The sequence below is a fragment of the Bradyrhizobium sp. SZCCHNRI1009 genome (genome assembly GCF_032487575.1).
GTDB lineage: Bacteria > Pseudomonadota > Alphaproteobacteria > Rhizobiales > Xanthobacteraceae > Bradyrhizobium.
The window spans coordinates 1-56883 of the sequence record NZ_JAUEUL010000029.1; the positions used below are offsets into that span (position 1 = coordinate 1).

Annotated in this window: 53 protein-coding genes, 1 tRNA gene, 1 other RNA gene and 1 pseudogene (1 of these 56 only partly in view); 34 read left to right on the forward strand and 22 right to left on the reverse strand. The window is 66.7% G+C overall.

The genetic code is table 11. The features are described 5' to 3' along the window. Positions 1 to 841 precede the first annotated feature (841 nt). Together QX010_RS29865 and QX010_RS29870 are read left to right on the forward strand one after the other, a co-directional pair. Positions 842 to 1132 carry a hypothetical protein gene (locus QX010_RS29865; RefSeq protein ID WP_316183268.1) on the forward strand — a complete coding sequence of 97 codons (291 nt, stop codon included), beginning with the start codon at positions 842 to 844 and terminating at the stop codon, positions 1130 to 1132. Next, positions 1129 to 1416 (forward strand): type II toxin-antitoxin system RelE/ParE family toxin, encoded by a 288-nt coding sequence (locus QX010_RS29870; RefSeq protein WP_316183269.1) that lies wholly within the window; start codon positions 1129 to 1131, stop codon positions 1414 to 1416. The genes QX010_RS29865 and QX010_RS29870 overlap by 4 nt, the downstream gene beginning before the upstream one ends. Positions 1417 to 1724: 308 nt before the next feature. On the opposite strand, the gene QX010_RS29875 is transcribed toward QX010_RS29870, so the two are convergent. Then, positions 1725 to 2096 (reverse strand): hypothetical protein, encoded by a 372-nt coding sequence (locus tag QX010_RS29875; RefSeq protein WP_316183270.1) that lies wholly within the window; start codon positions 2094 to 2096, stop codon positions 1725 to 1727. A 360-nt stretch (positions 2097 to 2456) separates the two neighbouring features. On the opposite strand from QX010_RS29875, the gene QX010_RS29880 reads away from it, so the two are divergent. Next, positions 2457 to 4523, forward strand: coding sequence for an acyltransferase family protein (locus tag QX010_RS29880; protein WP_316183271.1), 2067 nt, complete (start codon positions 2457 to 2459; stop codon positions 4521 to 4523). Positions 4524 to 4607: 84 nt separating this feature from the next. On the opposite strand, the gene QX010_RS29885 is transcribed toward QX010_RS29880, so the two are convergent. From QX010_RS29885 to QX010_RS29895, 3 genes and pseudogenes are all read right to left on the reverse strand, one after another. Continuing rightward, complete coding sequence (locus QX010_RS29885; protein WP_315800453.1) at positions 4608 to 4913, reverse strand: HigA family addiction module antitoxin; 306 nt, start codon at positions 4911 to 4913, stop codon at positions 4608 to 4610. 16 nt (positions 4914 to 4929) lie between these two features. Continuing rightward, positions 4930 to 5207, reverse strand: a pseudogene (locus tag QX010_RS29890) (type II toxin-antitoxin system RelE/ParE family toxin); the annotation flags it as partial. 66 nt (positions 5208 to 5273) lie between these two features. Then, complete coding sequence (locus QX010_RS29895) at positions 5274 to 5558, reverse strand: hypothetical protein (protein ID WP_315800454.1); 285 nt, start codon at positions 5556 to 5558, stop codon at positions 5274 to 5276. Between QX010_RS29895 and QX010_RS29900 the strand changes: the two genes are divergently transcribed. Then, positions 5536 to 6723: a TCR/Tet family MFS transporter gene (locus QX010_RS29900; RefSeq protein WP_316183272.1), complete on the forward strand. Its 1188-nt coding sequence runs from the start codon at positions 5536 to 5538 to the stop codon at positions 6721 to 6723. The two genes, QX010_RS29895 and QX010_RS29900, sit on opposite strands and share 23 nt — an antisense overlap. Before the next feature lie 43 nt (positions 6724 to 6766). On the opposite strand, the gene QX010_RS29905 is transcribed toward QX010_RS29900, so the two are convergent. Continuing rightward, positions 6767 to 8011 (reverse strand): NF038122 family metalloprotease, encoded by a 1245-nt coding sequence (locus tag QX010_RS29905; RefSeq protein WP_316183273.1) that lies wholly within the window; start codon positions 8009 to 8011, stop codon positions 6767 to 6769. A 249-nt stretch (positions 8012 to 8260) separates the two neighbouring features. Here QX010_RS29905 and QX010_RS29910 point away from each other — a divergent pair, with 249 nt between their 5' ends. Then, entirely contained in the window at positions 8261 to 9211 is a 951-nt protein-coding gene (locus tag QX010_RS29910) for an aldo/keto reductase (protein WP_316183296.1), read from the forward strand. A gap of 280 nt (positions 9212 to 9491) precedes the next feature. Next, entirely contained in the window at positions 9492 to 10655 is a 1164-nt protein-coding gene (locus QX010_RS29915) for a hypothetical protein (protein ID WP_315800457.1), read from the forward strand. A 31-nt stretch (positions 10656 to 10686) separates the two neighbouring features. Here QX010_RS29915 and QX010_RS29920 read toward each other — a convergent pair whose 3' ends face one another. Together QX010_RS29920 and QX010_RS29925 are read right to left on the reverse strand one after the other, a co-directional pair. Beyond that, entirely contained in the window at positions 10687 to 12126 is a 1440-nt protein-coding gene (locus QX010_RS29920) for a HAMP domain-containing sensor histidine kinase (RefSeq protein WP_316183274.1), read from the reverse strand. 5 nt (positions 12127 to 12131) lie between these two features. Next, positions 12132 to 12803, reverse strand: coding sequence for a response regulator transcription factor (locus QX010_RS29925; RefSeq protein ID WP_315800459.1), 672 nt, complete (start codon positions 12801 to 12803; stop codon positions 12132 to 12134). A gap of 433 nt (positions 12804 to 13236) precedes the next feature. On the opposite strand from QX010_RS29925, the gene QX010_RS29930 reads away from it, so the two are divergent. Further along, positions 13237 to 14793, forward strand: a complete 1557-nt coding sequence (locus tag QX010_RS29930) for a glycosyltransferase family 39 protein (protein WP_315800460.1) — start codon at positions 13237 to 13239, stop codon at positions 14791 to 14793. 108 nt (positions 14794 to 14901) lie between these two features. Here the strand turns inward: QX010_RS29930 and QX010_RS29935 are convergent, their stop codons facing one another. Beyond that, complete coding sequence (locus QX010_RS29935) at positions 14902 to 15225, reverse strand: hypothetical protein (RefSeq protein ID WP_316183275.1); 324 nt, start codon at positions 15223 to 15225, stop codon at positions 14902 to 14904. Positions 15226 to 16032: 807 nt separating this feature from the next. Between QX010_RS29935 and QX010_RS29940 the strand changes: the two genes are divergently transcribed. The 9 genes from QX010_RS29940 to QX010_RS29980 all read left to right on the forward strand — a co-directional run bounded on the left by QX010_RS29940 (position 16033) and on the right by QX010_RS29980 (position 25569). Continuing rightward, positions 16033 to 17463: an SWIM zinc finger family protein gene (locus QX010_RS29940; protein WP_316183276.1), complete on the forward strand. Its 1431-nt coding sequence runs from the start codon at positions 16033 to 16035 to the stop codon at positions 17461 to 17463. Between the two features lie 2 nt (positions 17464 to 17465). Further along, positions 17466 to 17906 carry a hypothetical protein gene (locus QX010_RS29945; protein ID WP_316183277.1) on the forward strand — a complete coding sequence of 147 codons (441 nt, stop codon included), beginning with the start codon at positions 17466 to 17468 and terminating at the stop codon, positions 17904 to 17906. Beyond that, positions 17843 to 18853 (forward strand): DUF5691 domain-containing protein, encoded by a 1011-nt coding sequence (locus tag QX010_RS29950; RefSeq protein ID WP_316183278.1) that lies wholly within the window; start codon positions 17843 to 17845, stop codon positions 18851 to 18853. The genes QX010_RS29945 and QX010_RS29950 overlap by 64 nt, the downstream gene beginning before the upstream one ends. A gap of 29 nt (positions 18854 to 18882) precedes the next feature. Next, on the forward strand, positions 18883 to 19986 hold the full coding sequence (locus tag QX010_RS29955; RefSeq protein ID WP_316183279.1) for an AAA family ATPase: 1104 nt from the start codon (positions 18883 to 18885) through the stop codon (positions 19984 to 19986). A gap of 1 nt (position 19987) precedes the next feature. Then, complete coding sequence (locus tag QX010_RS29960) at positions 19988 to 22369, forward strand: DUF5682 family protein (RefSeq protein WP_316183280.1); 2382 nt, start codon at positions 19988 to 19990, stop codon at positions 22367 to 22369. Continuing rightward, a complete protein-coding gene (locus QX010_RS29965) occupies positions 22366 to 23556 on the forward strand; it encodes a vWA domain-containing protein (RefSeq protein ID WP_316183281.1) in 1191 nt (396 codons plus the stop codon). The genes QX010_RS29960 and QX010_RS29965 overlap by 4 nt, the downstream gene beginning before the upstream one ends. After that, a complete protein-coding gene (locus tag QX010_RS29970; protein ID WP_315800467.1) occupies positions 23557 to 23718 on the forward strand; it encodes a hypothetical protein in 162 nt (53 codons plus the stop codon). It begins immediately after the preceding gene. Further along, positions 23715 to 24539 carry an NAD(+)--dinitrogen-reductase ADP-D-ribosyltransferase gene (locus QX010_RS29975; protein ID WP_410051421.1) on the forward strand — a complete coding sequence of 275 codons (825 nt, stop codon included), beginning with the start codon at positions 23715 to 23717 and terminating at the stop codon, positions 24537 to 24539. Before QX010_RS29970 ends, QX010_RS29975 begins: the two co-directional genes overlap by 4 nt. Positions 24540 to 24645: 106 nt before the next feature. Then, positions 24646 to 25569 (forward strand): cobaltochelatase CobT-related protein, encoded by a 924-nt coding sequence (locus tag QX010_RS29980; protein ID WP_316183283.1) that lies wholly within the window; start codon positions 24646 to 24648, stop codon positions 25567 to 25569. Positions 25570 to 25597: 28 nt separating this feature from the next. Here the strand turns inward: QX010_RS29980 and hisC are convergent, their stop codons facing one another. The 3 genes from hisC to QX010_RS29995 form a co-directional block, all read right to left on the reverse strand. Next, positions 25598 to 26665 carry a histidinol-phosphate transaminase gene (gene hisC, locus QX010_RS29985; RefSeq protein WP_316183284.1) on the reverse strand — a complete coding sequence of 356 codons (1068 nt, stop codon included), beginning with the start codon at positions 26663 to 26665 and terminating at the stop codon, positions 25598 to 25600. A 93-nt stretch (positions 26666 to 26758) separates the two neighbouring features. Continuing rightward, positions 26759 to 26835 (reverse strand) — tRNA-Arg (locus tag QX010_RS29990). Positions 26836 to 27104: 269 nt separating this feature from the next. Continuing rightward, the gene (locus QX010_RS29995) at positions 27105 to 28580 is read right to left on the reverse strand and encodes a HAMP domain-containing sensor histidine kinase (protein WP_315715364.1); all 1476 of its coding nucleotides are present in this window, start codon (positions 28578 to 28580) and stop codon (positions 27105 to 27107) included. Positions 28581 to 29094: 514 nt separating this feature from the next. Between QX010_RS29995 and rpmH the strand changes: the two genes are divergently transcribed. The 11 genes from rpmH to dapE all read left to right on the forward strand — a co-directional run bounded on the left by rpmH (position 29095) and on the right by dapE (position 38920). Then, entirely contained in the window at positions 29095 to 29229 is a 135-nt protein-coding gene (rpmH, locus tag QX010_RS30000; protein ID WP_006609582.1) for a 50S ribosomal protein L34, read from the forward strand. A gap of 31 nt (positions 29230 to 29260) precedes the next feature. Then, positions 29261 to 29662, forward strand: a complete 402-nt coding sequence (gene rnpA / locus QX010_RS30005) for a ribonuclease P protein component (RefSeq protein WP_315800470.1) — start codon at positions 29261 to 29263, stop codon at positions 29660 to 29662. A gap of 22 nt (positions 29663 to 29684) precedes the next feature. Next, positions 29685 to 31550 (forward strand): membrane protein insertase YidC, encoded by a 1866-nt coding sequence (gene yidC / locus QX010_RS30010; RefSeq protein WP_315800471.1) that lies wholly within the window; start codon positions 29685 to 29687, stop codon positions 31548 to 31550. Positions 31551 to 31734: 184 nt separating this feature from the next. Further along, positions 31735 to 32394 (forward strand): ribosome biogenesis GTP-binding protein YihA/YsxC, encoded by a 660-nt coding sequence (yihA, locus tag QX010_RS30015; protein WP_315800472.1) that lies wholly within the window; start codon positions 31735 to 31737, stop codon positions 32392 to 32394. Next, the gene (locus QX010_RS30020; RefSeq protein WP_316183285.1) at positions 32391 to 32762 is read left to right on the forward strand and encodes a DUF423 domain-containing protein; all 372 of its coding nucleotides are present in this window, start codon (positions 32391 to 32393) and stop codon (positions 32760 to 32762) included. The genes yihA and QX010_RS30020 overlap by 4 nt, the downstream gene beginning before the upstream one ends. Before the next feature lie 75 nt (positions 32763 to 32837). Further along, entirely contained in the window at positions 32838 to 33734 is an 897-nt protein-coding gene (gene argB / locus QX010_RS30025; protein WP_315800474.1) for an acetylglutamate kinase, read from the forward strand. A 125-nt stretch (positions 33735 to 33859) separates the two neighbouring features. Beyond that, positions 33860 to 34918, forward strand: a complete 1059-nt coding sequence (locus tag QX010_RS30030) for a DUF1036 domain-containing protein (protein WP_316183286.1) — start codon at positions 33860 to 33862, stop codon at positions 34916 to 34918. A 220-nt stretch (positions 34919 to 35138) separates the two neighbouring features. Next, positions 35139 to 35834 carry a pyrimidine 5'-nucleotidase gene (locus QX010_RS30035; protein WP_316183287.1) on the forward strand — a complete coding sequence of 232 codons (696 nt, stop codon included), beginning with the start codon at positions 35139 to 35141 and terminating at the stop codon, positions 35832 to 35834. Between the two features lie 348 nt (positions 35835 to 36182). Further along, a complete protein-coding gene (gene dapD, locus QX010_RS30040; protein ID WP_315800476.1) occupies positions 36183 to 37028 on the forward strand; it encodes a 2,3,4,5-tetrahydropyridine-2,6-dicarboxylate N-succinyltransferase in 846 nt (281 codons plus the stop codon). Between the two features lie 68 nt (positions 37029 to 37096). After that, a complete protein-coding gene (locus tag QX010_RS30045) occupies positions 37097 to 37732 on the forward strand; it encodes a DUF805 domain-containing protein (RefSeq protein WP_316183288.1) in 636 nt (211 codons plus the stop codon). 33 nt (positions 37733 to 37765) lie between these two features. Beyond that, a complete protein-coding gene (gene dapE, locus QX010_RS30050) occupies positions 37766 to 38920 on the forward strand; it encodes a succinyl-diaminopimelate desuccinylase (RefSeq protein WP_316183289.1) in 1155 nt (384 codons plus the stop codon). 120 nt (positions 38921 to 39040) lie between these two features. Here the strand turns inward: dapE and truA are convergent, their stop codons facing one another. The 3 genes from truA to def form a co-directional block, all read right to left on the reverse strand. Then, on the reverse strand, positions 39041 to 39778 hold the full coding sequence (truA, locus tag QX010_RS30055; RefSeq protein ID WP_316183290.1) for a tRNA pseudouridine(38-40) synthase TruA: 738 nt from the start codon (positions 39776 to 39778) through the stop codon (positions 39041 to 39043). A 116-nt stretch (positions 39779 to 39894) separates the two neighbouring features. Next, positions 39895 to 40830 (reverse strand): methionyl-tRNA formyltransferase, encoded by a 936-nt coding sequence (fmt, locus tag QX010_RS30060; protein ID WP_316183291.1) that lies wholly within the window; start codon positions 40828 to 40830, stop codon positions 39895 to 39897. Positions 40831 to 40967: 137 nt separating this feature from the next. Next, positions 40968 to 41495, reverse strand: coding sequence for a peptide deformylase (def, locus tag QX010_RS30065; protein WP_315800481.1), 528 nt, complete (start codon positions 41493 to 41495; stop codon positions 40968 to 40970). 169 nt (positions 41496 to 41664) lie between these two features. Here def and QX010_RS30070 point away from each other — a divergent pair, with 169 nt between their 5' ends. Together QX010_RS30070 and QX010_RS30075 are read left to right on the forward strand one after the other, a co-directional pair. Further along, complete coding sequence (locus QX010_RS30070) at positions 41665 to 42897, forward strand: DNA recombination protein RmuC (protein WP_316183292.1); 1233 nt, start codon at positions 41665 to 41667, stop codon at positions 42895 to 42897. 43 nt (positions 42898 to 42940) lie between these two features. Further along, positions 42941 to 44323, forward strand: a complete 1383-nt coding sequence (locus QX010_RS30075) for an AmpG family muropeptide MFS transporter (protein ID WP_315800482.1) — start codon at positions 42941 to 42943, stop codon at positions 44321 to 44323. Between the two features lie 166 nt (positions 44324 to 44489). Here the strand turns inward: QX010_RS30075 and QX010_RS30080 are convergent, their stop codons facing one another. The 5 genes from QX010_RS30080 to ffs all read right to left on the reverse strand — a co-directional run bounded on the left by QX010_RS30080 (position 44490) and on the right by ffs (position 48039). Beyond that, positions 44490 to 44915: a hypothetical protein gene (locus QX010_RS30080; RefSeq protein WP_315800898.1), complete on the reverse strand. Its 426-nt coding sequence runs from the start codon at positions 44913 to 44915 to the stop codon at positions 44490 to 44492. A 20-nt stretch (positions 44916 to 44935) separates the two neighbouring features. After that, the gene (recR, locus tag QX010_RS30085) at positions 44936 to 45535 is read right to left on the reverse strand and encodes a recombination mediator RecR (protein WP_315715349.1); all 600 of its coding nucleotides are present in this window, start codon (positions 45533 to 45535) and stop codon (positions 44936 to 44938) included. 25 nt (positions 45536 to 45560) lie between these two features. Further along, positions 45561 to 45881, reverse strand: a complete 321-nt coding sequence (locus tag QX010_RS30090) for a YbaB/EbfC family nucleoid-associated protein (RefSeq protein WP_315715348.1) — start codon at positions 45879 to 45881, stop codon at positions 45561 to 45563. 76 nt (positions 45882 to 45957) lie between these two features. Beyond that, positions 45958 to 47796, reverse strand: a complete 1839-nt coding sequence (locus QX010_RS30095; protein WP_315800483.1) for a DNA polymerase III subunit gamma/tau — start codon at positions 47794 to 47796, stop codon at positions 45958 to 45960. A gap of 146 nt (positions 47797 to 47942) precedes the next feature. Further along, positions 47943 to 48039, reverse strand: an RNA gene (gene ffs / locus QX010_RS30100) — signal recognition particle sRNA small type. 144 nt (positions 48040 to 48183) lie between these two features. Between ffs and QX010_RS30105 the strand changes: the two genes are divergently transcribed. The 5 genes from QX010_RS30105 to QX010_RS30125 all read left to right on the forward strand — a co-directional run bounded on the left by QX010_RS30105 (position 48184) and on the right by QX010_RS30125 (position 52111). Next, entirely contained in the window at positions 48184 to 48603 is a 420-nt protein-coding gene (locus tag QX010_RS30105) for an HIT family protein (protein ID WP_315715346.1), read from the forward strand. A gap of 3 nt (positions 48604 to 48606) precedes the next feature. Further along, complete coding sequence (nudC, locus tag QX010_RS30110; RefSeq protein WP_315800484.1) at positions 48607 to 49551, forward strand: NAD(+) diphosphatase; 945 nt, start codon at positions 48607 to 48609, stop codon at positions 49549 to 49551. A 130-nt stretch (positions 49552 to 49681) separates the two neighbouring features. Continuing rightward, complete coding sequence (locus QX010_RS30115; protein WP_315800485.1) at positions 49682 to 50182, forward strand: Lrp/AsnC family transcriptional regulator; 501 nt, start codon at positions 49682 to 49684, stop codon at positions 50180 to 50182. A 112-nt stretch (positions 50183 to 50294) separates the two neighbouring features. Further along, entirely contained in the window at positions 50295 to 50624 is a 330-nt protein-coding gene (locus tag QX010_RS30120; RefSeq protein ID WP_315800486.1) for a hypothetical protein, read from the forward strand. A 20-nt stretch (positions 50625 to 50644) separates the two neighbouring features. Continuing rightward, a complete protein-coding gene (locus QX010_RS30125) occupies positions 50645 to 52111 on the forward strand; it encodes a methyl-accepting chemotaxis protein (RefSeq protein ID WP_315800487.1) in 1467 nt (488 codons plus the stop codon). A 63-nt stretch (positions 52112 to 52174) separates the two neighbouring features. Here QX010_RS30125 and QX010_RS30130 read toward each other — a convergent pair whose 3' ends face one another. From QX010_RS30130 to hrpB, 3 genes are all read right to left on the reverse strand, one after another. Then, entirely contained in the window at positions 52175 to 53674 is a 1500-nt protein-coding gene (locus QX010_RS30130) for a phosphomannomutase/phosphoglucomutase (RefSeq protein WP_316183293.1), read from the reverse strand. 191 nt (positions 53675 to 53865) lie between these two features. After that, positions 53866 to 54366 carry a TIGR02281 family clan AA aspartic protease gene (locus tag QX010_RS30135; RefSeq protein WP_316183297.1) on the reverse strand — a complete coding sequence of 167 codons (501 nt, stop codon included), beginning with the start codon at positions 54364 to 54366 and terminating at the stop codon, positions 53866 to 53868. Positions 54367 to 54527: 161 nt separating this feature from the next. Then, positions 54528 to 56883, reverse strand: the 3' portion of a protein-coding gene (hrpB, locus tag QX010_RS30140; RefSeq protein ID WP_316183294.1) for an ATP-dependent helicase HrpB. Its footprint extends 119 nt past the window's final position; the window shows 2356 of its 2475 coding nt (coding positions 120–2475); its start codon lies beyond the right edge, outside the window; the stop codon is at positions 54528 to 54530.

Here is a 56883-nt window from a genome sequence, read left to right on the forward strand (position 1 = left end):
CACAGGGAGACGTGTTGGGCACATCCTGAAGCACCAGCCTGCCTCACACATCCGCCTGTGGTTATGGGTCCCGGGTCAAGCCCGGGACGACACCGAATTTGTTGCCGCCATCTCGCCAACGCATGCGCACCGGGAAGCGCCGGCGTCTGTGACGCATCCACCCCCGTTCCCGCCACCACATCCACTCCACGATTTTTCCGAACAGCCCACCGCACTCCCGCGACGCCATCCGCGCCCAGGTGATGCTGCCGACATCGCTCGACAATGAGAGGGCGCGGGGAAGACCGGACCTCGACTGAGGCCCGTGGCCCGCCTGCAGAAAAAAATGCAGGCGGCAGGTACCACAGGTCCAGCCGGACGACCCGGCCTTCCCCGCGCGCTGGTTTGAACGGCTGCTTCGCGATCTCCCTGGGGACCGGGCTTGTTTGCCCCCATCACCGGCGCGACGCGTCTCCGCATCATCGACCGGCTTGACCTCAGCGTCGGGAGGCCAGGACCACGCGACTTGACCGTACGTCCCAGGCTCATTCGCCGGCCCGCTTGCGCGAAAGCCCCGAGCCCGACACGTCCACCGCTCCCCGCTGCTACGCTCCGTGACGATCGGCCGAAACGTCCCTCTTCATCGCGAACGGGATGGCCGAGAGCATCCGCTTGATTTGCCCGACGACACAAGGCGCGCAGCATGCGACAAACTGGCTCGACGGGCAGTTTGCGCATGAGAGGACTACGGGGATTGCTCGTCGGGCAGAGAACGGCGCTCAACGAGTGGTCTTGGCCAGCAATTGCGCAGCACAATCGTCGGTCCTATATTCGATGCTTGCCTGAGCCGAAGGACTGCGTGATGCCCTCGACCACCTTGACCGTGCACGTCGATGCGAGCGTCAACGAGCGCCTCGAACGGTTAGCCAAAAGTACGGGCCGGAGCCGCGACGTCGTCGCTGCCGAGCTGATCAACGGCTCTCTCGATGTGTATGAGTGGCAGGTGGAGAGCATCCAGCAAGCCATCTCGTCGCTCGATCGTGGCGAGGGCATTCCACATCATGAGGTCAGGGACTGGGTTGCGTCTTGGGGAACGGAAACCGAGAAGGCAGTCCCCGGTAGCACGACCAAGGCTGCCTCGAAGGGATCATGACCCCGATCTGGTCCCCTGAGGCGATCGCCGACCTCGTCGCCTTGAGGGCCTACATCGCACAAGACGATCCGGCGGCAGCTCAGCGCGTCGCACTCCATATTCTTCGGAATGTCGAGACGCTGTTGGCCAATCGCCCGAAAATGGGACGGCCAGGCCGCGTTCAGGGCACGCGTGAGCTCGTCATTCCGAAGACGCCCTACATCGTGCCGTACCGGCTGTCCAACGATGCAATCCAAATCCTGCGCGTGCTTCACAGCGCCCGGCGTTGGCCCGATTCCCTTTGAAGCACATTCTGTCAAGGGTCAGGAGAATGCTTGCGCAAAGCCTCATCATGATGCATTGGCGTCCACTCTTGGTCGCTTAAGAGATCCGGCGCAAGCGTTCGACTTAGTCGACCAGCCGTTCGACACCCATTCGGGCGCGCGCGATGAATTCCTGGTCATCCGCCGTTGCTCCCGTCAGAGAGATGTCCGTTTTGGCGGTTCGTATGAAGCTGGAGCCAACGCAGCTGTCCGAGCTTTCGATGAACGACGTCCACGGCCCGGGAGTCGCCTGCTGCAATCGCAGGCGAATTTCGGCGAAAACGCCCCAGCTAGCAGCTCGTATCTCCACCGGCCCAGCGGTAGATGCGGCTGCTCAAGGGGCCCGCTCCCAGGGGGTTGCTGACCTTGATGGTCACGCGCGAGCCTGAGCCGGACTTTTCGATGCGCGCCGCGACGAAGTAGTTCATCCGGACCCCATAGCTGCCTGCGACCAGGCGAAACTCCGCGAAGCCGCGGTCGCGGTGCAGCTCGCCTTCGGCTTCGATCTGTCCCCCGCCCGGGTTGGCCGGATTGCCAAAGACCCGGACGGGCGGATTGCAGCTTTTGCCGGTCTCGATCAGGCGGCGGTAGATCTCCTCATAGCTTTCGGAAAAGCTCCTGCTGTCGGCGACGTCGCGCGAATTCAAGCCCTCCGGCGACATCGCACATCCACCGGCCATCAGAACGGCGATCGCCGCCGCAGGCAGAGCTGCCTTGATCCCCATCGTCCATCCCCCTGCGCCATCGATCGCATCGCCCCGAGCGATCATCGTGCCACCGGATTCACATACGTCGTTTTGCGGGAGACAGACAATAGCCACGCGGCATCAAGAGCGCGGGCCGGCTCACCGCGGACGGCTTCGACGTTCGCGACCGACCTGACGATCACCTCCTCACGACGCTCATTCGTGATTGCGTTTGGCCCGCGCCATCCGTCATAATTGTGAAATAGAAATTTTCGCGCAATTGACGGCAGCCAAGCCGATTGGAAGCCGAACGTTCTTTTGGGGGAGAGAGCGCACATGCACGCGCCAGTGGCCGGCTCGAAACCGGCTCCCGTGGTCGGCACGGCCTACAGGCCGGATATCGACGGACTGAGAGCTGTCGCAGTGCTGTCCGTCGTCGTGTTCCACGCCTTTCCCCATGTGCTTCGCGGCGGCTTCATCGGAGTCGACATCTTCTTCGTCATATCCGGGTTCCTGATCACCTCGATCATCGTTGCGGATCTGGCGAACGGATCATTTCGTCTTCGGACCTTCTACGCGCGCCGTGTCAAGCGCATCTTCCCTGCCCTCATCGCAGTTCTTCTTGCCGTCCTGCTGCTCGGATGCATTCTTCTGTACACCGACGAATACAAGGAGCTCGGCAAGCAGGTCGCGGCAAGCGCCGGCTTTGCCGCGAACCTGCTGTTCTGGAAAGAGGCCAACTATTTCGACCTGGCCGCGGAAACGAAGCCGCTGCTTCACTTGTGGTCGCTCGGCATCGAAGAGCAATATTACATCCTCTGGCCGGTGCTGCTGTGGCTGTGCTGGCGGACGAGGAAGCGCGCCCTGCCGTACCTCGTGGGGCTGCTGCTCGTCGGGTCATTCCTGCTGAACATCAAAGCCATGGGCGCGAGCCCGACCGAGGCCTTCTACTCCCCGTTCACGCGCGCATGGGAGCTGTTTGCAGGCGGTCTGCTGGCAATCGCGTCGTCGCCATACACCCGGCCGCTCCTCGGCGCCGTCCCCGAGACGGGGCATCGATCGGTCGTTTCCGATCGGCTCGCAGCGTCAGGAATGGTTCTATTGGCGGCGAGCCTGATCCTGATTTCGAGAAATATTCCATTTCCGGGGTGGGCGGCACTGCTGCCCGTCGCGGCGACCTGCATGCTCGTCGGCGCCGGACCGAATAGCTGGGTCGCCCGGCACGTTCTTTCGCATCCTGGCCTGGTCGGAATCGGGCTGATCAGCTACCCGCTCTATCTCTGGCATTGGCCCCTGCTCGTCCTGACCCGCGCCTGGATGGGCGAAGCAGGCTCCGCACCGCTTCGCTGCGGGGTCATCGCGCTGAGCATCGGTCTGGCCTGGATCACCTATCGATGCCTGGAACGTCCGATCCGGTTCGGGCAATCGCCCTTGCGCTCGGTCCCGCTGCTCGGTGGTGGCCTGGCGACGCTCGCGGGAGCAGGCGCCCTGGCCATGACCACCGGCTGGACCTTCAAGCCGGGCGATCTGAACAGCTACGCGGCCTATTTCGACGCGTTCCGCACGGGCGTGTCGCCGGCTCGGGAAGAGCTGGTGGAGATCAACCAGAACCAATGCAACTTCTACAACTTCGAGAGCGCGCTTCCCACGCGCGTCCCGCGGGACGGCATCCGCCCGGACTGCTACACTAGCCACTCCCGCAGAACGGTGCTGCTCTGGGGCGACTCTCATTCGGCCCATCTCTTCTACGGCTTACGGAAGACGCTGCCGGCCGATACGTCCCTGCTGCTGGTCTATGCGTCGGGGTGCCGTCCACACCCGATCGATCTGGCCAAGTTGACGACGGATTACTGCGAGATGTCCAACTCATTTGCGCTGTCGACGATCAAGAATGTCGTTCCCGATGTCGTGGTCATCTCATTCAACAATTCCTTCGATACGGAGTACCTGCGCGAAGTATCCCGGGACATCAAACGGATCGGCGTGAAACGGGTGATCGTGCTCGGACTGGCGCCGCATTGGGAGCCGTTCCTCTTCAAGGTGGTCATGCAGCATTATTGGCAGTTCACACCGGCGCGAATCTCGACGCACCTCGACCAGCATGCGCTCGGCATCGACAAGGCATTTCGAAACGAGCTCCAGGCCAACGAACCGTTCGAGTACCAGAGTCTTCACGACTTCTTCTGCAACCGAGAAGGCTGCCTCATCTATCTCGATCGCAACCGGCGCGAGGGTCTCGTGAGCTTCGACAACGCGCACCTGCGCCCGCTTGCATCGCTCTATCTCGCCGAGCACCTGCTCACGCCCTTGATCCAACGCGACGTCCAGCCGCCGGGCACGCGCAGCGATACGCAACCGCATGGCTGGACGGGGGCTCTCGACGACCGGCCGGCCGTGCAGTGAAGATACGGCGCATTGCTGGGGCGGAGCACGAGACGCCCCGGGACAGCCCATCGACGTCTGCCTGCCATCGCCCGACCGGTCCGCTCAAGCCGCCCGCGGCTTGTTCACCGTCGCGATACGATCGAGAATCTTGCCGAGATCGCGCTTCGCGATCTGGACGTCGTAGTCGGTCTGCAGATTGAGCCAGAGCTCCGGCGTCGTGTCGAGCGCCTTGGCGAGCCGGAGCGCGGTGTCGGCCGTGATGCCGGTCTGCTCGCTGGCAATGCGCTCGATCCGTGTCCGCGGCAGGCCGCACACTTTGGCGAGGGCACCGGCGGACATCTCGAGCGGAATGAGGAATTCCTCGCGCAGAACCTCCCCGGGGTGCATGGGCTTGAGTTTCTTGGTCATCGCAGCGTCCCTTCTCGTGATAGTCCACGACTTCCACCTCCGCGGGGCCTTCTGCCGTCCAGACGAAGCACACCCGGAACTGATCGTTGATGCGGATCGAATGCTGTCCGTGGCGATCTCCAACGAGCGCCTCGAGGCGATTGCCGGGAGGCGATTTCAAGTCGCCGAGATCGGCCGCGGCGTTGAGGTAGCGCAGCTTCCGACGAGCCACCTTGACCAAATCGGACGGAAAGCCTTTCGGGCTTTCGCCATTGAACACGGCTTCGGTGATTTGCCCCGGAAGCTTCTGATCATGGCGGATATGTATCAGTTGATGATACATCGTCAAGCGACCGCTTAGTCCCTGCTGCGGCGGAGCGCTCACTGACCGGCGCTCGACCATGCATCGAACGCGCCGATCGGCGTTCGGAAAAAAGCGGCTTGCGCTACCCGATCGCCGCGTGTAGATGGCGCCTGTCGCGAAAAGCGGCCGTTGCCTGCGGCCGAGTACAAGCCGTCCATCTGCCGTTCTGGCATGGACCGGCCCAGCGTCTCCCACACATCAATCGCCTGACCGATCGTCAGGCTCCAGCGAGCGGTCGCGCGTATCTGCGCCATCGGCTCGCGTGGACCGGAGCGCGCCATGACCAGGGCTGTTGCCGTCATCTATCTGACCATCGTGCTCGATGCCGCCGGCATCGGGCTGATCTTTCCGATCCTGCCGTCGCTGCTGCACGACGTGACGCACGCCGACAACGTGGCGTCCCTTCTCGGCGTCATGACGGCGCTCTACGCCGCGATGCAGTTCATCTGCGCGCCGGTGCTGGGCTCGCTGAGCGATCGGCTCGGCCGGCGCCCGCTGCTGCTGGTCTCGCTGGCCGGCGCCATCGTCAACTACCTGTTCCTGGCCGCTGCGTCCGATCTCTGGATGCTCCTGCTCGGCCGCGCCATCGCCGGCGTCACCAGCGCAAACGTCTCGGTGGCCACGGCCTACATCACTGACATCTCTGCCGAGGAGGAGCGAGCCCGCCGCTTCGGACTCCTCAATGCGATGTTCGGCATGGGATTCATCATCGGGCCCGTGCTCGGCGGCGCGCTCGGCGACCATTGGCTGCGGCTGCCGTTCGTCGCGGCGGCGGTATTGAACGGATGCAACGTCGTGCTGGCGTTGCTGATGCTGCCGGAGACGCGACCACCGGACCCTGGCAGGATCGAGATCGCGGTCCTCAACCCGCTGCGGCCATTGCGCTGGGTGCTCGCCGTCAAGAGCCTGCTGCCGGTGGTTCTCCTCTTCTTCCTGTTCAGCGCGACCGGCGAGGCCTATGGCGTCTGCTGGGCGCTGTGGGGTGGCGACACCTTCCACTGGAGCGGTCTTTGGATCGGCCTGTCGCTCGGCGCCTTCGGCGTGTGCCAGATGCTGGCCCAGATGTTCCTTCCCGGTCCGGCGGTGAGATTGCTGACCGAGCGCGGCGCCATTCTGACCGGGGTGACCTGTGTCTGCACGGCTCTCACGGCCATGGCGTTCGCCAGGCAGAGCTGGATGGTGTTTGGCGCCATGCCGCTGTTCGCCCTCGGCGGCATGGGCATGCCGGCCCTGCAGTCGCTCGCCACCCGGCAGGTCGACGAGAATTTACAGGGCCAGTTCCAGGGCGTGCTCGCCGCCACCGTCAGCCTCGCCTCGATCGTTGCGCCGCTCGGCTTCTCGAGCCTGTACTTCGCCGTCAGGGAGCAATGGCCCGGGGCGATCTGGCTGTCGGTCGTCGCCATCTACGCGGTCGCCATTCCCGTCGTTGTCACCCTGCGCCCGGCCAAGCCGGCGTCCGTGCCCTGATGTCTCGAACCGATCACCTGCGCCGCACTTGTGTCGGGACCTCTCAGTTCGCGGTGATGCTGTGCAGGTGCAGGGCCATCATGGCGTCGTAGTGGGAGTTGCCGGCATAGGAGTCGTGGACCGCCGCTTCCTGCATCAGGCCGCTGGCATGGGCGCTAGAACCGGCATTGGCGTCGGCCGCATCGGCCTGCGCGTTCGCCAGGACCTGCGCGGCGCCTGCGGCGTCACCGAGCTTGGTCAGGCTGGCGGCGGTCTCGGCCGCCACCGCCGAGGCGATGGCGGCGGCCTGCGCCGGCGTCTGCACCGGCGCGGCGACGCCTGCGGCCTGCGGGATCTGGGCCAGCAGCGCCTGCGTGTCGGGAGTCTTGATGTTGTAGCCGAGCGTCTCCAGCACCACGAGATCGATCGGCGACAGCGTCTGCGACGTGGTGGGGTTGTAGAACTCGTTCAAGGGATCGCGCGCGCCCTGGATGCCGGTGTTGAGGAAGTCGGCCGGGTCGGACATCTGGCCGTAATCGGCGATCTTGGTCACGCCGCCGTCGAGCGAGAAATAGGCGGGAGGGCCGGCGGCGATGTTGTTGTTGATCAGATGCTGTCCCGGCTTGGTGAAATCGAACAGGTCGAAGATGTCGAGATTGCCCGGCGACGGTACGCGCCCGAGCGCATGCGACAATTCGTGCAGCGCGACGCCGACCAGGGACTGAGTCGGGATGTCGGTGTTGAAGATGGCGAAGCCGTCCTCCGTCGTCGTGTTGTTTGGATCGATCAGCCCGAGCACCTTGGCCTGCGCGTTGGCGACGAACACCTGGGAATGGCCCTGCACCGCCCTGGTCGTCGGCAGATTGTCGAACACGGTGTCCCCGGCCGCCGCGTGATCCTGCAGATCGGCTCGGAGCTGCGTGTAGTTGGCGAGCACGCCGTTGCTGACATTGGCGCCGGCGCCGCCGCCGGTGCCGGCGAAATCGATCGCGAGGTTCACCGTGGCCTGATCGGTGATCGCCGAGGACAGGATCGCCGCCGCCTGCTCGACGCCGGCGCGGAAGCTTTCGGGCGCAGCCGCAGCGGCGGCATCGAAGGTGAGGTTGAAGGTCAGACCGCCGGTGTGAACCGCGACGGTCTCGGAGCCGTCGGCATGCACCACCGGATCCGACACCGCGCCGGGCGGCAGCACGAACGGCGAGGCGGCCGCGGCCGTGTTGGTGGTCGTGGTCTTCGCCGCCGCGGCCGGGTCCGGCATCATGAGGCCCTCCGAGCTCAGTCCGAGCTGGTCATAGGTCAGCGTGTTCATCAGACGGACTCCTCGATCATGGCCCCCGCGTCCCCAGCTGCGAGGCGTTCGCAAGCCGCGACCATCATCGGCAAGTGAGTGAAAAGTCTGACGCGGCCGGACCCTCTTCGCGGCAGCCGCGCCATGGTTTGGATGCGGCCGGGAAGCCCCGCCATGCTCCTGCCGCGCTGGTCACGCGCGGCGAATGACGGCAATCTGCGGCAGGCGTCCGCCACAGATCGATCCAACATCATCATCGAGAGCCTCCCCATGAAGATGCGCCCGCTCGGCCGGTCCGGCCTCAACGTTCCGCCCCTCTGCTTCGGCTGCAACGTGTTCGGCTGGACGGTGGACGAGGCAGCCTCGTTCCGCCTGCTCGACAAGGTGCTGGAGTCCGGGCTCAACTTCCTCGACACGGCGGACGTCTATTCGCGCTGGGTGCCCGGCCACACCGGCGGCGAGTCCGAGACCATCATCGGCAAATGGATGAAGCTGCGCGGCAACCGCGATCGCGTCATCCTCGCCACCAAGGTCGGCATGGACATGGGCGACGGCAAGGTCGGGCTGAAGGACGACTACATCGCGCGCGCGGTGGAGGATAGCTTGCGCCGGCTGCAGACCGACGTGATCGACCTCTACCAGTCGCACAAGGACGACGAGGCGACGCCGCAGGAGGAGACGCTGGCGGCCTATGACAGGCTGATCAAGGCCGGCAAGGTGCGGGTCATCGGCGCCTCGAACTTCTCGGCGGAGCGGCTGCAGGCCGCACTCGACATCTCCAAGGCGAACAACCTGCCGCGCTATGAGAGCCTGCAGCCGGAATACAGCCTCGCCGAGCGCGCATCCTACGAAGGCGCGCTGCAGCGCGTCTGCGAGGACAACGGCGTCGGCGTCATCACCTTCTTCTCGCTGGCCGCCGGCTTCCTCACCGGCAAGTACCGCTCGGAGGCCGATTTCGGCAAGAGCCCGCGCGGCCAGCGCAGCATACCGAAATACTTGAACGAGCGCGGCATGCGCATCGTCGCCGCGCTGGATTCGGTCGCGAGGGAGACCGGAGCGCAGCAGGCCTCGATCGCGCTGGCGTGGCTGCTGGCGAAGCCCTCGGTGACGGCGCCGATCGCCAGCGCCACCAGGCCCGAGCAGGTCGACACCCTCGTGGCGGCGACGCAGCTCGCGCTGACCGCGGACCAGGTCGCGCGGCTCGACGCGGCGAGCGCGTGAGCGCACACGAACAGCGTCATCATTCAACCAGGCGTGCGGCGTTTCGACACGCACGCAGGACGGTCGTTCTCCACCGGACACGGCCTGTGATCGAGGACAGGGCGCTGCCGACAGCTGTCCTCGCACGCGATCACGCTCCTGCACCGCATTTTCAGCACAGCCGTGCAGCGGGCCGGGCGACTTTGCAGCATTTCGCGGATCGTCACCTCGCGGCCAAACTTCGGCCGGGATCGAACTGCTAAGTCCACCTCTAATTTAGAATGTATCGAGGAAGCGTTCGGTGAATCGTGTCGCGCGCGTAGCTGTTGGCGCATTCGTCTTTGCATCGGTTCTGTCATCCCTCGTGGCGCCGACCGGCAGCGCCCGGGCGCAGCAATCACCGCAGCGCGCGCCGGCCGGCGCCCCGGTGGGCACGCTGCCGGACCGCGAGGCGCTGAACTCCGGCACCGTCACCGTGATCACCGCGCCGATCGGCGGGCCGATGTCGGTGATGGGCTCCGACATGGCAGCGGTGCTGGATGATGGCGAGAGCCTGCGCGTGCTGCCGATCCTCGGCAAGGGCTCGGCGCAGAACCTCATCGACATCGTCATGCTGAAGAACATCGACATGGGCTTCGTCGCCACCGACGCGCTGGAATTCGTCAAGACGGAATACAACATTCCGGACATCGCCCAGCGCGTGCGCTACATCGCGAAGCTGTTCCACAACGACGTTCACATCATCGCGCGGCGCGAGATCCGCTCGCTCGCTGATCTCAACGGCAAGCGCGTGTTCGCCGAGCGCTCGATCGGCCTCCCGGCGGCGCGCACGATCTTCCGGCGGCTCGGCATCCAGGCCGACATCGATTCGCAGACCGACCCGACCGGCGGCCTGCAGAAGCTGATCGACGGCCAGGGTGATGCCTGGATCGCCTCGGTGTCGAAGGACGCGCCGATCATCAAGGGCATCAAGAACGAGGGCGGCAGGCTGCATCTGCTGCCGGTCCCGTATGACCGCGTGCTGCAGGACATCTATCTGCCGACGACGTTCTCGTCGGAGGAATATCCCAACCTGGTGCCGCCGGGCACCAAGGTCGACGCGGTCGCGGCCTCCACCGTGCTGATGGTCTACAACTGGCCGGAGAACAGCGAGCGCTATCGCCGCACCGCGCGGTTCGTCGACGCGCTGTTCGGCAAGATCCAGGTGCTGCAGTCGCCGCCGCGGCATCCGAAATGGCGCGACACCGTGCTGTCGGCGCCGGTGCAGGGCATGATCCGCTTCAAGGCGGCGCAGGAATGGCTCGACGGCGCCCGCGCGATGCAGTCGCCGGGCCAGGACGCCAACCCGGCCGAATTCCGCAAGTTTCTCGACGAGCGCAAGGCGCAGGCGCGGATGTCGCCGGACGAGGCCGCGAGACTCTACAGCGACTTCCTAAAGTGGCAGCGCAGCAGGGAGCCACGCTGAGCACCGAACCGCCGGAAGCGACGTCCCGGCGTCAGGAGGGCGGCAGCAATCCCGCCTGCTCGGCCGTGCGCCGGACGGCCGGCAGGGCCGCATTCGCAGCGCCGCCGTGCTGAGGCGCGGCGCGCGCGAAGCTCAGCTCGACCGTGGTGCCGCCGCCCGGCGTCTCGCGCAGCGCGACGCGGCCCTGATGCGTCGCCATGACCTGCGACACGATCGAGAGCCCGAGCCCCATGCCTTCGCCGCGGGCGTGGCCGCGCTCGAACGGCTGCAGCAGGCGTTCGGGCTGATCGGATTGCAGGCCGGGCCCCGAATCGATCACGCGCAGGCGGGCAGCGGAGTCGACCTCGACCAGGATGGGACCGCCCGCGCCAGCATGCGCGACCGCATTCCTGATCAGGTTCGAGAGCGCGACCGCGATCGCGGGCTCCGAGCCGCGGATCCGGACCGACGCATCGCAGCCGGCGAAGCCGATCTCAAGCCCTGCCTGCAGCGCCATCGGCACGTGCTCGGCGGTGACGCGCCGCGCCAGCGCGACCAGGTCGATCTCGCCCGGCTCGTCCGGCTCCATCGAGATCCGCGCCAGTTGCAGCAGCATGGTGACGATCGACGACAGCTTCTGGTTCTCGCCGACGAGCTTCGCGCGCAGGCCGGCATCCGGCACCGCCTCCAGCATGGTGCGGGCGTTGGTCAGCGGCGTCCGCAGCTCATGGGCCGCGTTGGACAGGAAGTTGCGCTGCGCCTCGGCGGCGTGGTCGATGCGCGTCAGGGCACGATTGAAGGCGGTGACCAGCGGCAGCAGTTCGGCCGGCGCGTCGCGCTCGGGCAGCCTTCGGCCGTCGGGCACGCCGTCGATCATCTCGGCCGCGCGCGCGACCGCGCGCACCGGACGCGCGATCAGCGTCGGCACGAACAGCAGCGCCGCCAGCACCGTCGCGACCAGGACCAGGATGATCGGGAGCGCGACGATCGTCGCATCGGTCAAGGTGCCCATCATCAGTTGCGTCGACGTGTAGGCGACGCCGCCGGTCTCGATCCAGACCTCGCCGACCGGCGTATTCCGGACCGCCGTCATCCGTTTCAGGCGCCTCGTCTCGCCGTCGATCGCATAGGCCAGGAAGCTGGTGCCGTCCTGCGAGGACGGCCCCTTGTGCGGCCGCCATTTCGGAATCGGCCCATAGCTCACCTCGCCGCTCTTGTCGGAGACGACATACCAGAACGTCGGGAATTCCTGCATGATCGTATCGAGGCGGGGCGTCTGCTTGACGAGCAGCCGGCCGCCGGCATCGCGGGCCACGGCCCCCTTCAGCGCGTCGGCGACGTCGGCCGCACCCCAGGTGCCGTCATCGTCGCCGCCGAAGCGGATCAGCAAGGCGGCGGCGCAGATCAGCATGATCGTGGTGACGACCGCGATCAGCGTCGCGGAGAGCAGCGTGATCGAGCGCCGGATGCGGCTGAGCTTCTGCCACCTCATCTGCGTCACTCGCCGCTGAGGAGATAGCCGAGGCCGCGCACCGGCCTGATCGTGGCCTTGCAATTGGCCTCGCGCAGGCGGCGCCGCAGCCGCGACACATGAGCCTCGATCGCGTTCGACTGGATCTCGTCCTCGAAGCCGTAGGCTGCGGTCTCCAATGTCTCGCGCAGCACCACCCGCCCGCTGCGGCGAACCAGCGCCTCGAGGATCGCAAGTTCGCGCCTGGGCACCACGATCGGCGCCTCGTCGACGCAGACCGCACGGTTGACGATGTCGAAGCCCAGATTGGCGATCGAGACCATCGCGCCGCGGTCGAGAAACAGACGGCGCAGCACCGCCCGCGCCCGTGCCACCAGTTCGATGGGTTCGAATGGCTTGGCGACATAGTCGTCCGCGCCCTCGTCGAGCGCACGTGCGATGTCGGCGGGATCGTCGAGCGCCGTCAGCACCACGGTCGCGGGGCTCGGCTTCTGCTGCCGCAGATCCGGCAGCAGCGCCAGCCCGTCGCCGTCCGGAAGACCGCGGTCGATCACCACGAGCTCGAAATTGCGCACCGCGATCGCCGCCCGCGCCTCGTCGAGCGTCGTGACGATGTCCGACGAGCCGAACGCCGTCGCGAGTGCATCCCGCAGCCAGAGCCCGAGCTGGGGATCATCCTCAACGACCAGAACGCGCACGCCATCCTCCCGCATCACCGACAATCGGCTGTTCCTATCATTACGGACGGATTACAATAGGATTACGTGGCGGCGTTCTGGTACCGTTGTTTTTCGTGGCTCAATCGAAGTTGACTGGTTCTGACAAGGCCGATTGCACGCCTGTCGCGACATCTCCGATTGCAAGCTGAACGGTTTCTCGGCCGGCGCGATTGCAGTCGCATGACGGGCTAGGCCGCGGACATCCGATTTTCCATCAGCCGGCAGGCCGGTAACGTCAGCCTTTCGTAATCGTCTTGGCCGAGACTGGCGCGCTCAAACACGCGCCGAGGATTCGCCCGCATGAAGCCTGCCGCATGATCGACCGGACATACCGGGCGATCCGCCATTCCTAATCGGCCGGGGGCGTCGATCGCGCGTCACATCCGTTGCCTCATCATTGATCGACATCGACATGTTCTATGACTTTGCGTTCTCGACCGTCGCCGAACGGTCGGACTGTCATCCGGCGGCCTGGCGTCGTCCATTCCTGCGCTGGCTGGACGGCATCGAGGCCGGCTGGGCCGTGCCGCTGCTGCTGGCGTGCTTCGTGGCCGTGTGGACGGTCTATCTTTCGATCGCCTATGCCGGTGCCGGCCTGCATCCTGACGTGATCGAGACCTGGACGTTCGGGCGGACGTTCGCCTGGGGCTACGACAAGCATCCGCCGCTGATGGGCTGGATCGCCGGCGCCTGGACCGCCGTCTTCCCGCTTTCCGACTGGTCGTTCCACCTGATGGCGATGACCAATGCGGCGCTGGCGCTGTGGTTCGTCGATCTCGTCTCGCGCCGCTTCGTCGGCGGCGACAAGCGGGTGATCGTGCTGCTGCTGCTGATGCTGACGCCGGCCTATCAGTTTCACGCGCAGCGCTTCAACGCCAACTCGGTGCAGCTGGCGACGTGGCCGCTCGCCACCTACTGCTTCCTGCGCGCGTTCGAAACGCGAACGACGTCCTGGGCTGCCGCCGCGGGCCTGACGACCGCACTCGCCGTGCTCGGCAAGTACTACTCGATCTTCCTGGTGATGAGTTTTGCCTTCGCCGCCATAGCGCATCCGCAGCGGCGCGCCTATTTCACGTCGGCTTCACCATGGATCTCCACGGTCGCCGGCCTCGCCGCGCTGTCGATGCATCTCGACTGGCTGGTCGGACATGACGCCGCGCCCATCCAGCACGCGCTGATGCACGCGCGCTCCACCCTGGCAACGTCGTCGCGGGATGCCCTGTTCTTCCTCTTGGGGCTCGCAGCCGCGATGGCCGTGCCAGCCGTCACCTGGCTGATCGTCGCCGGCGCCAGGATCAGGTCCTTCGCCACGGAGATGACCACGCTGAACGACGGCCTCCGGCTGTTGTCGTACATCGCCATCGGCACGGTCGGCCTGCCCGTCGTCAACGCGCTGATCATGGGGACCGACCTGCCATCGCTGTGGGCGCTGCAGGGACTGTTCCTGTTCGTCGTGGTGGTCGTCTGCGGCGCAAGCTATCCGATTGCCCGCTTCCACACCGTCAACATCGCGGTGCTGACGGCCGGGATCGCCGTCCTGGCCGCGATCGTCGCGGCGCCGCTGCACGCCTTCTACCGCAACCGGCACGGCTATGAGGAAGGCCGCACCTTCTACCAGCAGACTGCACAGGAAGCGACGCGGCTATGGCGGGATCTGACAGGAACACCGCTCGCGCATGTCGGCGGCACCGAGAGCCTTGCGCTCGCGACCGCCTTCTACAGCGCTGACCATCCCGCTTACGGTCTGCCCATCTCAGCCCACAAGACCGGTGCGGACTCTGGCAGCGAAGGCTGGATTTCGCTGTGCTTTCGCGACCAGGCGGATTGTATCGGCGCCGCGGAAGCGGCGGCCGCCCGATCCGGCAACTACGTCAGGCGTGAGTTCACGGTGCAGGCGCGGCTGCTCGGCTGGACGGGTTGCACACGAACGGTGGTGGCCTTCCTGGTGACACGGCCGAGCGAACCATAGGGCTGACGCAACGAAGGACGCGCAACAGCGTCAACGGATCCGAGCATACAGATAAAAAGCAAGGCCCCGCATCGGCGGGGCCTCGCATCGTATGCTCGGGCGGCGGTCTCAGTCGTTGTCCCAGGAGCCGTCGGAATAGCCGTCGCGGTAGCCGGACAGATAGCCGTCGCCATAGTTGCCGTAGTCCGCGTCATACTCATAGACGCGGTGACCACGATAGACGACCCGGGGCGGCGGATAGTCCTCGTAGCTGTCGACATAGGTCGGCGCGGAACGGGCGGTTGCCGCAGACCCGATCAGGGCTCCGATCGCCAGACCGCCGACGACGCCGGCGGCGACCGCCGCTCCGCGATTTCCGCCGGCGTTGGCCGGCGTGGCGATCGTGCCCGCGATGGTCGAGGCCACGATCATGAGCGCGCAAATTCGTTTCATTGGGTTCTCCTTGCGATCGGCTCAGCCGTCGTTGCGGGAGACTCGTGGCTGCGGCTTACAGCATCATTACAAACGGCGCAGCGAGAGTGTGAGCGCGAGCGTGACGCCAGGTCCATCATGGCAGGCCGTTCGGACGTGTGGGGCTGGGACACAAACCGAACGGCCCACTCACTGGACTCCGACGACGTTCGAAGCCATGCGGCGCCAGCTCATGATGGAAGGTGCCGCAGGTGGGACGGAGCCGACCTGATCTGGTCGGGCTTCAGGGCTGCGACGCCGCTCCAATGTCTTTCCGATCGGGCATCACATCGAGAGACGGCGAGCATTGGCTCATCATGCCCCGCTGTCGATGGTGAAACCGATATGATGTCGGTCGTAAGGACGCTTCGGAGTTAGCGTCACGCGCCTTACCGCAGGATTACAGTCCGACGCAGACGAGCCGGGCATCTCATCAGTGCATGACCGGGAACAATTCCCGCGCGTTTGAACAGCCGGCTTCGACGTGATGGACGACGACGAGCCAGGCAGCGCGCTACTGCCCTCCACACGCCAACTGTTTCGCCTGCGCAGCGGCGATGTCGTTCCGTTTGAGCTACAGCGTCGGAAGCATCGACGTCCGCCGCATGCGCGCCCAGGAAATTGCGCAATTCCGCCGACGTGCGCGTGACAAGCCGAGCGTTGCACAGTTCGCCCAGTTCCGTGCGACGCGAAAGGAAATCGGCAGGCGTCGCGCTCGAATTGTTGTGCGGCTCCACTGCCATCTGCTAGGGAGTGCGGCATCGCGCGATCAGCCGGTTGGGAGAGTGGGTGTCTCTGACACGCGAACGAATCGAAGGTCTCGCGCCTGATCAGGCCTCACTCGCCGCGGCGTTGAAGCTGGTGAAGCCGGCCAACTGGCCGGTGCTGGCGGCGAGCAGCGATGCCGAGGTGCTGTGGGGCGAATGCCAGGGCTCCGGCGCGACACCGTATCGCGTGGTCACCGCAGCCGAAGGCAGCGGCTACAAATGCACCTGCCCCAGCCGCAAGTTTCCCTGCAAACATGTGCTGGCGGTGCTGTGGCTGCGGGTCGACAAGCCGGAGCGGTTCGAGACCACCAGCCCGCCGCAATGGGTCGACGACTGGAGCGCGCGGCGGCGCGGCTCGAGCGGCCGCGCGCCGGGCAAGCCGAAGCCGGAGGGCGATGATGCGGGCGCGCCGCCTTCGCTCGATGCTGCGCTGGCAGAGACCGCGACGATTGCTCCCGCCGATCCAAAGGCTGTGGCGCGCGCCGAGGCCCAGCGCGAGCGCATCAGGGCCGAGCGCGAGGCCGCGATCCTCGCCGGGCTCGACGAGCTGGAGCGCTGGATCGCTGATCAGCTCAACCAGGGCCTTGCCGATTTCGCCACCCGCGCCGCATCCGCCACGCGCACGCTGTCGACACGGCTGGTCGATGCCAAGGCCGGCGGCCTCGCTGCGCGGCTCGATCAGCTCTCGTCCGAACTGTTTCGTGTCGGCGAGGAGCGCCGCGCCGATCTCGCCATCGAGCAACTCGGCGCGATGACCCTGATCGCCTCGGCCTACCGGCATCAGGACCGACTGCCGGCGCCGCTGCGCGAGGATGTCCGACGCGCGGTCGGCTGGTCGCTGCGCCGCGAGGAGCTGCTGGCGGATGCCGCGGCGCCGCGCGCAAGCAGCGTGTGGATCGTCGCCGCCAACCTGTCCGAGGTGCAGCCGGACAAGCTGCGCAGGCTGGAGACATGGCTCGTCAACACGGGCGATGACCCCAGCCAGCCGCGCGCCGCGGTGCTGGTCGATTTCGTGCCGGTGTCCGGCGGCGGCGCCGGATTTCCGTTCGCGCCCGGGGAGACCATCGACGGCGAGGTCGTGTTCTATCCGTCGGCCGCGCCGTTGCGCGGGCTGCTGGCGAGCCGCAAGACCGCAGCGACCGCGACCTGGCCGCGGCCGCTGCCCGGGCTCGCACCAGCGCTGCAGGACTACACCGCGCGGCTCGCCGCGCTGCCGTGGCTCGATCGCTGGCCGCTGCTGCTCGCGGGCGTCACGCTGCACACCGCCGGCAAGGGTGCGCTCGCCATCGCCGACAAGGCCGGAGATGCGATCGCGGTGGAGCGCAGCCAGTTCGACCAGCTGACGCCGCTGCTCGGCCTCGACGACCTGTCGCTGCTGTGTCTGTGGGACGGCCGCATTGCGCAGGTGCTCGCCGCCGAAACGGCGCTCGGCCGCTGGCATCACGAGGGCTGACGATGGCGAGCGCAATTGATCCCCAGAGCCATGCCCGCCTGCGCCAGTCCTTCCTGCTTGGCCTGGTGCGGCAGCCCTTGACGACCCCGCCTGCGCTGGCCGAGCTGTTGCCGCAAGGACGCGAGCCGGCGCTGCCGCTGCTGGCGCTGGCCGCGCAATGGCAGCGCTTTGCCGGCGCGACGGCGCCTGTCGCCGATCCCCTGGCGGATGCCGCCCTGCGGCTGCACCAGGACGCGCGGCCCATCCTGCCCGAACCGGCGCGGCGCGCGCTCAGGGCCCTGGCACGCAGCGTCGAGAAGTCGCTGGCGTCGAGCGCCCTGCCGCTCGCGCTGCGCCGTGTCCAGGCCGCCGGCTGCATCCGTTCGATCTGCCGGATCTCGTGCCGCACATCAAGGCCAATGCCGAGGACCAGGGCCTCGCCGAGCGCGCCTATCTGGCGCTGATCGCCTCCGACGCCGATGACGATGCGACGAAGGGCCTGTTCTTCGAACGCATCACCATCGAAAACTGGACCACCTTCCCGAAGGCGCAGCGGCGCGCCTTCGTCGCGGAGCAGCGCCGCAACAATCCTGCCGACGGCCGCGCGCTGATCGAATCGGTGTGGAAGAGCGAGCCCGCACCGGTCCGCGCTGCGCTGCTCGATGCGCTGATGGTCGGCCTCGGCCCCGACGACCAGCCGTTTCTGGAGAGCCTGAGCGCCGATCGCGCCGACAGCATCAAGCAGATCGCCGCACAGCTCCTCACGCGCATCGCCGAACGCGCCCAGCGCGGCACCCGGCTGACCGAGGCCGCGCAATGCTTCCAGCGCGCGGGCTCGTTCCTCGCCAAGATCGGCCTCGGCTCGGCATCGACAGTGACCTTCAAGCTGCCGGCCGACGGCCTGAAATGGCAGGAGGCCGAGGCGTTGCGCGAGCGACTGTTCGGCGGACTGCAACTGACCGCTCTCGCCCGGGCGGTCGGCGTGTCGCCCGAGGCGCTGATCGCCGCACTGCCGCCATCCGAGCACCGCGTGCTCATGCTGTTGATGGATGCCGCCGCAGCCGAGGGCGACGACGACACCGTGCTGCGCATCATCGGCGCGCGCCTCTGCGGCGGCGACGCGCTGCACGGATATGCGCTGATGTCGCTCGCGGCGAAGGCCCGCCAGCCGCTCGCAGCGCAGGTCGCCGAACGCGTGCTGGCGTCACCGGCCTGGCAGAAGGCGATCCAGGACCTCGCCGATGCGACCACGCCGGCGGCGCAGAAGGACGACGGCCGGCTGGTGCTCATGGCTGCGCTGATGCCGCGCGCGACGATGCCCGCCTTCATCGCCACGCTCACCCCGCTGTCCCCCGCCACCGCGCGGGCGGCCAAGGATTTCGCCGACCTCGTTCTCGCGTTGCCGACGTAACGCGCAATCAAAATGTCCGGAGCACACCCATGACAAATGCCGATGCGAGCCCGACCGACGGCCAGTTGCGCCGCTCCGCGGAAGCATTGCATGCCCACGAGCTCGAGGCGCTGGCGCAAGAGGACACGCGGGCGCGGCCGGCACAGTGGCGGCTGTCGCCGCAGGCGGTCGTGACCTATCTGATGGGCGGCCGCACCAAATCGGGGGTCGAGATCACGCCGAAATATATCGGCAACCGCCGGCTGATCGAGACCGCCGTGGCGACGCTCGCGACCGATCGCGCGCTGCTGATCCTGGGCGTGCCCGGCACCGCGAAATCGTGGGTCTCCGAACATCTCGCCGCCGCGATCTCCGGCTCGTCCGAGCTGATCGTGCAATGCACCGCCGGCACCGACGAGAACCAGATCCGCTACGGCTGGAACTACGCGTTGCTGCTCGCCAAGGGCCCGTCGCGCGAAGCCATGGTGGCGACGCCCTTGATGCGCGCGATGGAGGCGGGACGGATCGTGCGCTTCGAGGAGCTGACGCGCATGCCGTCGGACGTGCAGGACACGCTGATCACGGTGCTGTCGGAGAAGCTGATGCCGATCGCGGAGATCAACGACGCCGTGCACGCCCGGCGCGGCTTCAACATGATCGCGACGGCGAATGCGCGCGACAAGGGCGTCAATGAATTGTCCTCGGCGCTGAAGCGGCGCTTCAATGTGGTGGTGCTGCCGCTGCCCGCCGACCTGGATGAAGAGGTCAAAATCGTCACCAAGCGCGTGGGCGAGATCGGCGGCGGGCTGGAGCTGCCGAAGATCGCGCCCGCCGACCAGGAGATCATGCGCATCGTCACGGTGTTCCGCGAGCTGCGGGACGGCCAGACGCTCGACGGCCGGCTCAAGCTGAAGTCGCCGTCCGGCTCGCTGTCGACGGCGGAGGCCATCGCGGTGACGATCGGCGCCTGGGCGGAGGCCGGCCATTTCGGCTCCGGCGTGATCGATGCGCAGAGCATGGCTGCCAACATCGTCGGCGCCATCGTCAAGGATCCGGTGCAGGACAAGGTCGTGCTGCAGGAATATCTTGAAACCGTGGTGCGCGAGCGCAAGCCATGGGCCGATCTCTACGGCGCGATCCGCGAAGTGATGTGACGTGGCCGCAGCTTCGCCCGATCGCCTGCACCTCCTCGGCATCCGTCATCACGGACCCGGCTCGGCACGCGCCGTGCTGGCGGCGCTCGACGCGGCCGATCCCGCGGTCGTGCTGATCGAGGGACCGCCGGATGCCGATGAGCTGATCTCCTTCGCCGCATCGCCGGCGATGGTGCCGCCCATCGCCTTGCTGGTGCATGCGCAGGACGATGCGAGCAACGCCAGCTTCTTTCCGTTCGCGGTGTTCTCGCCGGAATGGCAGGCGATCCGCTGGGCGCTGGCGAAGCAGCGACCGGTCCGCTTCATCGATCTGCCGGCATCGCATCGGCTGGCCGAACGGGCCAAGGCGGCGAAGCCGGAGAGCGATGAAGGCAAGGCCACGCCGGAGGACGCCAACGCGGCTGCGCAGGAGCAGCCCGAGGCCACCGATCCGGAGCTGGCACAGATCCGGCGCGATCCGCTGGCCTATCTCGCGACGCTCGCCGGCTATGACGACAGCGAGTCCTGGTGGAACGCGATCGTCGAGCAGGGCACGCATGGACCGGAGATCTTTGCGGCGCTGGAAGCTGCCATCGCGGCGTTGCGCGAGACGATCGATCCCCTGCCCTATCAGCCGGCCGATGAAGCCCGCCGCGAGCTGCGCCGCGAAGCGCACATGCGCCTGGAAATCGCAGCGGCGCTGAGCGCGCAGGACGGCACGGTCGCCGTTATCTGCGGCGCCTGGCACGTGCCGGCGCTGCGCAAGAAGGTCGCGCTGAAGGATGATCGCGCATTGCTGAAGGGATTGCCGCAGATCAAGGTGACCGCGACGTGGGTGCCCTGGACCGAGACGCGGCTCGCCGCGAGCTCCGGCTATGGCGCCGGCGTGATCTCGCCCGGCTGGTACGCGCATCTCTGGCAAGGATTGCAGCACGGTCAGATCGCCGCGCTCGACGCTACCGGCTTCACGACCCGCTGGCAGGCGCGCGTCGCCGAACTGTTGCGCCGGAATGGCCGGCCGGCATCGACGGCCTCCGTGATCGAGGCGTCGCGGCTGGCGATCACGCTGGCCGCGTTGCGCGACGTCGCTTTGCCGGGACTGGCCGAGATGCGCGAGGCGAGCCTTGCCACGCTTTGCGAAGGCGAGACGGCGCCGTTCCGCCTGATCGAGCAGCAGCTCATCATCGGGCAACGTGTCGGCGAGATCGACGACAGCGTGCCGCAGATGCCGCTCGCCGCCGATCTCGCGCGCTGGCAGCGCAAGCTGAAGCTGAAGCCCGAGGCGCTCGACACCGACATGGCGCTCGACCTGCGCAGCGAGGCAGGGCTTGCCAAGTCGCAGCTCCTGCATCGCCTCGCGCTGATCCAGGTGCCGTGGGGACGGTTGCAGGGATCGGGACAGAGCCGCGGCACGTTTCGCGAGAACTGGCGGCTGCGCTGGGAGCCGGAATTCTCGGTTCGTCTGGTCGAGGCGCTGGTGCACGGCACGACCGTCGCGCAGGCCGCAGGCAACGCCGCCGTCACCCACGCACAGGCGGCGACCTCGTTGAACGCCGTCGCGGGCCTCGTGCGCGGCTGTCTCGAAGCGGGTCTGAGCGAGGCGGCCGAGGCGACGATCGCGCTGCTGCAGCAGCGCTCGGCTGCGACCAGCGACGTTGCCGACCTCACCGAGGCCGTGCCACCGCTCGCCGAGATCCTGCGCTACGGCACCGCGCGGGCGCTGCCGACCGAGGCGCTGCGCCTGCTGGTGACCAGCCTCGTCGAGGCGATCTGTGCCGGCCTCGTCTATGCTTGCCGCAACCTGCAAGCCGACGTCGCCGCCGATCTGCGCGGCAGGCTGGCGCGGCTCGACGTCGCGATCGGGCTGATCGAGGATCGCGGCCTGCGCGACGGCTGGAGCCGCGCGCTGCTGCATGTCGCCGCCGATGCGGCAGCGCATCCGCTGGTGAAGGGCCTGGCGGGCCGTCTGCTGTACGATCAGGGCATCGTCTCACCGGAGCAGGCCGCGCTGGCGCTGTCGCGCGCGCTCTCCCACAGCGTGCCGACCCTGGAGGCCGGCGACTGGCTCGACGGGTTTCTCGGCCAGAGCGGCCAGGTGCTGCTGCACGACCAGATGCTGCGCCGGATCATCGACGGCTGGCTGGCTGCGATCGACGACGAGGCGTTCAACAACCTGCTGCCGGTGATGCGCCGTGCCTTCGCGAGCTTCGACCGCAACGAGCGGCGGCGCCTGCTCGACGAACTGGCCAGGCAGCGGCCGCTGGCCGTCGCTTCCACTTCAGATGCGAGTCCGCTGCAGCCGCTCGCAGCGCTGTCGGCCAGCGCTGCCGGCTTCGATGCGGCTCTGCCCTTGCTGTTGACCATCCTGGGCGCCGACCGGCCGATCAAGGAGGCTAATCGATGAGCGACGACGCTGCTGCCGAGCGCAACCGCCGCTGGCGCCTCGTGCTCGGCGGCGACGACCAGGCCAGCCTGTCCGATCGCGATCGGCGGCTCGATGCGGCGCTGGCCGGACTCTATGACGCCGGCTCCGGCGGCAAGCGCGGCGGGGGCCGACGTGGCGGCCTCGGCGGCTCGGCGCCGCGCGTGGCGAGCTGGCTCGGCGACATCAGGGAGTTCTTTCCCGCGCCGGTCGTGCAGGTGATCCAGAAGGACGCGTTCGAGCGGCTCGGCCTGAAGGAGATGCTGCTGCAGCCGGAGTTCCTCGCCGCCCTCGAAGCCGACGTGCATCTCGTCGCCGACCTGATGGCGCTGCGCGCGGTGATGCCGGAGAAGACCAAGGCGACGGCGCGCCAGGTCGTCGCCAGGGTGGTGAAGGAGCTGATGGAAAAGCTCGACGCCCGCACCACCGAGACGATCCGCGGCGCGGTCGACCGCCGCCGCCGCACCCGCCGGCCGCGCGCCGGCGACATCGACTGGCCGCGCACGATCGGCAGGAATCTGCGCCACTGGCAGGCCGAGCATCGCACCATCGTGCCGGAGACATTGATCGGGCATGCGCGCGCCGCGCGCCGGACCAATCTGGAGGAGGTGATCCTCTGCGTCGACCAGTCGGGCTCGATGGGCACCTCCGTCGTCTACTCCTCGATCTTCGCCGCGGTGCTGGCCTCGATCCCGGCGATCGCGATGAAGCTCGTGGTGTTCGACACCAACATCATCGACCTCACCGAGGAGCTGGCCGATCCGGTCGAGGTGCTGTTCTCGGTGCAGCTCGGCGGCGGCACCGACATCAATCAGGCGCTGGCCTATTGCGAGCGCCTGGTCCGCGAGCCGGCGCGGACGCACATGGTGCTGATCAGCGATCTCATCGAGGGCGGCATCGCCGAGCAGATGCTGGCCCGCGCCAAGGCGCTGGTCTCGTCGGGCGTGAACCTGATCGTGCTGCTGGCGCTCAACGACGACGGCCGTCCGGCCTATGACGGCAAGCATGCCGCAATCCTGGCCTCGCTCGGCTGCCCGGTGTTCGCCTGCACGCCGCACCAGTTTCCGGAGTTGATGGCAACCGCGCTGAAGCGCCAGGACATCTGGTCGTGGGCCGCAGCACAGGACATCAAGCTGGTGCGGCCGGAGGACGGCGTCTCGGGCGTGTGAATGAAGCGCCTGGTTCTCATCTGCATCCTGCAACTCGGGCGCTATGCGGTCCTGCCCGTGGTCGGTTTGGCCGGCGGATTGCTGGTCATCTGGCTGATGCTCCTCGACGACTCCACGAGGATTGCGCTCTCGGCCTGCCACACGGCATCATGCCGGCCATGAACGACGCAGCACAGCGCGCCCACCGCGGCATCGGCCATTCGACCAATCTCGTCGGGCGTCCCTCCGCGTGGCTGGCGAGCTGTGCCTTCAACGACAGCGCGGTGCCGCTGCACATCTGGGGCGTCACGGAGATGAACCCCAGCCTGTTCACGATGCTCGACCAGGCCGAACATCTCGCCGAAGCCGGCGAAGCCTTCACCACCTACATGATGGCGATGTTCGGCCTCGATCCTGAGCAACGCGCCACGACGTCCGGCGGCCAGCGGCGTTTCCGCTCGTCCTTCCTGCGGCTGATCCAGGGCTGGGGCTTCGACAGCAACGGCCCGGAAGGCGCCGTGCTCAAGGGCTGGGTCGAGAGCCGGTTCGGCCTCGGTCCGTCCTACCACAAGGAGATCATCGAACGCGTGGCAAGCCGGGCCTGGACGACCTATGTCCAGGAGAAGATGTCGAGCCGCTTCCACAACAATGCAATCTGGGTGCAACTCGATCTGCTGTTCGAATTCTGCCAATGGGCGATCCGCCGCTTCGCCTTTCCGGACGAGACGCATCTGACGCTGCATCGCGGCGTCAATTCGTTCGACGAGCATTGGATCGTGGAGCAAACGACACGGCGCGAGGCGGTGGTCCGGCTCAACAACCTCGTCTCGTTCTCCTCCGACCGCGACACTGCGGGCTGCTTCGGCGACATGATTCTCACCGCGAGGATTCCCGTCAGCAAGATCGTGTTCTTCAACGGCCTGCTGTCGTCACATGCGCTGAAGGGCGAAGGCGAATACCTCGTGATCGGCGGCGACTACCGCGTGAGCGTCGACTATGTGTGAGCGGATCGCAGCATGACCGCGCCCGATGTCGAGGAACGCGCGAGGAGACGAGCCGTGACGACGCGCGCTGGAGACCGCCCCGGTGTGGCGTGACGTCTCCCTGACGATGTTCCTGAGCGCGCTGATTGCGCTGACGATCTGGATTGTCCTGCCGCCGCGCCGCAAGGCGAAGCGACAATCGGTGCCATTCGATCCCTCGCGAGGGTACCAAGTCTACACCCGGGAGTTCGATGTCGAAATCAGCGCCGAGGAGCTGGACGGCTTCCTGGCCGCGCTCGGCGATCCAGATCGAAGCTGGTCGAAGCGCTATCCCGCGGCAGATCCAGCGCCGTTGTTCGCGCTCGAAAATGAGTTGGCCGCGCGACCCGCGACGGACGGCGAGCCGCCTGCGTCGATCGAGGCAGACGATACCTTGGTGTCGCTGCTGATCGATCATTCCGGATCGATGCGCGGAGATCCCATTCTGTTCGCGGCCCGCGCCGCGCTGGTCGCCTCCGATCTGCTGAAGCGCATCGGCGCCAAACACGAGGTGCTCGGCTTCACCACCGCCCACTGGAAGGGCGGCCGGAGCCGGGAGAAATGGCTGAAGGACGGGCGGCCGCCTTATCCAGGGCGGCTGAACGACTTGTTGCATATCGTCTATTGCAGCGCCGACGAGACATTGACCGCGCGACACGCCGCGGCGATGCTGATCCCAGGACTTCTCAAGGAAAACATCGACGGCGAAGCCATCGCCTGGGCGTCCGCGCGCCTGCGACAACGCGCGGAGCGGTACAAATATTTGATCGTGCTGTCCGACGGCGCGCCGATGGACGACTCCACGCTGATGGAGAACGGCGAGCGCTATCTTCATCATCACCTGCCCGAGCAGATCCGCCGGATCGAGGCTGCAGGTGACATTCGGATCGCGGCGATCGGAATCGGCCACCCCGTCGACCGCTACTACGGCAGCGGAGTGATGATCGGCTCTCCCGAGGAGTTGGAGAGCACGGTGGTGGCTCGCATCGAGCGACTGTTGGCAAGTGTCTGAGACGTTCGCACGCGCCTCTGCAAACGGCTCAATCGTTCTTCGCCAGCACCTCGCGCAGCGCGTCCGTCAGCCGCGCAAGCTCCGTCTCCGAGCCGATCGTGATGCGCAGATAGTCCGCGATCCGCGGGGCGGTGAAATGGCGGACGAGCACTGCGCGCTGGCGCAAGGCTGCGGACAGCGCCTGGCCGGAATGGTCCGGATGCCGGGCGAAGACGAAATTGGCGCTGGACGGCAGCACCTCGAAGCCGAGACGAACCAGCGCAGCGGTGAGGTCGGCGCGGTTCTTCATGATGACCGAGCGCGCCTGCTGGAAGTGCGCCTCGTCCTCGATCGCGGCGATCGCGCCGGCCTGGGCGGGCCGGCCGAGCGGGTAGGAGTTGAAGCTGTCCTTGACCCGCGTCAGGCCCTCGATCAGCGCGGCATCGCCGATCGCGTAGCCGACGCGGAGTCCTGCGAGCGCGCGCGATTTCGACATCGTCTGCACCACCAGCAGGTTGGGGTAGTCGCGGATCAACGGAATCGCGGTCTCGGCGCCGAAATCGACATAGGCTTCGTCGATGACGACGGCCGCGTCGCGACGCGCTGCCGCGAGTCGCGCGATCTCGGCGCTCGGCAGCGCGATGCCCGTCGGTGCGTTCGGATTGGCAATGATCACCGGGCCGGGGCGACCGACATAATCGTCGATACGCACGCGCATCTCGGCATCGAGCGGAACGGTCGTGTAGTCGATGCCGAGCAGGCGACAGTACACGGGATAGAAGCTGTAGGTCACGTCGGGGAACAGCAGCGGCGCGGGTTGCTTCAGGAGCGCCGCGAAGGTGTGCGCGAGCACCTCGTCCGAGCCGTTGCCGACGAACACCTGCTCCGGTGAGACCTTGTGATAGGCCGCGAGCGCCTCGCGCAGCTGCGTTGCCTGCGGATCCGGATAGAGCCGCAAGGTGTCGGCAGCGGCCGCCCGTATGGCCTCGATCGCCTTGGGCGAGGGTCCGAACGGGCTCTCATTGGTGTTGAGCTTGACCAGGCCCGGGATCTGCGGCTGCTCGCCGGGCACATAGGGCGACAGCCCATGAACGAGCTCTGACCAGAAGCGACTCACGATTGTTCTCCTGCGCACCCGAGATCCGCCGATCGACGCATCGATCGGAAGCGATGGTCGTGCGAACTGAACGTGGTGTGGATCATCGGCAAATGGCGCGCCCGGAACGATTCGAACGTCCGACCCTCAGATTCGTAGTCTGATGCTCTATCCAGCTGAGCTACGGGCGCGTTTTTCGCATTTGGCAGGCTCCGGGCCAGGGGCCGGATCCCGGAAGGCCGGAGCGGCAAACGCCGGCAGGCCTCGCGAAGGGCCCCTGACTAACGGCTCGGAGACCGCTTGGCAAGGCTGGAGCGGGACATTTTGCGACCATTTTTCCGCAGACGCGCCGGCACGGTTTGGCATGGCCGGAGCGGACGGGCTCGTTCCGACACAACGGGAGTTCCGGGCTCGACGCCTGCGGCATCGCCCGCCGGAATGGCAGGTGGGCCGGTCCGGTTCAGGCGCTGGCGCGCTCGGTCCAGAAGGTCTGCAGCTCGACAGGGCGGTCAGGGATCGTGATTCGGAAGGTGGCCCCCAGGGTCCCTTCGACCAGTTGGATGTCGCCATCATGGGCCCGGACCAGTTCGGCCGCGATCGCAAGGCCCAGCCCCGAGCCGCCCGGACGACCGGCACCGCGGAAGGCCTCGAACAGGTGCTCTCGCACCTTCGCCGGGACACCAGGTCCCGTGTCCGAGACCTCCAGGATCGCCACCCCGCCCTCGCGGCGGCCGGTGATCCGGATCTGGCGCACGCCGGCATCCGCCGCGAGACTGTCCAGGGCCTGGGCGGCATTGCGCACCAGGTTGAGCAGCACGCGGAACAACTGGTCGGGATCGGCATCGATCTTCAGCCCGCGCTCGATCGCCGCGATCCAGGTGATCGAGGCATCCGGCGACAGGCCGGCGGTCTCCCGCACCTCCGCGACGACGGGCTCGACCACCACCATGCGGCGGTCCGGCGCCGGCTCCTGCACCTTGCCGTAGGACAAGGTCGACTGGCAGAACGCGATGGCGCGCTCCAGCGAGCGCATCAGCTTCGGCGCGAAGCGCTGCACCCGCGGATCGGGCACGCTGGCGAGCTGGTCCGACAGCAGCTGCGACGAGGCCAGCAGGTTGCGCAGGTCGTGGTTGATCTTGGACACGGCGAGGCCGAGCGCGGCGAGCCGGCTCTTCTGATGCAGCATCGAGACGAGGTCGCGCTGCATGTCGGCAAGCTCGCGCTCGGCGACGCCGATCTCGTCGGAACGCTGGCTCGGCACGATGATTCGCGCCACGCTCTCCGGATTTTCGTGGAAGCCGACGAGGCTCGCGGTGAGGCGCCGCATCGGCCGCACGAACAGGAAATGCAGAGCAAGATAGACCAGCGCCGCGGTCAGCACCGCCAGCAGCAGCGACACGCCGAGCAGGTTGCGCGAGAACCGGTACATCGCCTTGCGCAGCGGCTTCTCGTCGGTGACCACCTCGATGAACTGGGCCCGACCCGGCGCCGGCCCGATCACCCGCATGGTGTGATCGCCGGTCTCCGTCATCATCGTCAGCGAATTCACGATCGACGACCACGCCGTCATGTCGCGCATGTCGAAGTCGTGGTCGATCGAGGCGGGCAGGTCGGCGCTCGCGAGCAGGCGGCGCTGCTGGCCCATCTTGATGGCGACGCCGCGCGCGTTGATGGAGGTGAGGATCTGCCGCGCCAGCGAATCCGGCACCATGCCGGACGGTGCGGCGTCGAGCACCAGCGCAGCGGTATTGGCGGCCGCCAGGCGGTCGTTGAGCCGGTTGGTCCAGAAATTGGCGATCGCCGGTACGTAGATCAGCACCTCCGCGATCATCACCAGCGGAATGGTCAACAGCAGCAGCTTTCCAGACAAGCCGAGCCGGCGCGACCGTTTCGGTCGCAGACGCTCCAGGATTGGCTGGTTGTCGCTCTCGGTCACGTATCGCCCTTGTAAGAGACACCCCCACCCTTACGGGACCGCAAGATGGGACTGCACCGGAGTCCGGTCAAATTACGGATCGCTCATGTTCCGGTTTCCAAATCGTTCATAATGGAACCCAAAACTGCACGATCTCTGACATCTTCAACCCCGCCGCGCCGAGGCTATTCTTGCCTTCGTCTTGTGCGCAGGGTCTTGTGCGCAGGGTCTTGCGTTCTCGTCCTGCCTCGTGTCGTTCGCGACGCTGACCCGCGGCTGGTGACGAAGGTCTTTACGAGATCTCGGCGTCGTCGATCCCTGCACCGCCTATGACGCCTTGCCGCGATTGACGAAGGCGGGACGCTCCCTTATAAGCCGCGCCAACCGTCCGCGATGACCCGGCTCGCCCGGGAGCGGCTCGATTTCAGGGCCGGCAGCGGTCCATTTCGGGCCCGGAAGCATCACCGGACATCAATCGACATTTCAAGCAGGCAAGTTGTCAACTGGCAAATTGCCCGTCAGCGGAGAACGACCCGTGAAGCGGACTTATCAACCCAGCAAACTGGTGCGCAAGCGCCGTCACGGCTTCCGCGCCCGTCTCGCCACCACCGGCGGCCGCAAGGTCCTTGCCGCGCGTCGCGCCCGGGGCCGCAAGCGTCTCAGCGCCTGAAGCCAGGGCGTCTGTCCCGGAGATTTCCATCATGGATCGGCTACGGCAGCGGGCGGACTTCCTCGCCGTTGCCGATGGCGTGCGGGCGAACAGCCCTGCCTTCGTGGTCCAGCGCCGGGAACGGCCGGACCAGGGCCCGGTCCGGATCGGCTTTACCGTCACCAAGAAGAATGGCACCGCCACGGAGCGTAATCGCATCCGTCGGCGGTTGCGCGAGCTTGTGAAACGGCTCGATCCCTTGTCGATGCGGCCGCACAGTGACTACGTGCTGGTCGGCCGGCGGGATGCTCTGTCACGCGACTTCCAGACCATGCTCGCCGACCTCCAGGCGACGCTCCGCCGCCTCGACCGGCCGCAGGCCAAGCCGCAGCCGCGCAAGCTGAACCAGCAGAACGCTTCCGCTCCGGACGCGCATTCCCGCAAACCGGATTGAACGACGAGACGATAAGAAAACGATGACCGACAATCGCAACACCATCCTCGCCGTCATTCTGTCCGGCCTCGTGCTGATCCTGTGGCAGGTCTTCTACAACGGCCCGCAGATGGAGAAGCAGCGCGCGCAGGCGCAGATGCAGGCCGAGCTCGCCAAGAAGCAGGCGCCGGCAACCCAGCCCGACAGCGCCGCGCCGTCGGCCACCCCGCAGCCGGGCGCGACCGCGACCGGCAGCCCGAGCGCGCCGGGCGGCGCCGTGACCAGCACCGGCGTGATGCCGCGCGACACCGCCATCGCCGCCACGCCGCGCGTCAAGATCGACACGCCGCGGCTGACCGGCAGCATCTCGCTCAAGGGCGCGCGGATCGACGATCTGGCCTTCGTGCAGTACCGCGAGACGGTCGATCCGAAATCGCCGGCGATCGTGCTGTTCTCGCCGTCCAACACCGCCGAACCCTATTACGCCGAGTTCGGCTGGGTGAACGCCGCCGGCGCCAAGGTGCAGGTGCCCGACCAGAACACGGTCTGGCAGCAGGACGGCTCGAATGCGCTGACGCCGTCGACCCCGGTGAAGCTGACCACCACCAACGGCGACGGCCTGACTTTCCAGCGCACCATTTCCGTCGACGACCACTATCTCTTCACCATCAAGGATGACGTCACCAATGCCGGCAACGCGCCGGTGACGCTGTATCCCTACGGCCTGATCTCGCGCCACGGCACGCCGCACGTGTCCGGCTACTACATCCTGCACGAAGGCCTGATCGGCTATCTCGGCGAGAAGGGCCTGCAGGAATTCACCTACAAGAAGATGGACGACGAGAAGGCGGCGAAGTTCGACGTCACCAATGGCTGGCTCGGCATCACCGACAAATATTGGGCGGCGGCGCTGCTGCCGATGACGGATGCCCGCCTGCAGGCGAACTATTCGTCGAAGCTGGTCGACAACCAGCATCGCTACCAGACGGACTATGTCGAGACCCCGCAGACGGTGCCGGCCGGCGGCTCGACCAGCGTCTCCACGCGGCTGTTCGCCGGCGCCAAGGAGGCCGGCGTCGTCGGCATCAACTTCCCGATCGGCGGCCTCGGCGGCTACAACCAGAAGCTCGGGCTGAACCATTTCGATCTCCTGATCGACTGGGGCTGGTTCTACTTCCTGACCAAGCCGATGTTCCTGGCGCTCGACTTCTTCTTCCGTTTCTTCGGCAATTTCGGCATCTCGATCCTGCTGGTGACGGTGCTGGTGAAGCTCCTGTTCTTCCCGCTCGCCAACAAGTCCTACGCCTCGATGGCCAAGATGAAGGCGATCCAGCCGCAGCTCCAGGCGCTCAAGGAGCGCTATCCGGACGACCGGATGAAGCAGCAGCAGGAGATGATGGAGATCTACAAGAAGGAGAAGATCAACCCGGTCGCCGGCTGTCTGCCGGTCGTGCTGCAGATCCCGGTGTTCTTCTCGCTCTACAAGGTGCTGTTCGTCACCATCGAGATGCGACACGCGCCGTTCTATGGCTGGATCAAGGACCTCTCGTCGCCGGATCCGACCAATCTGTTCACGCTGTTCGGGCTCCTGCATTTCGATCCGACCCAGCTGCCGCTGTTCGGGCATTACCTCGCGCTCGGCATCTGGCCGATCATCATGGGCATCACGATGTGGTTCCAGATGAAGCTGAACCCCACGCCGCCCGATCCGACCCAGGCGATGATCTTCAACTGGATGCCGCTGATCTTCACCTTCATGCTCGCGGGCTTCCCGGCCGGTCTCGTGATCTACTGGGCATGGAACAACACGCTGTCGGTGCTGCAGCAGGGCTTCATCATGCGCCGCAACGGCGTCAAGGTGGAGCTGTTCGACAACATCCGCGGCACGTTCAGGAAAAAAGCGGCTTGACGACCAAGGCGGTGTGAGCCGCTGAAGCAACGAACCATCTACCGTGATGGCCGGGCTTGTCCCGGCCATCCACGTTTTGATATTCCGCGCAATGGGCGTGGATGCCCGGGCCTTCGCCGCGCCGAAGGGGCTTCGGCCCCGCAGGCGGGTCAAGCCCGGGCATGACGAAGAGCGAAGGCTTGTCATGACCACCAGCGCCGATGCAGACGACCGCCTGATCGAGAAAGGCCGCAAGCTGTTTGCGCAGGCGTGGCGCTTCACGCACGCATCGCCGTCGATCGAAAGCCTGCCGCCGATGGGGGCGATCGAGGTCGCCTTCGCCGGCCGCTCCAATGTCGGCAAGTCCAGCCTGATCAACGCGCTGACCGGCCAGAACGCGCTGGCGCGCACCTCGCATACGCCGGGCCGCACCCAGGAGCTGATCTTCTTCGAGGGGCCCGAGCATGCGCCGCTGCGGCTGGTCGACATGCCCGGCTATGGCTATGCCGCCGCGGCGAAGACCAAGGTCGCGTCCTGGACCGAGCTGATTCACAAATTCCTGCTCGGCCGCGCCTCGCTCGCCCGCGTCTATGTGCTGATCGATGCCCGTCATGGGCTGAAGGAAGTCGATCAGGAGATCCTCAAGACGCTGGACCGGTCCGCCGTCAGCTATCAGCTCGTCCTGACCAAGGCCGATCAGATCAAGCCGGCCGAGCTCGCAAGCCGGATCGCCGAGACCGAGGCCGCGCTCGCCAAGCATCCGGCGGCGTTCCCGCAGGTGCTGGCGACGTCGTCACGATCCGGCACCGGCATGCCGGAGCTGCGCGCCGCCATGGTGCGGCTGCTGGAAGAGCGGAGCACATGATGACGCCGTGGCGAATCCTGGTCGCAATGGCCGGGCTGATGGGCGCCGCCGGCGTCGCGCTGGCGGCCAAGGCCGCGCACGATCCCGATGCATCCCGGCTCGCGACCGCCTCGACCATGCTGCTGTTCCATGCCTGCGCCCTGCTCGGCACCATCGCGCTGGCCGAACGCGGCGTCGTCGCGAGGCGCATCGGCCTGGCCACGGCGATCGGCTTCGTGCTCGGCCCAGCCCTGTTCGCGGGCGACCTCCTGATGCGGCAGTTCACCGGCGATCGGCTGTTTCCGTTCGCAGCACCGATCGGCGGCAGCCTGCAGATCGCGAGCTGGCTCGCACTCGCGGTGTGCGCGCTGTGGCCGCGGCGGGCCTGATCCGGCGCTTTGCGCCGCGGGCTCCAATCGGCTAGAACGCGGCGCGACGCCCCCGACAGCCGAGACCTCCCAGACATGACCGACGCGACCACCATCAGCCCGCTCGATCAGGCCCGCATCCTGTCCGAAGCGCTCCCGCACATGCAGGAGTATGACGACGAAACCATCGTCATCAAATATGGCGGCCACGCCATGGGTGACGAGGACACCGCGAAGGCGTTTGCGCGCGACATCGTGCTGCTCGAGCAGACCGCGATCAACCCGGTGGTGGTGCATGGCGGCGGGCCGCAGATCGCGACCATGCTCAAGCGCCTCGGCATCGTCTCGGAATTCGCGGCCGGCCTGCGCATCACCGATGCCGCGACCATCGAGATCGTCGAGATGGTGCTGGCCGGCTCGATCAACAAGCAGCTGGTCGGTTACATCAACGAGGCTGGCGGCAAGGCCGTCGGGCTGTGCGGCAAGGACGGCAACATGGTGCGCGCGGTCAAGGCGACCCGCACCATGGTCGATCCCGACAGCCACATCGAGAAGGTGGTCGATCTCGGCTTCGTCGGCGAGCCGGACAAGGTCGATCTCACGCTGCTGAACCAGCTGATCGGCTACGAGCTGATCCCGGTGCTGGCGCCGCTCGCGACCTCGAAGGAGGGCCAGACCTTCAACGTCAATGCCGACACCTTCGCCGGCGCCGTCGCCGGCGCGCTGAAGGCCAAGCGGCTGCTGCTGCTGACCGACGTGCCCGGCGTGCTCGACAAGTCGAAGAAACTGATCCCGGAAATCTCGATCAAGGACGCGCGCAAGCTGATCGCCGACGGCACCATCTCCGGCGGCATGATCCCCAAGGTCGAGACCTGCATCTACGCGCTCGAGCAGGGCGTGCAGGGCGTCGTCATCCTCGACGGCAAGGTGTCGCACGCGGTGCTGCTCGAGCTGTTCACCAACCAGGGCACGGGCACGCTGATCCACAAGTGATGGGCACGGCCGCCACCACATTAAAGGTCGTCATGCCCGGGCTTGACCCGCCTGCGCGGCCGAAGCCGCTTCGGCGCGGCGAAGGCCCGGGCATCCACGCCTTACTCTCTGGTGCTCGCAAAAAGATGGATGGCCGGGTCAAGCCCGGCCATGACGGCGGAGAGGGTGGACGAGCGAAGTCCATCCTGGCGCGCGCTTTACTTGCCCTAACGGTCCTCCTTCCGCTCCTCGCCTTCACCACCCCTGCCCGCGCCGACCTCAAGCTCTGCAATCGCATGAGCTACGTTGTGGAGGCCGCAATCGGCATCGACGAGAAGGCGGCGACCGCAACGCGCGGCTGGTTCCGGCTCGATCCGGCGACCTGCCGCGTGGTGCTGCAGGGGACGCTGACGGCGGACCGCATCCTCCTCTATGCGCGCGCGCTCAGCCTGTATGGCGCGTCGCCGCTCGCCGAGAACGGCAACGACCAGCTGTGCGTGGCGCCCGACAATTTCGTCATCGCCGCCGCCCGGCAGTGCCGCACCGGGCAGACGCCGGCGGCCTTCACACAGGTCACGCCGAGCAAGACTGATGACGGCACCCTGATCGCCTATCTCGCCGAGAGCGCCGAATATGACGACGAGCAGGCGCGGCTCGCCGGCATCCAGCGGCTGCTCGGCATCGCCGGCTATGACGCCTCACCGATCGACGGCGTCGACGGACCGAAGACGCAGGCCGCGCTCGCCGCCTTTCTGAAGAGCCGAGGCCTGTCCTCCGATGTCGTCTCGCAGCCGACGTTCTTCGCCACGATGGTGGACGCGGTACAGACACCGTCGCCGACCGGCCTGACCTGGTGCAACGACACACCTCACAAGGTGATGGCCGCGGTCGGCACCGACGACGGCCGGACTGTCGTCAGCCGCGGCTGGTACCGCATCGATGCCGGCAAGTGCCTGCATCCCGACATCACCGGACAGCCGAAGAAGGTCTACAGCTTCGCCGAGGCGGTCGACGATGAGAACCGCACCATCAAGCTGAAGAACAAGCCGCTGAACTGGGGCGGCCTGGTGCAGCTCTGCACCCGCGAGAACAAGTTCGAGACCTCCGAGCAGGGCGACTGCCCGAGCCGCGGCTTCGCGGCCACCGGCTTCACTTCGGTCGACATCACCCGCGGCGGCAAGACGCTGCGGTTTGCGTTGCCGTGATGGACGCATCGATGAGTCCCGGGATACCGCAACAAATTCCGCCGTCATCCCGGCGAACGCCGGGATCCATAGCCACCGGCCGTGGTTTGGGCCGCCAGCGTCAGCCATCCTGCCTCAAGACAGATCACGCGGTATGGGTCCCGGCGTTCGCCGGGACGACAGCGGAATATGCCGCGCCACTGTGGCCGAATGAACCCACGCATGATGGACCGAGGCACACATGACAAAGTCCCCCCGCGCCTTCGATCACGTCGACACCTGGGTGTTCGATCTCGACAACACGCTGTATCCGCATCACGTCAATCTGTGGCAGCAGGTCGATGCCAGGATCGGCGAATTCGTGTCCAACTGGCTCAAGGTCGATGCGGACGAAGCGCGCCGCATCCAGAAGGACTACTACCGCCGCTACGGCACCACGATGCGCGGCATGATGACCGAGCACGGCGTGCATGCCGACGACTTCCTGGCCTACGTGCACAAGATCGACCATTCGCCGCTGGAGCCGAACTCGGCGATGGGCGCGGCGATCGAGCGACTGCCTGGACGCAAGCTGATCCTGACCAACGGCTCGGTGGACCATGTCGGCGCGGTGCTGAGCCGGCTCGGCATCGCAGACCATTTCCATGGCGTGTTCGACATCATCGCCGCCGAATTGACACCGAAGCCCGCGCGCGAGACCTATGACAAATTCGTCCGGCTGCACGATGTCGATCCGACGCGCTCCGCGATGTTCGAGGACCTCTCCCGCAACCTCGTCGTCCCGCACGACCTCGGCATGACCACGGTGCTCGTCGTACCGGACGGCACCAAGGAGGTGGTGCGCGAGGATTGGGAGCTGTCGGGCCGCGATGATCCGCATGTGGATCATGTGACGGACGATCTGACCGGGTTCTTGCAGCGGCTGGTGGCTGAATAGCTCCGCTGTCGTCCCGGACAAGCGAAGCGTCCGGCGGACATGAGATGCGATGGCCGTCCGACAAACTCAGCGTCGTCCCGGGCTTGACCCGGGACCCATAACCACCGGCGGATGTGTGGGCACGCAAGTGGCTAAGGATGTGCCCAACACGTCTCCCTGTGGTTATGGGTCCCGGATCGGCGCTCGCGATATAAAGTCGTCTCAATAGCGACAGCCGGGCGCTCCGCTTGTCCGGGACGACGCCGGTGGGTGCCTTGACTCCCTTGCCCCAAACCCGGAAAAAGCCGCCCTGCCCCCAGCTTCTACAAGTCTATCCCGGTCGGCCCGGGACCAAGCGAGGATCGACCGATGTCACTGTCCGCCCTGGAATCCACCATCAACAGCGCCTTCGATGCCCGTGATGGCGTCTCGACCACGACCAAGGGCGAGGTCCGCGACGCCGTGGAGAGCGCGCTGGAGCTGCTCGACAAGGGCGAGGCCCGGGTCGCCGAGCGGGGCACGGACGGCAAGTGGAGCGTCAACCAGTGGCTCAAGAAGGCGGTGCTGCTGTCGTTCCGCCTCAATGACATGAGCGTGATCCCCGGCGGCCCCGGCCAGGCGTCGTGGTGGGACAAGGTGCCGTCGAAGTTCGAGGGCTGGGGTGAGAACCGTTTCCGTGACGCCGGCTTCCGCGCCGTCCCCGGCGCGATCGTGCGCCGCTCGGCCTTCATCGCCAAGAACGTCGTGCTGATGCCGTCCTTCGTCAATCTCGGCGCCTATGTCGACGAGGCGACCATGGTCGACACCTGGTCGACGGTCGGCTCCTGCGCCCAGATCGGCAAGCGTGTGCACATTTCCGGCGGCGTCGGCATCGGCGGCGTGCTGGAGCCGCTGCAGGCCGGTCCCGTCATCATCGAGGATGACTGCTTCATCGGCGCGCGCTCCGAGGTTGCCGAGGGCGTGGTCGTGCGCAAGGGAGCGGTGCTGTCGATGGGCGTGTTCCTGGGCGCGTCGACCAAGATCGTCGACCGCGAGACCGGCGAGGTTTTCGTCGGCGAGGTGCCGGAATATGCCGTCGTGGTGCCGGGCGCGCTGCCGGGCAAGCCGATGAAGAACGGCCAGATCGGCCCCTCCACCGCCTGCGCCGTCATCGTCAAGCGCGTCGACGAGCGCACCCGCTCCAAGACCTCGATCAACGAGCTGTTGCGCGACTGATCGAACCCCCATTGCGGTGAAGACGACGAATCTCCGGACGGGCCACGCCGCCCGTCCGGAGATCGCCCATGGATTGGACCTGGTTTCTGTTCCGCTTCCACGGCCGCATCAACCGCGCCAAGCTCTGGCTGTCGCTGCTGGTGATCTTTGGCTGGATGCTCTTCGCCGTAGCGCTGATGGCCGGCGCAAGCCAACTGCTGGGCGGCCCGGCGGTCGCCAAGCTCAATCTCGCCGACATCTTTGCAGTCCTCGACCCCGACACCTTTCGCAGCCTGACGCGTGCCGATCTCCCGTCCGTCGCCGTCCATGTCGTTCTCACCCCGGTCTTCGCCTGGGTGTTTGCTGCGGGCGTCATCAAGCGGCTGCACGACCGCGACAAGAGCGGCTGGTGGATGGTGCCGTTCTTCGTCGGTCCCGGACTGGCCAACCAGTACGCCGAGCGCCTGCCCGGCACGATCCTTCCGACGATCATGGAGGGCCTGACCGCACTGCTCTCGCTGTGGGGCTTCATCGAGTTGTACTGCCTGGCTGGCGATCGTTGGACCAATCGGTTTGGGCCGAGCCCCTTGGCGAAGGTCGGGCCCAGCGGACGCTCCGGCCAGCAGACCCCGCCGCGGGGCGCCTGGGACCAGCACAAGGAGCTGGAATTCGAGCCACATGTGAGCAGCCCCGCTGCTGGTCGGAGCGGCAATCGGCAGCACTAGCCGGCTGCCAAATGAGCATGTTAAGCGGAGGACATGACTGATGCCCTCACCATCACCCGCGACCTGATCCGCTGTCCCTCCGTGACCCCCGCCGATGCCGGGGCGCTCGGCGTGCTCGAAACCCTGCTGAAAGAGGTGGGGTTCACCACGCATCGCGTGACGTTCTCCGAAGCCGGCACTGCCGACATCGACAACCTCTATGCCCGCATCGGAACCGAGGGGCCGCACATCACCTTCGCCGGTCACACCGATGTCGTGCCGCCCGGCGATGAAGCGGCATGGAGCCTGCCCGCGTTCTCGGGCGAGGTGAAGGACGGATACATCTATGGCCGTGGCGCCGTCGACATGAAAGGCGGCATCGCCTGCAGCGTCGCCGCAACGCTGGACTATCTGCGCGACAATGGTGGACGGCCGAAGGGCTCGATATCGTTCCTCATCACCGGCGACGAAGAGGACGTCTCGATCAACGGCACCATCAAGCTGCTGCAATGGGCCGCCGAGCGGGGCGAGCGATTCGACCATTGCGTGCTCGGCGAGCCGTCGAACCAGGAAGTCATGGGTGACTGCATCAAGATCGGCCGCCGCGGCTCGCAGTCCGGCACCCTGATCGTCGAGGGCAAGCAGGGCCACGTCGCCTACCCGCACCGCGCCTCCAACCCGGTTCCGGATATCTCGCGCCTGATCGTGGCCTTGTCGGACGAACCGCTCGATCACGGCAGTGCGCAGTTCCAGCCATCGAACCTCGAATTCACCACCGTCGATGTCGGCAACACCGCCAGCAATGTCATTCCCGGACTGGCGCGGGCGAAGTTCAACATCCGCTACAATGACTGCCATACGCAGGAGATGCTGCGCGCGCTGGTCGAGGAGCGGCTGGCGAAGGCCTGCGGCAACAGCATCCGCGCCTACATCGACTGGCTGCCGTCGAACTCCAACGTGTTCCTGACCAAGCCCGGACCGTTCACCGACCTCGCGGTTGCCGCGATCGAGAGCGTGACGGGCCGCAAGCCCGAGCTATCGACCACCGGCGGCACCTCGGACGCGCGCTTCATCTCGAGCTACTGCCCGGTGATCGAGTTCGGCCTGGTCGGCCAGACCATGCACCAGATCGACGAGCGCGCCTCGGTCGCCGACATCGCCACCCTGACGAAGATCTATCGCGGCATTCTCGATCGCTACTTCGCGTGACCCACTCGCTGCGGATCATTGCGAGCACAGCGAGGGATCCAGGGTGTCTCCGTGGCAGCGGACTTGATCGCTTCGCGCCTCAATTGTGCGCCACCGCGATCTCCAGTGGAGCGGCCTCAATCAGTAGTCGACCTTCACGAGATAGAGCCCTTCCGGTGGCGCGACGACGCCACAGGCGGCGCGATTGCGCGCGGCGAGCGCGGCGGCGAGATCATCTGCGGTCCAGCGGCCCTGCCCGACCCACACCAGCGAGCCGACCATCGAGCGCACCTGGCTATGCAGATAGGAGCGCGCGGAGGTGAGGATGGTGATCGCATCGCCGTCCCTCACGACATCGAGTTGATCGAGCGTCTTCTCCGGCGATTTCGCCTGACATTCCGCATCGCGGAAGGTCGTGAAATCATGCTTGCCGAGCAGCCGCTGCGCCGCCGCATGCATCGCCTCCGAATCCAGCCGCTGCGGCACGCGCCAGACGCGGCCGACCTCGAGCGCAAGATTGGAGCGGCGATTGACGATGCGATAGCGGTAGTGCCGCTTCCGCGCGGAGAACCGCGCTTCGAAGCTGTCGGGCACGATCTCGGCATGGAGCACCGCAACCGGGTTCGGCCGCAGATGCGCGTTGAGTGCGTCGCGCAGCTTGTCGGGGAGGAACTCCTTGGCGATGTCGCAATGCGCGACCTGCCCCATGGCGTGGACGCCGGCGTCGGTACGGCCAGAACCGTGCACGCGCGTCGGCACGCCGCAGGTCGCCTGCACCGCAGCTTCCAGCGCGCCCTGCACCGACGGCAAGGTCGCCTGCAGCTGCCAGCCGCAGAACGGCGCGCCGTCATATTCGATGGTGAGCTTGTAGCGGGGCATCGCCTCGATCGCGTTTGGCCGTCATTGCCGGGCTTGACCCGGCAATCCATCCATGGACGAAGCTTGTTCGCGAGATGGATGCGCGGGTCAAGCCCGCGCATGACGAGCTGAATTGGTCAGCCGAAGCGCCGGCCCGGCGCGACGGGCGTGCCGCGCAGGAAATCCGCGGCTTTCATCGGGCCCTTGCCGGCGCGCTGCAGCTCGGTCACGCGGATGGCGCCGTCGGCGCAGGCGATGGTGAGCTGCTCGTCGAGCACGGCGCCCGGCTCGCCCCGGCCGTCGGCGAGCGCGCAGCGCAGGATCTTCAAACGCACCGCCTCGCCATCGAGCATGACCTCGCTCCAGGCGCCGGGGAACGGCGACAGGCCGTGAATGTGACGCAGCACTGAATGCGCCGGCTTCGTCCAGTCGATCCGCGCCTCGGCCTTCTCGATCTTGGCCGCATAGGTCACGCCGCCCTCGGCCTGCTTCGTCAACGTCAGCCCGCCGCGCGCCAGCGCCGCCATCGCCCGCACCATCAGGTCGGCGCCGATGCGCGACAGGCGATCGTGCAGGTCGGACGCCGTCATCGCGTCAGTGATGGGCAGACGCTCGGCCATCGCGACGTCGCCGGTGTCGAGACCGACATCCATCTTCATGACCATCACGCCGCTTTCGGCGTCCCCTGCCATGATGGCACGGTTGATCGGCGCAGCGCCGCGCCAGCGCGGCAGCAGCGAGGCGTGGAGGTTGTAGCAGCCGAGTTTTGGTGCATCGAGAATCGCCTGCGGCAGGATCATGCCATAGGCGACGACGACGGCGGCGTCGGCCTGGTGGGCGCGGAACGCAGCCAGCGCGTCCTCGGTCTTCAGCGTCTTCGGCGTGAGCACGGGAATGCCGAGCCGCCGCGCCTCGGTCTCGATCGGAGTCGGGACCAAGGCCAAGCCACGGCGGCCACCGGGCTTCGGCGCGCGCGTGTAGACGGCCACGATCTCGTGGCCGTGGCCGGCGAGCTCGAGCAGGGTCGGCACGGCGAAATCCGGCGTGCCCATGAAGATCAGGCGAAGCGGCATCTGGTGCGCCCCTCAAGGCTTCATCCTGCCGTCATGGGCCGGGCTCGTCCCGGCCATCCACGTCGCAATGCCAACGCGAGAGGCAAGACGTGGATGCCCGGGTCAAGCCCGGGCATGACGGAGGAGAGAGTTGATCGTTACTCGCCGGCGCGCTTGGCAGCCTTGGTGAACTTCTTCATCACGCGGTCGCGCTTGAGCTTCGACAGATAGTCGATGAACAGCACGCCGTTGAGATGGTCGATCTCGTGCTGGATGCAGGTGGCGTAGAGCCCCTCCGCATCCTCCTCGCGGACCAGCCCGTCGAGATCGGTGAAGCGTACGCGCACACGCGCCGGCCGCTCGACCTCCTCGTAATATTCGGGGATCGACAGGCAGCCTTCCTCGTAGACCGACAGCTCGTCCGACTTGGCAACGATCTCCGGATTGATGAAGACGCGCGGCTCGCGCTTGCCTTCCCCGTTCGCGTCGGGCTTGGCCAGATCCATGGTGATGACGCGCAGCGGCTGCGCGACCTGAATCGCTGCGAGCCCGATGCCTGGCGCGTCGTACATGGTCTGAAACATGTCGTCGACCAGCTGCCGGATCTCCGGCGTGACCTTCTCGACCGGCTTGGACACCAGCCGCAACTGCCGGTCCGGCAGGATGATGATTTCTCTTAGGGACATGGCGCGCGATTTAAGCCGCGGAACCGGCGCGGTCAATGTGATGGCTCGCAGTTAAGACTTCGCTAACCATGAATTTCAATGTCTCGTTAACCATGATTCTTTACCCGGCCTTAACCATAAATGTTCTCTCTTCGTTCGCGAGCTCTTGCGAATCGGATAGATGGGGGTGATGACCGCCAGCCAGTCCCTCAATCCTGTCGTCGTCATGATCGGCGATCTGCCCGTGCGCGCCAGCGACGCGCTGATCGGGTTTGGCGTGCTGGTTCTGCTCCTGCTGCTGATGATCGTCGCGGCCGTGGTGCGCTCCGGCCGGCGCGGCGCCGAGCTCGCGGCCCAGCAGGCGATGCGCGCCGATGAGATCGAACAGCGGTTCGGCGAGATGATCCGGGTGCAGAGCGAGGCCTCCGGCCGGGTCGACGCGATGGCGCAGCTGCTTGCCGGGCGGCAGGTGGACCTGGCGCGCAGCGTCAACGAGCGGCTCGACGCCGTCACCCATCGCGTCGGCCAATCGATGGAGCAGACCACGCGCCACACCATGGATTCCTTGCGCGTGCTGCACGAGCGGCTCGGCATCATCGACAACGCGCATCGCGATCTCAGCGAGCTCACGACACAGGTCACGACCTTGCGCGACGTGCTCGCCAACAAGCAGTCGCGCGGCGCATTCGGCCAGGCGCGCATGGAGGCGATCGTCCAGGACGGGCTGCCGAAGGGCAGCTACGCCTTCCAGTACACGCTCGCCAGCGGCAAGCGGCCGGACTGCGTCGTGATCCTGCCCGACACGCGGCCGCTGTGCATCGACGCCAAGTTTCCGCTCGAGGCAGTGACCGCGCTGCACGACGCGAAGACGGAGGACGAAAAGCGCGCCGCCGCGCAGCGGCTGCGCACCGACGTGCTGCGCCACGTCAACGACATCGCCGAGAAGTACCTCGTGGTCGGCGAGACGCAGGACACGGCGCTGATGTTCGTGCCGTCGGAATCGGTCTACGCCGAGATCCATGACGGCTTCGACGACGTCATCCAGAGAGCCTATCGCGCCCGTGTCGTGCTGGTGTCGCCGTCGCTGCTGATGCTCGCGATCCAGGTCATGCAGCAGATCATGAAGGACGCGCGCATCCGCGACGCCGCCGACCAGATCCGCAACGAGGTGATCCATTTGGGCGACGACCTCGGCCGCCTGCGCGAGCGCGTGCTCAAGCTGCAGAAGCATTTTGGCGATGTCGGCGAGGACATCCGCCAGATCCTCATCTCCGCCGACAAGATCGAAAAGCGCGCCGCGCGGATCGAGGAGCTCGATTTCAGCAAGCCGGATGCGCCGGCGGACTCTCCGCGCATTGCGCCGGGCGCGGGCGCGACGCCGGACCTGTTTCCGCTGGCGGGGCGGATGCAGGCGGGGGAATGACCGCGGCGTCGCGAAAGCTGTCCAGATCTGCTACCACCCACCGATGACCGCACCTGACGCCGCCTCCGACATCAGAGCAACCGCTGCAAAGCCTGAGGCCAAGCCCGCCCCCACCTGGCGCGAGAGCATGGCCGTCTACCTGCAGCCGCGCGTGCTCGTGGTGCTGTTCCTCGGCTTCTCCTCGGGTCTGCCGCTGGCGCTGTCCGGCTCGACGCTTCAGATCTGGATGCGCGAGCTCGGCGTCGATCTCGGGACCATCGGGCTGTTCGCGCTGGTCGGCACGCCCTACACGCTGAAATTCCTTTGGGCGCCGCTGGTCGACGCGCTGCACGTGCCGCTGCTGACGCGCGCCTTCGGGCGGCGGCGCGGCTGGCTGGTGTTCGCGCAATTGCTGCTGATCGCGGCCATCCTGCTGCTGGCCGTGACTGACCCGGCGCATGCGCCGTTCATGGTCGCGCTGGCCGCGCTGCTGGTCGCCGCGATGTCGGCGACCCAGGACATCGTGGTCGATGCCTTCCGCGTCGAGAGCCTTCCGGAGAGCGAGCAAGCCGCGGGCATGGCGGCGTATGTCGCCGCCTACCGCATCGGCATGCTGGTCTCGACCGCCGGCGCGCTGGTGGTGGTCAGTGCATTCGAGAACTCGGGGTTGACGCGTCCGTCGTCCTGGATGTGGGGCTATGTCGCGATGGCCGGAATGGTGCTGATTGGCACGATCACGGCCCTCGCGGCGACCGAGCCGGCACAGTCGCAGCAGGCGGAGGCCGCGATGGGCGCGGACACCGCGCTCACCCGCGTGATGCATGCGGCCGCCGGAGCCTTCGTCGAGTTCCTCAGCCGACGTGATGCGCTCACGGCGCTCGCCTTCGTCGTGCTGTTCAAGTTCACCGACGCCTTCTCCGGCACGATGACCGCGCCGTTCGTGATCGATCTCGGCTTCAGCAAGGTCGACTACGCCGCGATCGTGAAAGGCGTCGGCCTCGCCGCCACGCTCGCCGGCGGCTTTGCCGGCGGCTTCGTCGCGCGGCGCTATTCGCTCGCCACCAGCCTGTGGATCGGCGGCATCGTGCAGGCGCTGGCCAACCTGTCGTTCTCATGGCTCGCCATCGTCGGCGTCAATCAATGGGCGCTGGCGCTGGCGATCTCTGCGGAGAACTTCACCAGCGCGATCGGCACCGTGATCTTCGTCGCCTATCTCTCTGCGCTGTGCCAGAATCCGCTGCACACCGCGACCCAATATGCGCTGCTCACCGCACTCGCCGCGGTTGGACGAACCTATCTGTCATCGGGCGCGGGCTATGTGGCGAAGGCGACCGGCTGGCCCACATTCTTCGTCATCTGCGCGCTCGTCGCGATCCCGAGCCTCGTGCTGCTTGCTTGGCTGCAGCGGCGCGGGCATTTCGATGAATTGGGGCCAGTGAAGGTCTAGCTGCCGCCTGGAGTTAGACTGTCATCCTCCGCGAAGGCGGGTGATCCGGCATTGCGGAGACGTCGGCGATCGACCGCGAGACCGCGGCGTACTGGATCGCCCGGTCAAGCGGGGCGATGACAGCGGAAATCGTGGCGTTGCATTCGCGTGAATGCTCCCAGCGGCCTCAACGCTTCACCAAGCTCCACTTGGTCACGACCGCCTCGCTCATCTGTCCCGCATCCTGCGCGCAGGCGATCTCGTCGACCTTGACCGCGATCTGCTTGCCGAGCAGCCCCTTGAGCTGCGACGCCTGCGCCGTGTTCGCGGTGACGAGCTGGAACGTCTCCGGGCCGGTCTCGAGATTGCACAGCCCGCTCGGCGGCGGCAGGCGGCGCGGCTCGCTGGTGATCTGATAGGCGGCGGAGGGCTGGCCCGGCTTGGCGCCTTTCAGCTTCAGCGCGTTCAGCTCGCCGGACAGCACGTCACCAGCATTGAGCGGCTTGCCGACCTTCTGCGGTGTCTCGCTCTGCTGCGCCAGGACGGACGGAGCCGAGAGCGCCACCCAAATCGCGCCCAAAGCCAGCCGTTTGCCGAATCCGCGTTTCGTCATCATTCCACTTTCGTCTGTGCCTAGAACAAGGTCCGCTGCCGCATCGCGGCCGAGAGCGTGCCTTCGTCGAGATAGTCGAGCTCGCCGCCGACCGGCACGCCATGCGCCAGCCGCGTGACCTTGACGTTCGCCTCCTGCAGGAGGTCGGTGATGTAGTGGGCGGTGGTCTGGCCATCGACCGTCGCGTTCAATGCGAGGATGATCTCCTGCACCTCCGGCGCATGCGCGCGCTGCACCAGCGCGTCGATGGTGAGGTCCTGCGGACCGACTCCGTCGAGCGGCGACAAGGTGCCGCCGAGCACGTGATAGCGGCCGTTCGAGGCCTTGGCGCGCTCCAGCGCCCAGAGATCGGCGACATCGGCGACGACGACGATCATCGCGGGATCGCGCCGCGGATCGGTGCACACCGTGCAGGGATTCTGGGTATCGATGTTGCCGCAGGTCTTGCAGACCTGGATGCGGTCGATCGCGACCTGCAGCGCCGAGGCGAGTGGCACCATCAGCGCCTCGCGCTTCTTGATCAGATGGAGCGCGGCACGCCGCGCCGAGCGCGGCCCGAGGCCGGGCAGGCGCGCAAGCAGCTGGATCAGGCGTTCGATCTCAGGACCGGCGACGGCCATCAGTTCACGAATGTCATCGGGTCAACTAACCAAAACCGAAGCCTGGCGGCAGGCCGAGCTTGCCGGTGATGGCCTGCATCTTCTCCTGCATCGCGGCTTCCGCCTTGCGCCGCGCGTCGCCGTGCGCGGTGACCAGCAGGTCTTCCAGGATCTCGGCCTCCTCCGGCTTGAGCAGCGACGGATCGATCTTGATGCTCTTCACGTCCATCTTGGCGGTCATGCGCACGGCGACCAGACCGCCGCCCGAGATGCCCTCGACCTCGACGTTGCCGAGCTCCTCCTGCATTTCCTGCATCTTCGTCTGCAGCTGCGCCGCCTGTTTCATCATGCCGAGAAAGTCAGCCATCGGAGCACCTCATCATCAGCCTTCTTGTTGAGCATGATCTTTCGGAAGACCGGTTTCCACGTTTCCGGATCATGCTCTAGAAATCGTCATCGTCGGACTCGTCGGGCGGCTCGACAGCACTGGCGTCCGATTCGGGCGGCTCGGGGGCGAGCCGGCGCACTTCGACCACCTTGGTGCCCGGGAACCGCGCCAGGATCTCCTGTACGCGCGGATCGGCCTCCGCCGCCGCCTCGCGCTCGCTCTTGGCGCGCAGATTCTGCTCGCGCAAGGTCGCCTGACCCGGCTCGTTGGAAACGATCACCGTCCAGCGCCGGCCGGTCCAGTCTTCCAGCTTGCGGCCGAGGTCCGAGACAAGCGAGCGTTGCGCCGTCCGTTCCAGCGCGATCTCCAGCCGTCCCTCTTCGAAGCGGACCAGCCGCACGTCCATCTCCAGCGCGCTCTTGGTGATCAGGTCACGATTCTTGCCGGCCAGCGCGACGAGTTCCTGGAAGCTCGCCAAGCGCAGCGCGGGCTGGTCCTGCGATGCCGGTGACGGCTGCGATGACATCGCCTGCGGGCGCATCGAACCGCCGACCGCGGCGAGCGTCGGGCCTTGCGCGCGCGGCGCCTGCATCGGCGCCGACGTCATCACAGGCGGCGTTCCCGCGCTCATGGTGGATGCCGGCGCAGGACGCGCCCCGCCGCCGTTCGTGACGATCGGCGAGCCACCACCGTTCTGGTCGATCATCCGAATGGCTTCGTCAGGCGTCGGCAGATCGGCCGCATAGGCAATCCGCACCAGCACCATTTCCGCCGCTGCAGCCGGGCGCGTCGCACCTTGCGTCTCGGCGATGCCCTTCAGCAGCATCTGCCACATCCGCGACAGCACCCTCATCGACAGCTTGGTGGCGAAGTCGCGCGCACGCAGCCGCTCGGTCTCGCTGAAGGCGACGTTGTCAGCCGTGGCCGGCACGACCTTCACCCGGGTGACGAAGTTCACGAACTCGGCCAGGTCCGACAGCACGACCACGGGGTCGGCGCCGACGTCATATTGCTCGCGGAATTCCTTGAAGGCGGCGGCGATGTCGCCGCTGGCGAGATGGTGGAACAGGTCGATGACGCGAGTGCGGTCGGCGAGGCCGAGCATCTGCCGGACATCGTCGGCACGGACCTCGCCGGCGCTGTGCGCGATCGCCTGATCGAGCAGCGACAAGGAATCGCGCACCGAGCCTTCGGCGGCGCGCGCGATGATGCCGAGCGCCTCGGGCTCGATCGTCACGCCTTCCTTGGTCGCGATGCCCGAAAGATGTTTCATCAGCACGTCGGCCTCGACCCGCCTCAGGTCGAAGCGCTGGCAGCGCGACAGCACCGTCACCGGGACCTTGCGAATCTCGGTGGTGGCGAACACGAACTTGGCGTGCTCCGGCGGCTCCTCCAAGGTCTTCAGGAAGGCGTTGAACGCCGCCGTCGACAGCATGTGGACTTCGTCGATGATGTAGACCTTGTAGCGCGCGCTGGCCGGCGCATAGCGGACGCTGTCGTTGATCTGGCGGACGTCGTCGACGCCGGTATGGGACGCCGCGTCCATCTCCAGGATGTCCATGTGCCGGCTTTCCATGATCGCCTGGCAATGGGTGCCGAGCACCGGCATGTGGATCGTCGGGCCCTTCACCGAACCGTCGGGCAGCTCGTAGTTCAGGGCGCGGGCGAGGATGCGGGCGGTGGTGGTCTTGCCGACGCCGCGGACGCCGGTCAGGATCCAGGCCTGCGGAATCCGGCCGGTCTCGAACGCGTTCGAGACCGTGCGCACCACGGCCTCCTGGCCGATCAGATCCGCGAAGCTGGAGGGGCGGTATTTGCGCGCCAGCACCCGGTAGGGCTTGGCGGGAGCGTCGGCGCTGTCAGGCGGAACAGGTGGGGCGCCAGCGTCAGTCATCGAGCGATCCGCAAGTGAGCATTCCAGTCCGGCATCGATCGCGATCGTCGACGCCATCAGCCTCGGCGCAATCAACCGGAGCGCGGTCGAGCGCCCGCCCTGCGCGGGGTCCCCGCCATCTTTGCGCGATTCGCTCGAAAAAACAGGTAGGAGACTGACGAGCGACCCGATCCGGACCTCGTTAGGGCTGCTTCCTTCCGGACCTGACCCGGTTGGCGAGTGGCTCGTCCACCGCCAATCTCCCGCTGCCTATTTGGGGCCAAATGGTCCGGAAAGCAAGCGCGAGCTTCGCCGGCCCGCTCTACCGCCCCGCGGGCTTGTGCCGCAGCTCGGAAAGGCTTTAGGTGCCGTCGAGCTCCCGCCTGACCATCCGCCAGGAACCGCCGCATGCCCGAATCAGCCTGGTCGCTGCATCCGCAACTTGCGAAGGATACGATCGACATTGGCGACCTGCCGCTGTCCCGCGTGCTGGTGATCAAGGACGCGAACTATCCCTGGCTGCTGCTGGTGCCGCGGCGCGAGGGCGCGGTCGAGATCATCGATCTCGACGAGGTCGCGCAGGCGCAGCTGATGACCGAGATCACGCGGGCGTCACGCGCGCTCAAAGAGATCACCAAATGCGACAAACTCAACGTCGCCGCGCTCGGCAACATGGTGCCGCAGTTGCACGTCCACATCATCGCGCGACGCACAAGTGACGTGGCCTGGCCGCGACCGGTGTGGGGCGCCGCGCCGCCTGTGCCCCACGATGCGCAGGAGGTGCAGCAGTTCATCAGCGCTATCAGGCGCAAGATCTGGCTAGGGTGAGAGATGTCGCCATTCGACTTGTTTCCGCTGGGCAAGCCGGCCTTCGTCGGCCATCCGATCGATCGCGCCGCCCATCTGCGCTTCCACGACGACAAGCTGATTGCCTTCGAGAGCAAGCCGTCGACGCGGGCCTATGTCGTGCATCGCGATTCGCTGGTGCTGAAGCGCGAGGGCGACCAGCTGCGCGCGCTGCTGTCGATCGACGAGGCGCTGAAGTTCGGTGCCAATCCGGGAACGATCTTCCTCGGGCTGCAGGACGGAGCGGCCGTGTTCGGCATGGGCATCTCGCCGGCCGCGGTCGAGAAGCTCGCCGGGCGGGAGGACGTGTCCGTGACCGAGCTGCGCGGCATGGCGATGCAGGGCGCGATCCCGGTCGACCAGCTCGCCACCATCGCGATGGCCAAGTCCCTGGTGTCCTGGCATCAGCGCCACGGCTTCTGCGCCAATTGCGGCGCCAAGACCGCCATGCGCGAGGGCGGCTGGAAGCGCGAATGCCCGAGCTGCAAGACGGAGCATTTCCCGCGCACCGATCCGGTCGTGATCTCGCTGGTCGCCTCCGGCGACAAGTGCTTGCTCGGGCGGCAGAAGCAGTTTCCGACCGGCATGTATTCCTGCCTCGCCGGCTTCGTCGAGGCGGCTGAGACGATCGAGGACGCCGTCCGGCGCGAGGTGTTCGAAGAATCCGGCATTCGCTGCACCGACGTGACTTATTACATGACCCAGCCCTGGCCCTACCCGTCGTCGCTGATGATCGGCTGCAGCGCCCGGGCACTCAACGAAGACATCGTCATCGACCGCACCGAGCTCGAGGACGTGCGCTGGTTCAGCCGCGACGAGGCCCGGCAGATGCTGCTGCGGCAGCATCCGGATGGCTTGGCAGGACCGCATCCGTTCGCCATTGCTCATCATCTGGTCGGCCGCTGGTTGAAAGAGAACGACGAGCGGTAGTAGGAAACCACCCCACCCCGCCGCGGAAACCGTCAGCCCCGGCCGCAAAGGGCTGAACGGCCAACCCTTGTCTTGGAACGATTTTCTCTATATGTGGGTCATATAGCCTTCATATGGAACAAATTTCTCCATGACCGATTTCGCCGCCCAAGGCTCCGAGGCCAATCGCCGGCTCGATGCGATTGACCGCAAGATTCTGATGGTCCTGCAGGAGGACGCATCGCTGTCCGTCGCCGAGATCGGCGATCGGGTCGGACTGTCGTCGACACCGTGTTGGAAGCGCATCCAGCGGCTGGAGGCCGATGGCGTGATCCTGCGCCGGGTGGCCCTGGTCGATCAGAACAAGATCGGGCTCGGCATCTCCGTGTTCGTGTCGGTGGAGAGCGCGGACCATTCCGAGGCCTGGCTGCGCAAATTCGCCGAGGCGGTCAGCTCGATGCCGGAGGTGATGGAGTTCTACCGGATGGCCGGCGACGTCGACTACATGCTGCGCGTCGTCGTTGCGGACATGCAGAGCTACGATGTCTTCTACAAGAAGCTGATCAGCGCGGTGCCCCTCAAGAACGTCACCTCGCGCTTCGCCATGGAGAAGATCAAGTCGGTCACGGCGCTGCCGGTGCCGCCGGTCTGAGCCGAGCATTCCGGGCCGCTTCGATGTTGCAGCGCTAGCGTCCCCAATCTCAGTCGTCATCCCTAACGAACGTTTACCGGAAGTTATTCCCATCCCTCTATTCTTGGATGCGATGACGTCCGGTGCAACCATACCTCAGTCTTCGCGCCCGTGGCTCAATGCCACGGCGCTTCTGATCGCGAGCTTTGTCGCGGTCGCCGCGCTGTCACTCCAAGTGCGCGCGGGGAGCGAAATCGTGGCCGTCGCTTTCCCACCCTGGTGGAGCGCGCAACACGCGATGCTCGCCGCGGCCTCGGCTGACGCCGCGCTCGTGCGCACAACGGCCATTTCATCGCTGCTGGTCGTTCGTCCCGGCGAACATGACGGCTCGGCGCGGCTGCGCGAGGCCGGAGCCTGGCTCATCATCGATCCGCAGGCGGTCTCTGCCTGCTTTGCAAAATGATCTCTTTGGGGGAATCGGAAATGAACGTCGAGACCAGCGATCTGGCAACCCTCCGGCACACGACCAGCAAGCTTCTGCTGGCGATGCTCTGGGTTCACGTTCCGCTCTCCCTCATCATCGGGCTGTCGCGCGGCGACTGGCTGATGCCGACCATGCTCATGGTCGTCATGGCAGTGGTGGCAACCCTTTCCTGGCGCAGCGCCGGCGACGCCTTGTCGACCCAGCTCACCGTCGCAGTCGCCGTCATGGGCGGCGTATCCGTGCTCGTCTACCAGATGTCCGGACATGCCTGGCAGATCGACCTGCACATGTATTTTTTCGCCGCGCTCGCCTGTCTGGTCGCATATTGCGACTACCGGCCGATCCTGGCCGGCACGGTCGCCGTCGCGCTTCATCATCTGGTCCTGAACTTCGTGTTTCCTGCAGCGATCTACCCGGGCGGCGCTGATTTCGGCCGCGTTGTGCTGCATGCGGTCATCCTGCTGATCGAGGCCGGTGTTCTCATCGCCCTTGCGCTCAAGCTGACGCAGCTGTTCGAAACCAGCGCGCGCAAGACCGCGGAAGCCGAATCGGCGATCGCTGCCGAGGCGCGCGCCAACGCCGAGCGGTTCGAGGCCGAGCAACGCGTCAAGCAGCAGGCGGACCTTGCCCGTCGCGAGCTCGCCGAAGGCTTCGAGCGCAAGATCGGCGGCATCGTCGAGGCGGTGGCCGTCGCCGCCAACGAGATGCAGAGCCTGTCCTCGTCGATGAGCCGGAGCAGCGCGGAGTCCTCGCGCCAGACGTCGGCCGCGGCCGGCGCCTCGCAACAGGCGTCGACCAATGTCGAGACGGTCGCTGCCGCAACGGAAGAGCTGACCGCGTCGATCAACAATATCTCACAGCAGGTGACGCGGTCGGCGGAGATCGCCGCGAAAGCGGCGGACGAAGCTCGCCGCACCAACACGGTGGTCGAGAGCCTGGCTGCCGGCACCCAGAAGATCGGCGAGGTGGTGACGCTGATCCAGACGATCGCCAGCCAGACCAACCTGCTGGCGCTGAACGCCACCATCGAGGCGGCGCGCGCCGGCGAGCACGGCAAGGGTTTTGCCGTCGTGGCAAGCGAGGTCAAGGCGCTCGCCAACCAGACCGCGAAGGCCACCGAGGAAATTTCCAGCCAGGTGCAGAGCATTCAGAGCGCAACGGGTGACGCCGTCTCCGCCATCCAGGCGATCGGGGGAACGATTGCCGAGATCGACGACATCTCCAAGGAGATCGCCACCGCGGTCGAGCAGCAGGGCCTCGCCACCGGGGAAATTTCCGGCAACGTACAGCAGGCGGCCGAAGGCACGCGGCTGGTCAGCCAAAGCATGGGCAGCGTGACCCGCGCTTCCGACGAGACCGGCAGCGCCGCCTCGCGGCTGCTGGAATCCGCGAACGGACTCACCTCGCAATCGAGCCGACTCAAATCCGAGGTCGATCAGTTCCTGAGCTCCCTGAGGGCCGCTTGATCGCATCGAATGGGATGGGATCGGCGCGAGCATCGACCCTAGCGGGATATCATCAACGCGGCCTCAGATCGTCTGGTTGTAGGCGCCGACTTCGGGATGCGTCCGCAGCACCTCGTTGACCGCCTCGAACATGTCGTGCATGCGCCGCTCGGACACCGGGCTTTCGACCACCACCACGAGTTCGGGCTTGTTCGATGAGGCCCGCACCAGACCCCAGCTGCCGTCTTCGACCGTGACGCGGACGCCGTTGACGGTGACGAGATCGCGGATCTGCTGCCCCGCCACCTTGCTGCCCTGCTGCTGCAGCGCCTGGAAGTGCTTCACGACGGCGTCGGCGACGCCGTATTTGACCTCGTCGCCACAATGCGGCGACATGGTCGGCGACGACCAGGTCTTTGGCAGCGCGTCCTTCAGGTCGGCCATCGACTTGCCCGGCGCCCGATCGAGCATCTCGCAGATCGCGATCGCCGAGACCAGACCGTCGTCATAGCCCCGCCCGAACGGGCGGTTGAAGAAGAAGTGGCCCGACTTCTCGAAGCCGGCAAGCGCACCGAGCTCGTTGGTGCGGCGCTTCATGTAGGAATGGCCTGTCTTCCAATACGCCGTCTTCGCGCCCTGCGCCTGCAGCACGGGATCGGTCATGAACAGGCCGGTTGACTTCACGTCGACGACAAACTGCGCGTCCTTGTGGATCGCAGACATGTCGCGCGCCAGCATCACGCCGACCTTGTCGGCGAAGATCTCCTCGCCGGTGTTGTCGACTACGCCGCAGCGATCGCCGTCGCCATCGAAGCCGAGGCCGACATCGGCCTTATGCGCGAGCACGGCATCGCGGATGGCGTGCAGCATCTCCATGTCTTCGGGATTGGGATTGTATTTCGGGAAGGTGTGATCGAGCTCGGTGTCGAGCGGAATGACCTCGCAGCCGATCGCCTCGAGCACGTCAGGCGCGAACGCGCCGGCGGTGCCGTTGCCGCAGGCCGCAACGACCTTGAGCCTGCGCTTCAGCTTCGGCCTGCTGGTGAGATCGGCGATGTAGCGCGCAGGGAAATTCTCGTGGAACTGATAGGAGCCGCCGCCGGCGTTCTTGAACTCGGCGTTGAGCACGATCTCCTTCAGCCGGGTCATCTCTTCGGGGCCGAAGGTCAGCGGCCGGTTGGCGCCCATCTTCACGCCGGTCCAGCCATTGTCGTTGTGCGAGGCGGTCACCATGGCGACGCAGGGCACGTCGAGATCGAACTGGGCGAAATAGGCCATCGGCGTCACGGCAAGGCCGATGTCGTGCACCTTGCAGCCGGCGGCCATCAGGCCCGAGATCAGGGCGTATTTGATCGAGGCGGAGTAGCCGCGGAAATCGTGCCCGGTCACGATCTCCCGCTTGACGCCGCGTTCGGCGATCAGCGCGCCCAGCCCCATGCCGAGCGCCTGCACCCCCATCAAGTTGATTTCCTTGTTGAACAGCCAGCGCGCGTCATATTCGCGGAAGCCCGTCGGCTTCACCATCGGCTCGGATTCGAAGGCGTAGGTATTGGGAACCAGGACGGGCTTGGGTTTCGGAAACATCAGGAGACGGCCTCGGGAAATCACATCAACGGAAGAATGCAGTCGTGCCTGATACGACGTCGGACGACAATGGCAGAAGGCAGATGAATGCAGGCAACAATCAGGCGGGACCGCCCCGTCCGCTGAACCAATCCGCCTGCCGGTATATGGGGGCCGTCACTGCATGCACCAAGATGCGGTGAAGGCGCAGCCTACTGCTCCAGCACCATCTGGCCGTTGGCGTAGGCGAAGCGCTTCAGCTTGGACAGGAAGGACAGGCCAAGCAGGTTCTCCGACAGCGCGGTATCGGGCAGCACCAGGGCATCGACGTCGCGCACGGTGAGCTCGCCGAGCTCGACCATCGCGAGCCTGGCGCGGGCCGCCTTCACGGTGCCGTTCGCCGTGGTCACGGTGGCGGTGTAGTCGCCGCGCGCCGGACGGAGGCCGAAGCGGGCGGCCGAACTCTCGTTCAGCGCGACCATCGAGGCGCCGGTATCCACCATGAAGCTGATGCGCTGGCCGTCGATGCGGCCGTCGGCGCGGAAGTGACCGCGACGGTCGGTCGGAATGCTGAGGCTGCGCTGGCCTGCGGCAGAGGATTCCACCGTGGCAACCCGCGCGGACGGTGTCGCGGATGCCGACGCGGGGGTCAGGCGATCGGCCAGTTGCGCCATGAAGGTGCCGAGACCGACGAGAACGGCCGCAAAGATCATTATGTTACGCATGACGCAAACGCCCGACTTTACCCCGCAACCGATTTGACCATCAAAGCCGCTGACGGGCGACTGCGAGTGACCGGCTGCCGCCGCCATTTTGGCGAAAACGATGAGTGAAGCGTTAACGACAACGACGGCGGCGGTACAATTTGCATGAGCTATGTCCCCCGCGGCTTGGCCCGCCGGGTCGGCTCGGCATGGGCGGGATCGTCGGGCCAGGGATGGCGCGGATAGCGGCCGCGCAGATCGGTGCGGACCGCGGCATAGGAGCCGCGCCAGAAGCCGGGCAGATCGCGCGTCACCTGCACCGGCCGCTGCGCCGGCGACAGCAGTTCCACCACCAGCGGCACCGCGCCCCGCGCGATCGAGGGATGGACGTTCAGGCCGAACAGCTCCTGCAGCCGCACCGCGATGGTGGGCCCCTGCTCGGCCTCGTAGTCGATCGCCAGCATGGTGCCGGTCGGCGCCTCGAAATGGGTCGGCGCCTCCCGGTCGAGCCGGGCGCGCAGATCCCACGGGAGCAGCGCCATCACGGCATCGGAGACGTCGCCGGGCGAGATGTCCTTGAGCGAGGTCTTGTCGGCCAGCAGCGGCACCAGCCAGTCCTCCCGCCGCTCGGCGAGGCCCGCATCCGACAGGTCCGGCCAACTGTCGCCTTCCGCCTTGCGCAGGAAGGTGACGCGGTCGCGCCACTGCCTGGCGGCCTTCGACCACGGCAGCCGGTCGAGCCCGGCCGCGCAGATCCCTTCCGCGAAGATGCGCGCGGTCTCCTCCGACGGCGTCAGTGCGACCGGCGCATCGGCCATGGTGATCGCATGCAGCTTGCGCCGTCGGCGCGCCCGCAACGCCATCGCGCCATGATCGAAGCTGACCTCGTCCTTGGCTTCGATGTGCCCGGCGAAGTGGCGCTCGATGTCCTCGATCGCCAGCGGCGCCGCCAGCAGGATCCGGCCGTTGGCCGCCGTTCCCGTCAGCTCGCCGACCGCGATATAGGGCACGCGCGCCAGCGACGAGGCTGGGTCGACGGCAGCGCCGCGGCCATTGGCGAGCACGAAGCTGCCATTGCCGCGATTGCGCGCCACCCGGTCGGGAAAGGCGAAGGCGAGCATCAGGCCGGTGGAGATATCCGCTTCTCCGGCGGGGGCGGACGCGGACGACACCTGCTGCGCCCACCGCCGCGCCAGGTCGCGGGCAATTTGCGCGCGCGGCGAGCGGTCGCGGCGGAACTGATCGAGCCGCACCTCGAGATCAACGCTGTCGCCGCCGAGCCCGCGCTCGGTCAGGATGGCGGCGATGTCGGCGGCCTGCGCCGCCGCGCCGTGGTCGGCGGCATCGACGATCATCCGCGCCAGCCGCGGCGGCAGCGCCAGCGCCCGCAGCCGCCGGCCCTCGTCGGTCAGCCTGCCATCGGCATCGAGCGCATCGAGCTCGCGCAGCAGGCCCCTCGCCTCCTTCCAAGCCGGTTGCGGCGGCGGATCGAGGAAGCTCAGCGTGGAGGGGTCATTGACACCCCATTGCGCCAGATCGAGGACCAGCGAGGACAGGTCGGCGCTGAGAATTTCCGGCTGCGTATAGGCCGCCAGCGAGGCCGTCTGCGGCTCGTCCCATAACCGGTAGCAGACGCCAGGCTCGGTGCGGCCGGCGCGGCCGCGGCGCTGATCCACGGCGGCGCGCGAAGCCCGCACCGTCTCCAGCCTGGTCAGGCCGATGTCCGGCTCGTAGCGCGGCACCCGGGCGAGGCCGGAATCGACCACGATGCGCACGCCCTCGATGGTCAGCGAGGTCTCGGCAATCGAGGTCGCCAGCACCACCTTGCGCTGCCCCTTCGGGGCGGGCGAGATGGCGCGGTCCTGCACGGCGGAATCGAGCGCGCCGAACAGCGGCACGATCTCGACGCTGGCATCGTGGACGCGCTCGGCCAGCATGGTCTGGGTGCGCCGGATTTCGGCGGCCCCCGGCAGGAACGCCAGCACCGAGCCCGCGTCGGCGCGCAGCGCGGCCGCGATGGTCTCAGCCATCTGGCGTTCGACCGGCGCATCCGGCTTGCGGCCGACATAGCGCGTCTCGACCGGATAGGCGCGGCCTTCGCTCTCGACCACCGGCGCATTGCCGAGCAGGCTGGCGACGCGGGCGCCGTCGAGCGTCGCCGACATCACGAGGATGCGGAGATCCTCGCGCAAGCCCTGCTGCGCATCGCGTGCCAAAGCGAGGCCCAGATCGGCATCGAGCGAGCGCTCGTGGAATTCGTCGAACAGCACGGCGGCGACGCCGGTGAGCTCGGGATCGTCGAGGATCTGCCGGGTGAAGATGCCTTCGGTGACGACCTCGATGCGGGTCGCGCGCGAGACCTTCGAGCCGAATCGTACGCGATAGCCGACGGTCTCGCCGGCACGCTCGCCGAGCGACTTCGCCATCCGCTCGGCGCTGGCGCGGGCGGCGATCCGGCGCGGCTCCAGCACGATGATCTTGTTGGTCCCGACCCACGGCGCATCGCGCAGCGCCAGCGGCACCCGG

Bases quoted from the DNA above. Each gene is read 5' to 3' on its own strand.
- QX010_RS29865 (WP_316183268.1), top strand. From the start codon at position 842: ATGCCCTCGACCACCTTGACCGTGCACGTCGATGCGAGCGTCAACGAG.
- QX010_RS29870 (WP_316183269.1), top strand. From the start codon at position 1,129: ATGACCCCGATCTGGTCCCCTGAGGCGATCGCCGACCTCGTCGCCTTG.
- QX010_RS29875 (WP_316183270.1), bottom strand. From the start codon at position 2,096: ATGTCGCCGGAGGGCTTGAATTCGCGCGACGTCGCCGACAGCAGGAGC.
- QX010_RS29880 (WP_316183271.1), top strand. From the start codon at position 2,457: ATGCACGCGCCAGTGGCCGGCTCGAAACCGGCTCCCGTGGTCGGCACG.
- QX010_RS29885 (WP_315800453.1), bottom strand. From the start codon at position 4,913: ATGACCAAGAAACTCAAGCCCATGCACCCCGGGGAGGTTCTGCGCGAG.
- QX010_RS29900 (WP_316183272.1), top strand. From the start codon at position 5,536: ATGACCAGGGCTGTTGCCGTCATCTATCTGACCATCGTGCTCGATGCC.
- QX010_RS29895 (WP_315800454.1), bottom strand. From the start codon at position 5,558: ATGACGGCAACAGCCCTGGTCATGGCGCGCTCCGGTCCACGCGAGCCG.
- QX010_RS29905 (WP_316183273.1), bottom strand. From the start codon at position 8,011: ATGAACACGCTGACCTATGACCAGCTCGGACTGAGCTCGGAGGGCCTC.
- QX010_RS29910 (WP_316183296.1), top strand. From the start codon at position 8,261: ATGAAGATGCGCCCGCTCGGCCGGTCCGGCCTCAACGTTCCGCCCCTC.
- QX010_RS29920 (WP_316183274.1), bottom strand. From the start codon at position 12,126: ATGAGGTGGCAGAAGCTCAGCCGCATCCGGCGCTCGATCACGCTGCTC.
- QX010_RS29930 (WP_315800460.1), top strand. From the start codon at position 13,237: ATGTTCTATGACTTTGCGTTCTCGACCGTCGCCGAACGGTCGGACTGT.
- QX010_RS29935 (WP_316183275.1), bottom strand. From the start codon at position 15,225: ATGAAACGAATTTGCGCGCTCATGATCGTGGCCTCGACCATCGCGGGC.
- QX010_RS29945 (WP_316183277.1), top strand. From the start codon at position 17,466: ATGGCGAGCGCAATTGATCCCCAGAGCCATGCCCGCCTGCGCCAGTCC.
- QX010_RS29955 (WP_316183279.1), top strand. From the start codon at position 18,883: ATGACAAATGCCGATGCGAGCCCGACCGACGGCCAGTTGCGCCGCTCC.
- QX010_RS29965 (WP_316183281.1), top strand. From the start codon at position 22,366: ATGAGCGACGACGCTGCTGCCGAGCGCAACCGCCGCTGGCGCCTCGTG.
- QX010_RS29970 (WP_315800467.1), top strand. From the start codon at position 23,557: ATGAAGCGCCTGGTTCTCATCTGCATCCTGCAACTCGGGCGCTATGCG.
- QX010_RS29975 (WP_410051421.1), top strand. From the start codon at position 23,715: ATGAACGACGCAGCACAGCGCGCCCACCGCGGCATCGGCCATTCGACC.
- QX010_RS29980 (WP_316183283.1), top strand. From the start codon at position 24,646: ATGTTCCTGAGCGCGCTGATTGCGCTGACGATCTGGATTGTCCTGCCG.
- rnpA (WP_315800470.1), top strand. From the start codon at position 29,261: ATGGATCGGCTACGGCAGCGGGCGGACTTCCTCGCCGTTGCCGATGGC.
- yidC (WP_315800471.1), top strand. From the start codon at position 29,685: ATGACCGACAATCGCAACACCATCCTCGCCGTCATTCTGTCCGGCCTC.
- yihA (WP_315800472.1), top strand. From the start codon at position 31,735: ATGACCACCAGCGCCGATGCAGACGACCGCCTGATCGAGAAAGGCCGC.
- QX010_RS30020 (WP_316183285.1), top strand. From the start codon at position 32,391: ATGATGACGCCGTGGCGAATCCTGGTCGCAATGGCCGGGCTGATGGGC.
- argB (WP_315800474.1), top strand. From the start codon at position 32,838: ATGACCGACGCGACCACCATCAGCCCGCTCGATCAGGCCCGCATCCTG.
- QX010_RS30030 (WP_316183286.1), top strand. From the start codon at position 33,860: ATGGATGGCCGGGTCAAGCCCGGCCATGACGGCGGAGAGGGTGGACGA.
- QX010_RS30035 (WP_316183287.1), top strand. From the start codon at position 35,139: ATGACAAAGTCCCCCCGCGCCTTCGATCACGTCGACACCTGGGTGTTC.
- dapD (WP_315800476.1), top strand. From the start codon at position 36,183: ATGTCACTGTCCGCCCTGGAATCCACCATCAACAGCGCCTTCGATGCC.
- QX010_RS30045 (WP_316183288.1), top strand. From the start codon at position 37,097: ATGGATTGGACCTGGTTTCTGTTCCGCTTCCACGGCCGCATCAACCGC.
- dapE (WP_316183289.1), top strand. From the start codon at position 37,766: ATGACTGATGCCCTCACCATCACCCGCGACCTGATCCGCTGTCCCTCC.
- truA (WP_316183290.1), bottom strand. From the start codon at position 39,778: ATGCCCCGCTACAAGCTCACCATCGAATATGACGGCGCGCCGTTCTGC.
- fmt (WP_316183291.1), bottom strand. From the start codon at position 40,830: ATGCCGCTTCGCCTGATCTTCATGGGCACGCCGGATTTCGCCGTGCCG.
- def (WP_315800481.1), bottom strand. From the start codon at position 41,495: ATGTCCCTAAGAGAAATCATCATCCTGCCGGACCGGCAGTTGCGGCTG.
- QX010_RS30070 (WP_316183292.1), top strand. From the start codon at position 41,665: ATGACCGCCAGCCAGTCCCTCAATCCTGTCGTCGTCATGATCGGCGAT.
- QX010_RS30075 (WP_315800482.1), top strand. From the start codon at position 42,941: ATGACCGCACCTGACGCCGCCTCCGACATCAGAGCAACCGCTGCAAAG.
- QX010_RS30080 (WP_315800898.1), bottom strand. From the start codon at position 44,915: ATGACGAAACGCGGATTCGGCAAACGGCTGGCTTTGGGCGCGATTTGG.
- recR (WP_315715349.1), bottom strand. From the start codon at position 45,535: ATGGCCGTCGCCGGTCCTGAGATCGAACGCCTGATCCAGCTGCTTGCG.
- QX010_RS30090 (WP_315715348.1), bottom strand. From the start codon at position 45,881: ATGGCTGACTTTCTCGGCATGATGAAACAGGCGGCGCAGCTGCAGACG.
- QX010_RS30095 (WP_315800483.1), bottom strand. From the start codon at position 47,796: ATGACTGACGCTGGCGCCCCACCTGTTCCGCCTGACAGCGCCGACGCT.
- QX010_RS30105 (WP_315715346.1), top strand. From the start codon at position 48,184: ATGCCCGAATCAGCCTGGTCGCTGCATCCGCAACTTGCGAAGGATACG.
- nudC (WP_315800484.1), top strand. From the start codon at position 48,607: ATGTCGCCATTCGACTTGTTTCCGCTGGGCAAGCCGGCCTTCGTCGGC.
- QX010_RS30115 (WP_315800485.1), top strand. From the start codon at position 49,682: ATGACCGATTTCGCCGCCCAAGGCTCCGAGGCCAATCGCCGGCTCGAT.
- QX010_RS30120 (WP_315800486.1), top strand. From the start codon at position 50,295: ATGACGTCCGGTGCAACCATACCTCAGTCTTCGCGCCCGTGGCTCAAT.
- QX010_RS30125 (WP_315800487.1), top strand. From the start codon at position 50,645: ATGAACGTCGAGACCAGCGATCTGGCAACCCTCCGGCACACGACCAGC.
- QX010_RS30130 (WP_316183293.1), bottom strand. From the start codon at position 53,674: ATGTTTCCGAAACCCAAGCCCGTCCTGGTTCCCAATACCTACGCCTTC.
- QX010_RS30135 (WP_316183297.1), bottom strand. From the start codon at position 54,366: ATGATCTTTGCGGCCGTTCTCGTCGGTCTCGGCACCTTCATGGCGCAA.